The 55,099-nt window shown below is 51.6% G+C and carries 68 protein-coding genes and 1 other annotated feature (1 of these 69 cut by a window edge); of the genes, 66 read left to right on the forward strand and 2 right to left on the reverse strand.

Annotated elements, in window-relative coordinates:
- The first annotated feature begins 141 nt into the window (after positions 1-141).
- From Q3F21_RS14655 to pssA, 7 genes are all read left to right on the forward strand, one after another.
- Positions 142-606: a CtsR family transcriptional regulator gene (locus Q3F21_RS14655; protein WP_340254171.1), complete on the forward strand. Its 465-nt coding sequence runs from the start codon at positions 142-144 to the stop codon at positions 604-606.
- Positions 607-635: 29 nt separating this feature from the next.
- A complete protein-coding gene (locus Q3F21_RS14660) occupies positions 636-1,154 on the forward strand; it encodes a UvrB/UvrC motif-containing protein (RefSeq protein ID WP_340254174.1) in 519 nt (172 codons plus the stop codon).
- 18 nt (positions 1,155-1,172) lie between these two features.
- Positions 1,173-2,237: a protein arginine kinase gene (locus tag Q3F21_RS14665; protein WP_340254177.1), complete on the forward strand. Its 1,065-nt coding sequence runs from the start codon at positions 1,173-1,175 to the stop codon at positions 2,235-2,237.
- 103 nt (positions 2,238-2,340) lie between these two features.
- On the forward strand, positions 2,341-4,794 hold the full coding sequence (locus tag Q3F21_RS14670; RefSeq protein ID WP_340254180.1) for an ATP-dependent Clp protease ATP-binding subunit: 2,454 nt from the start codon (positions 2,341-2,343) through the stop codon (positions 4,792-4,794).
- 116 nt (positions 4,795-4,910) lie between these two features.
- Positions 4,911-6,281: a DNA repair protein RadA gene (gene radA, locus Q3F21_RS14675; protein ID WP_340254183.1), complete on the forward strand. Its 1,371-nt coding sequence runs from the start codon at positions 4,911-4,913 to the stop codon at positions 6,279-6,281.
- Between the two features lie 10 nt (positions 6,282-6,291).
- Complete coding sequence (disA, locus tag Q3F21_RS14680; protein WP_340254186.1) at positions 6,292-7,368, forward strand: DNA integrity scanning diadenylate cyclase DisA; 1,077 nt, start codon at positions 6,292-6,294, stop codon at positions 7,366-7,368.
- Positions 7,369-7,479: 111 nt separating this feature from the next.
- A complete protein-coding gene (gene pssA, locus Q3F21_RS14685; RefSeq protein ID WP_340254189.1) occupies positions 7,480-8,208 on the forward strand; it encodes a CDP-diacylglycerol--serine O-phosphatidyltransferase in 729 nt (242 codons plus the stop codon).
- 92 nt (positions 8,209-8,300) lie between these two features.
- Here pssA and Q3F21_RS14690 read toward each other — a convergent pair whose 3' ends face one another.
- Positions 8,301-8,696, reverse strand: a complete 396-nt coding sequence (locus tag Q3F21_RS14690; protein ID WP_340254192.1) for a DUF1573 domain-containing protein — start codon at positions 8,694-8,696, stop codon at positions 8,301-8,303.
- A 286-nt stretch (positions 8,697-8,982) separates the two neighbouring features.
- Between Q3F21_RS14690 and Q3F21_RS14695 the strand changes: the two genes are divergently transcribed.
- The 28 genes from Q3F21_RS14695 to Q3F21_RS14830 all read left to right on the forward strand — a co-directional run bounded on the left by Q3F21_RS14695 (position 8,983) and on the right by Q3F21_RS14830 (position 38,109).
- Complete coding sequence (locus Q3F21_RS14695; RefSeq protein WP_340254195.1) at positions 8,983-10,074, forward strand: PIN/TRAM domain-containing protein; 1,092 nt, start codon at positions 8,983-8,985, stop codon at positions 10,072-10,074.
- A 76-nt stretch (positions 10,075-10,150) separates the two neighbouring features.
- Positions 10,151-10,843: a 2-C-methyl-D-erythritol 4-phosphate cytidylyltransferase gene (ispD, locus tag Q3F21_RS14700; protein WP_340254500.1), complete on the forward strand. Its 693-nt coding sequence runs from the start codon at positions 10,151-10,153 to the stop codon at positions 10,841-10,843.
- Entirely contained in the window at positions 10,840-11,313 is a 474-nt protein-coding gene (gene ispF / locus Q3F21_RS14705) for a 2-C-methyl-D-erythritol 2,4-cyclodiphosphate synthase (RefSeq protein ID WP_340254198.1), read from the forward strand. The genes ispD and ispF overlap by 4 nt, the downstream gene beginning before the upstream one ends.
- Before the next feature lie 82 nt (positions 11,314-11,395).
- Positions 11,396-12,862, forward strand: coding sequence for a glutamate--tRNA ligase (gene gltX, locus Q3F21_RS14710; protein ID WP_340254200.1), 1,467 nt, complete (start codon positions 11,396-11,398; stop codon positions 12,860-12,862).
- 397 nt (positions 12,863-13,259) lie between these two features.
- Complete coding sequence (gene cysE / locus Q3F21_RS14715) at positions 13,260-13,925, forward strand: serine O-acetyltransferase (protein ID WP_340254203.1); 666 nt, start codon at positions 13,260-13,262, stop codon at positions 13,923-13,925.
- Positions 13,906-15,312 carry a cysteine--tRNA ligase gene (gene cysS / locus Q3F21_RS14720; RefSeq protein ID WP_340254206.1) on the forward strand — a complete coding sequence of 469 codons (1,407 nt, stop codon included), beginning with the start codon at positions 13,906-13,908 and terminating at the stop codon, positions 15,310-15,312. The genes cysE and cysS overlap by 20 nt, the downstream gene beginning before the upstream one ends.
- A gap of 17 nt (positions 15,313-15,329) precedes the next feature.
- Complete coding sequence (locus Q3F21_RS14725) at positions 15,330-15,743, forward strand: Mini-ribonuclease 3 (RefSeq protein WP_340254209.1); 414 nt, start codon at positions 15,330-15,332, stop codon at positions 15,741-15,743.
- Positions 15,736-16,491 (forward strand): 23S rRNA (guanosine(2251)-2'-O)-methyltransferase RlmB, encoded by a 756-nt coding sequence (rlmB, locus tag Q3F21_RS14730; RefSeq protein ID WP_340254212.1) that lies wholly within the window; start codon positions 15,736-15,738, stop codon positions 16,489-16,491. Before Q3F21_RS14725 ends, rlmB begins: the two co-directional genes overlap by 8 nt.
- Before the next feature lies 1 nt (position 16,492).
- A complete protein-coding gene (locus tag Q3F21_RS14735) occupies positions 16,493-17,017 on the forward strand; it encodes an NYN domain-containing protein (protein ID WP_340254215.1) in 525 nt (174 codons plus the stop codon).
- 79 nt (positions 17,018-17,096) lie between these two features.
- On the forward strand, positions 17,097-17,747 hold the full coding sequence (gene sigH, locus Q3F21_RS14740) for an RNA polymerase sporulation sigma factor SigH (protein WP_003392020.1): 651 nt from the start codon (positions 17,097-17,099) through the stop codon (positions 17,745-17,747).
- Positions 17,748-17,981: 234 nt separating this feature from the next.
- A complete protein-coding gene (rpmG, locus tag Q3F21_RS14745; protein ID WP_003392018.1) occupies positions 17,982-18,131 on the forward strand; it encodes a 50S ribosomal protein L33 in 150 nt (49 codons plus the stop codon).
- Positions 18,132-18,164: 33 nt separating this feature from the next.
- Entirely contained in the window at positions 18,165-18,380 is a 216-nt protein-coding gene (gene secE / locus Q3F21_RS14750; protein WP_340254220.1) for a preprotein translocase subunit SecE, read from the forward strand.
- A gap of 44 nt (positions 18,381-18,424) precedes the next feature.
- Positions 18,425-18,961: a transcription termination/antitermination protein NusG gene (gene nusG / locus Q3F21_RS14755; protein WP_003392014.1), complete on the forward strand. Its 537-nt coding sequence runs from the start codon at positions 18,425-18,427 to the stop codon at positions 18,959-18,961.
- A gap of 180 nt (positions 18,962-19,141) precedes the next feature.
- A complete protein-coding gene (gene rplK, locus Q3F21_RS14760) occupies positions 19,142-19,567 on the forward strand; it encodes a 50S ribosomal protein L11 (protein WP_003392012.1) in 426 nt (141 codons plus the stop codon).
- Between the two features lie 95 nt (positions 19,568-19,662).
- Positions 19,663-20,346: a 50S ribosomal protein L1 gene (gene rplA / locus Q3F21_RS14765; protein WP_003392009.1), complete on the forward strand. Its 684-nt coding sequence runs from the start codon at positions 19,663-19,665 to the stop codon at positions 20,344-20,346.
- 48 nt (positions 20,347-20,394) lie between these two features.
- Positions 20,395-20,559 (forward strand) — a sequence feature (ribosomal protein L10 leader region).
- Positions 20,560-20,581: 22 nt separating this feature from the next.
- Positions 20,582-21,097: a 50S ribosomal protein L10 gene (rplJ, locus tag Q3F21_RS14770; protein WP_340254225.1), complete on the forward strand. Its 516-nt coding sequence runs from the start codon at positions 20,582-20,584 to the stop codon at positions 21,095-21,097.
- A gap of 81 nt (positions 21,098-21,178) precedes the next feature.
- Positions 21,179-21,541 carry a 50S ribosomal protein L7/L12 gene (gene rplL, locus Q3F21_RS14775; RefSeq protein ID WP_003392006.1) on the forward strand — a complete coding sequence of 121 codons (363 nt, stop codon included), beginning with the start codon at positions 21,179-21,181 and terminating at the stop codon, positions 21,539-21,541.
- A gap of 98 nt (positions 21,542-21,639) precedes the next feature.
- Entirely contained in the window at positions 21,640-22,236 is a 597-nt protein-coding gene (locus tag Q3F21_RS14780) for a class I SAM-dependent methyltransferase (RefSeq protein ID WP_340254229.1), read from the forward strand.
- A 338-nt stretch (positions 22,237-22,574) separates the two neighbouring features.
- Entirely contained in the window at positions 22,575-26,114 is a 3,540-nt protein-coding gene (gene rpoB, locus Q3F21_RS14785) for a DNA-directed RNA polymerase subunit beta (RefSeq protein ID WP_340254232.1), read from the forward strand.
- A gap of 29 nt (positions 26,115-26,143) precedes the next feature.
- Entirely contained in the window at positions 26,144-29,773 is a 3,630-nt protein-coding gene (gene rpoC, locus Q3F21_RS14790) for a DNA-directed RNA polymerase subunit beta' (RefSeq protein ID WP_340254235.1), read from the forward strand.
- 182 nt (positions 29,774-29,955) lie between these two features.
- Positions 29,956-30,210 (forward strand): 50S ribosomal protein L7ae-like protein, encoded by a 255-nt coding sequence (locus Q3F21_RS14795; protein ID WP_003391999.1) that lies wholly within the window; start codon positions 29,956-29,958, stop codon positions 30,208-30,210.
- Positions 30,211-30,332: 122 nt separating this feature from the next.
- Positions 30,333-30,764: a 30S ribosomal protein S12 gene (rpsL, locus tag Q3F21_RS14800; RefSeq protein ID WP_251873126.1), complete on the forward strand. Its 432-nt coding sequence runs from the start codon at positions 30,333-30,335 to the stop codon at positions 30,762-30,764.
- Positions 30,765-30,816: 52 nt separating this feature from the next.
- Positions 30,817-31,287 (forward strand): 30S ribosomal protein S7, encoded by a 471-nt coding sequence (rpsG, locus tag Q3F21_RS14805; protein ID WP_340254242.1) that lies wholly within the window; start codon positions 30,817-30,819, stop codon positions 31,285-31,287.
- Positions 31,288-31,356: 69 nt separating this feature from the next.
- Entirely contained in the window at positions 31,357-33,435 is a 2,079-nt protein-coding gene (gene fusA, locus Q3F21_RS14810; protein ID WP_340254245.1) for an elongation factor G, read from the forward strand.
- Between the two features lie 119 nt (positions 33,436-33,554).
- Positions 33,555-34,745: an elongation factor Tu gene (gene tuf, locus Q3F21_RS14815; protein ID WP_340254248.1), complete on the forward strand. Its 1,191-nt coding sequence runs from the start codon at positions 33,555-33,557 to the stop codon at positions 34,743-34,745.
- A gap of 139 nt (positions 34,746-34,884) precedes the next feature.
- Positions 34,885-36,174, forward strand: coding sequence for a phytoene desaturase family protein (locus Q3F21_RS14820; protein WP_340254251.1), 1,290 nt, complete (start codon positions 34,885-34,887; stop codon positions 36,172-36,174).
- 4 nt (positions 36,175-36,178) lie between these two features.
- Complete coding sequence (locus tag Q3F21_RS14825; protein WP_340254254.1) at positions 36,179-37,057, forward strand: RNA polymerase sigma-70 factor; 879 nt, start codon at positions 36,179-36,181, stop codon at positions 37,055-37,057.
- 125 nt (positions 37,058-37,182) lie between these two features.
- Positions 37,183-38,109 carry a DMT family transporter gene (locus Q3F21_RS14830; protein WP_340254257.1) on the forward strand — a complete coding sequence of 309 codons (927 nt, stop codon included), beginning with the start codon at positions 37,183-37,185 and terminating at the stop codon, positions 38,107-38,109.
- Between the two features lie 10 nt (positions 38,110-38,119).
- Here Q3F21_RS14830 and Q3F21_RS14835 read toward each other — a convergent pair whose 3' ends face one another.
- On the reverse strand, positions 38,120-38,515 hold the full coding sequence (locus tag Q3F21_RS14835) for a globin (RefSeq protein ID WP_340254260.1): 396 nt from the start codon (positions 38,513-38,515) through the stop codon (positions 38,120-38,122).
- A 414-nt stretch (positions 38,516-38,929) separates the two neighbouring features.
- On the opposite strand from Q3F21_RS14835, the gene rpsJ reads away from it, so the two are divergent.
- From rpsJ to Q3F21_RS14990, 31 genes are all read left to right on the forward strand, one after another.
- Positions 38,930-39,238: a 30S ribosomal protein S10 gene (gene rpsJ, locus Q3F21_RS14840; RefSeq protein ID WP_003333796.1), complete on the forward strand. Its 309-nt coding sequence runs from the start codon at positions 38,930-38,932 to the stop codon at positions 39,236-39,238.
- 146 nt (positions 39,239-39,384) lie between these two features.
- Positions 39,385-40,014 (forward strand): 50S ribosomal protein L3, encoded by a 630-nt coding sequence (rplC, locus tag Q3F21_RS14845; protein ID WP_340254263.1) that lies wholly within the window; start codon positions 39,385-39,387, stop codon positions 40,012-40,014.
- A gap of 21 nt (positions 40,015-40,035) precedes the next feature.
- Positions 40,036-40,659 carry a 50S ribosomal protein L4 gene (gene rplD, locus Q3F21_RS14850; RefSeq protein WP_340254266.1) on the forward strand — a complete coding sequence of 208 codons (624 nt, stop codon included), beginning with the start codon at positions 40,036-40,038 and terminating at the stop codon, positions 40,657-40,659.
- Positions 40,659-40,949 carry a 50S ribosomal protein L23 gene (gene rplW / locus Q3F21_RS14855; protein ID WP_003391980.1) on the forward strand — a complete coding sequence of 97 codons (291 nt, stop codon included), beginning with the start codon at positions 40,659-40,661 and terminating at the stop codon, positions 40,947-40,949. The genes rplD and rplW overlap by 1 nt, the downstream gene beginning before the upstream one ends.
- Positions 40,950-40,982: 33 nt before the next feature.
- A complete protein-coding gene (gene rplB, locus Q3F21_RS14860; protein ID WP_340254270.1) occupies positions 40,983-41,813 on the forward strand; it encodes a 50S ribosomal protein L2 in 831 nt (276 codons plus the stop codon).
- Between the two features lie 49 nt (positions 41,814-41,862).
- Entirely contained in the window at positions 41,863-42,144 is a 282-nt protein-coding gene (gene rpsS / locus Q3F21_RS14865) for a 30S ribosomal protein S19 (protein ID WP_003391977.1), read from the forward strand.
- A 29-nt stretch (positions 42,145-42,173) separates the two neighbouring features.
- Entirely contained in the window at positions 42,174-42,506 is a 333-nt protein-coding gene (gene rplV, locus Q3F21_RS14870; RefSeq protein WP_003391974.1) for a 50S ribosomal protein L22, read from the forward strand.
- Between the two features lie 13 nt (positions 42,507-42,519).
- A complete protein-coding gene (gene rpsC / locus Q3F21_RS14875; RefSeq protein ID WP_340254275.1) occupies positions 42,520-43,182 on the forward strand; it encodes a 30S ribosomal protein S3 in 663 nt (220 codons plus the stop codon).
- 2 nt (positions 43,183-43,184) lie between these two features.
- Entirely contained in the window at positions 43,185-43,619 is a 435-nt protein-coding gene (gene rplP / locus Q3F21_RS14880; RefSeq protein WP_003391969.1) for a 50S ribosomal protein L16, read from the forward strand.
- The gene (gene rpmC, locus Q3F21_RS14885) at positions 43,609-43,806 is read left to right on the forward strand and encodes a 50S ribosomal protein L29 (protein WP_003391966.1); all 198 of its coding nucleotides are present in this window, start codon (positions 43,609-43,611) and stop codon (positions 43,804-43,806) included. Before rplP ends, rpmC begins: the two co-directional genes overlap by 11 nt.
- Before the next feature lie 21 nt (positions 43,807-43,827).
- On the forward strand, positions 43,828-44,094 hold the full coding sequence (gene rpsQ / locus Q3F21_RS14890) for a 30S ribosomal protein S17 (protein WP_003391964.1): 267 nt from the start codon (positions 43,828-43,830) through the stop codon (positions 44,092-44,094).
- Between the two features lie 42 nt (positions 44,095-44,136).
- The gene (rplN, locus tag Q3F21_RS14895) at positions 44,137-44,505 is read left to right on the forward strand and encodes a 50S ribosomal protein L14 (RefSeq protein WP_003391962.1); all 369 of its coding nucleotides are present in this window, start codon (positions 44,137-44,139) and stop codon (positions 44,503-44,505) included.
- A 49-nt stretch (positions 44,506-44,554) separates the two neighbouring features.
- Positions 44,555-44,869, forward strand: coding sequence for a 50S ribosomal protein L24 (gene rplX / locus Q3F21_RS14900; protein ID WP_340254281.1), 315 nt, complete (start codon positions 44,555-44,557; stop codon positions 44,867-44,869).
- 26 nt (positions 44,870-44,895) lie between these two features.
- Positions 44,896-45,438 (forward strand): 50S ribosomal protein L5, encoded by a 543-nt coding sequence (gene rplE / locus Q3F21_RS14905; protein ID WP_003391957.1) that lies wholly within the window; start codon positions 44,896-44,898, stop codon positions 45,436-45,438.
- A 26-nt stretch (positions 45,439-45,464) separates the two neighbouring features.
- Positions 45,465-45,650 carry a type Z 30S ribosomal protein S14 gene (locus Q3F21_RS14910; protein WP_122906764.1) on the forward strand — a complete coding sequence of 62 codons (186 nt, stop codon included), beginning with the start codon at positions 45,465-45,467 and terminating at the stop codon, positions 45,648-45,650.
- 27 nt (positions 45,651-45,677) lie between these two features.
- Positions 45,678-46,076, forward strand: coding sequence for a 30S ribosomal protein S8 (gene rpsH, locus Q3F21_RS14915; protein WP_003391953.1), 399 nt, complete (start codon positions 45,678-45,680; stop codon positions 46,074-46,076).
- Between the two features lie 33 nt (positions 46,077-46,109).
- Positions 46,110-46,646 carry a 50S ribosomal protein L6 gene (gene rplF / locus Q3F21_RS14920; RefSeq protein WP_340254292.1) on the forward strand — a complete coding sequence of 179 codons (537 nt, stop codon included), beginning with the start codon at positions 46,110-46,112 and terminating at the stop codon, positions 46,644-46,646.
- A 33-nt stretch (positions 46,647-46,679) separates the two neighbouring features.
- Entirely contained in the window at positions 46,680-47,042 is a 363-nt protein-coding gene (gene rplR, locus Q3F21_RS14925; protein ID WP_340254295.1) for a 50S ribosomal protein L18, read from the forward strand.
- A gap of 18 nt (positions 47,043-47,060) precedes the next feature.
- A complete protein-coding gene (rpsE, locus tag Q3F21_RS14930) occupies positions 47,061-47,558 on the forward strand; it encodes a 30S ribosomal protein S5 (RefSeq protein ID WP_003391947.1) in 498 nt (165 codons plus the stop codon).
- 16 nt (positions 47,559-47,574) lie between these two features.
- A complete protein-coding gene (gene rpmD, locus Q3F21_RS14935) occupies positions 47,575-47,760 on the forward strand; it encodes a 50S ribosomal protein L30 (RefSeq protein WP_003391945.1) in 186 nt (61 codons plus the stop codon).
- Between the two features lie 33 nt (positions 47,761-47,793).
- A complete protein-coding gene (gene rplO / locus Q3F21_RS14940; protein WP_340254298.1) occupies positions 47,794-48,234 on the forward strand; it encodes a 50S ribosomal protein L15 in 441 nt (146 codons plus the stop codon).
- The gene (secY, locus tag Q3F21_RS14945; protein WP_340254301.1) at positions 48,234-49,529 is read left to right on the forward strand and encodes a preprotein translocase subunit SecY; all 1,296 of its coding nucleotides are present in this window, start codon (positions 48,234-48,236) and stop codon (positions 49,527-49,529) included. Before rplO ends, secY begins: the two co-directional genes overlap by 1 nt.
- Positions 49,530-49,617: 88 nt before the next feature.
- Positions 49,618-50,262: an adenylate kinase gene (locus Q3F21_RS14950; protein ID WP_340254304.1), complete on the forward strand. Its 645-nt coding sequence runs from the start codon at positions 49,618-49,620 to the stop codon at positions 50,260-50,262.
- 4 nt (positions 50,263-50,266) lie between these two features.
- A complete protein-coding gene (gene map / locus Q3F21_RS14955) occupies positions 50,267-51,013 on the forward strand; it encodes a type I methionyl aminopeptidase (RefSeq protein ID WP_340254307.1) in 747 nt (248 codons plus the stop codon).
- Between the two features lie 120 nt (positions 51,014-51,133).
- Entirely contained in the window at positions 51,134-51,352 is a 219-nt protein-coding gene (gene infA, locus Q3F21_RS14960) for a translation initiation factor IF-1 (protein ID WP_003333772.1), read from the forward strand.
- A 104-nt stretch (positions 51,353-51,456) separates the two neighbouring features.
- Positions 51,457-51,570, forward strand: coding sequence for a 50S ribosomal protein L36 (gene rpmJ, locus Q3F21_RS14965; protein WP_003333770.1), 114 nt, complete (start codon positions 51,457-51,459; stop codon positions 51,568-51,570).
- 25 nt (positions 51,571-51,595) lie between these two features.
- Complete coding sequence (gene rpsM, locus Q3F21_RS14970; RefSeq protein WP_340254312.1) at positions 51,596-51,964, forward strand: 30S ribosomal protein S13; 369 nt, start codon at positions 51,596-51,598, stop codon at positions 51,962-51,964.
- A gap of 16 nt (positions 51,965-51,980) precedes the next feature.
- Positions 51,981-52,382 carry a 30S ribosomal protein S11 gene (rpsK, locus tag Q3F21_RS14975; RefSeq protein WP_340254315.1) on the forward strand — a complete coding sequence of 134 codons (402 nt, stop codon included), beginning with the start codon at positions 51,981-51,983 and terminating at the stop codon, positions 52,380-52,382.
- 154 nt (positions 52,383-52,536) lie between these two features.
- Entirely contained in the window at positions 52,537-53,481 is a 945-nt protein-coding gene (locus Q3F21_RS14980) for a DNA-directed RNA polymerase subunit alpha (RefSeq protein ID WP_003391931.1), read from the forward strand.
- A gap of 309 nt (positions 53,482-53,790) precedes the next feature.
- The gene (gene rplQ, locus Q3F21_RS14985) at positions 53,791-54,150 is read left to right on the forward strand and encodes a 50S ribosomal protein L17 (protein WP_003391928.1); all 360 of its coding nucleotides are present in this window, start codon (positions 53,791-53,793) and stop codon (positions 54,148-54,150) included.
- Between the two features lie 164 nt (positions 54,151-54,314).
- On the forward strand, positions 54,315-55,099 hold the 5' portion of the coding sequence (locus Q3F21_RS14990; RefSeq protein ID WP_340254324.1) for an energy-coupling factor transporter ATPase. It continues 67 nt past the right edge of the window; 785 of the gene's 852 nt are visible here — the first part of the coding sequence; its start codon is at positions 54,315-54,317; its stop codon lies off the right edge, out of view.

A 55,099-nucleotide genomic window follows, 5' to 3' on the forward strand; every position in this document is an offset into this window, starting at 1 on the left:
GGTTTCAACTTTGACCATTTTGCCCACACTAGAAAGTGTCTTACCCCCTTGCAAACCCCAAAAAAACTCATTATAATTAAAGTCAAAGATAGTCAAAGTCAATAATCAAAGAGCAAACACTGTTGAACAGGGAGGCGACGAATGCGTAACATCTCGGACATTATAGAGCAGCATTTAAAGCGAATTTTAACGGAAAGTCCAGACGGCTCTGTCGAGATTCAGCGTAGTGAGCTTGCCGACATCTTTCAGTGTGTGCCTTCTCAAATCAATTACGTCATTAATACCCGATTTACTGTAGAAAAGGGATACGTCGTCGAAAGCAAACGCGGCGGCGGGGGCTACATCCGGATTCGAAAGGTACAGATTGTCAGCAAGGCGAAACTGCAAGAGCTGCTCACGGAAGAACTGATTGGCGACAGTATTACCCAAGGTGTCGGCTATGCGATCATAGACCGCCTTCTGGAGGAAAAATTGATCAGCCAACGGGAAGCGGCTCTCATGAAGATTGCTACTTCGCGCAATGTGCTGTTAGTGGACGCTGAATTGAGAGACCGTTTGCGGGCTACCATGTTAAAGCAGATGATCGCCACGATTTTATTGCGGTAACCAAATGCATTGGCAGGAGGGACGACAGGATGAACTGTGAAGAATGCGGCAAACGTCAAGCTACGCTTCATCTGACAAAGATCGTCAACGGTGAAAAGACCGAGTACCATATTTGCGAGCAATGCGCCCAGGAAAAAGGAGATGTCTTTCCCGGTTTTCATAACTTCAGCATTCATAATCTCCTTTCCGGCCTGCTCCATTTCGATCCGGCGCAAAAAAAAAGTCAGGAAACCCCAGCAAGCAAAACGCTGCGTTGCGAGACCTGCGGGCTGACATATGCACAATTCAGCAAGAGCGGCCGTTTTGGCTGCAGTGACTGCTACACATTTTTGGGGGATCGTCTGGATCCGCTCTTTCGCCGGATTCACGGAAATACACAGCATATCGGAAAGGTTCCGGAACGTACCGGCGGCCAACTGAAACGGCGCAAGGAACTGGAGCAATTGAAACAAGCGCTTCAACGGCACGTAGCCAGCGAAGAGTTTGAAAAGGCTGCGGAAATTCGCGACCGTATCAAGGCACTGGAACAAAAGCTGGGTCAATCGTAAACAGGGGAGGTGAGGAGCATGTCCCAACAACAGTTTATGCAAAACCCTTGGAGCAACTGGATGAAAGGAGAAGGCCCTGATTCCGACATCGTCATAAGTACGAGGCTGAGGATCGCACGCAATCTCCGGCAGCATCCCTTTCCGCTTTTGGCCACTGACTCGCAGGCGGAAGAAGTCGTGCGCAAGGTGGCGGAAGTAAGCGGAACGGAGGAGATGAAAAAGCTCGGACAGCTTGAGCTGATCCAGATGGAGCACGTCAACCCATTGGAAAAGCGCGTTCTCGTCGAAAAGCATTTGATCAGCCCTCATCTGGCGGAAGAGTCGCGAAAGGGAGCTGTGCTCCTTAGCAGCGATGAGTCGATCAGCATCATGGTAAACGAAGAAGACCACATTCGGATCCAGGTGCTGCTGCCCGGTTTCCAGCTCCAGCAGGCGTGGGATATGGGCACAAAAATCGACGATATTTTTGAGAGGCACGTCAACTACGCGTTTGACGAAACCCGAGGCTTTCTGACGAGCTGCCCCACCAATGTGGGAACAGGTATCCGGGCATCGGTCATGCTTCATCTGCCGGCACTGGTGATGACGCAGCAGATCAACCGGATTTTGCAGGCGATCAATCAAGTAGGGTTGGTCGTGAGAGGCATCTACGGAGAGGGCAGCGAAGCGCTGGGGAATCTGTTCCAGCTGTCCAATCAGGTGACGCTCGGGATGTCTGAGTCGGATATTTTGTCCAATCTGTACGGTGTCGCAAGGCAAATCATCGAGCAGGAGCGGGTTGCCCGAAGGTATTTGGTTGAGCATTCCCGAGTCACATTGGAGGACCGGATTCTCCGCTCCTATGGAATCCTGCAGTACGCCCGAACGATGGAATCCAAGGAAGCCGCCCAAAGGCTTTCCGATGTCCGCTTGGGAATCGATCTGGAGATCGTGAAAAACATTCCCCATCTCGTTTTGAATGAGTTGCTGGTTACGACGCAGCCCGGCTTTTTGCAGCATCACGCCGGCCAAAAGCTTTCGCCTGATCAAAGGGATGAGCGGCGGGCAAGACTGATCCGGGAAAAGCTGTCTGTTCGACAGTAAGCGAGAAAATTTGCTGTCCATATCATCGTTATACGCAAAAATAAAAGTTATGAGGAAACAAAGCATAGAACTATAAAGATGGTTACTGGAGGTGCATGAGATTATGATGTTTGGACGTTTTACCGAACGCGCGCAAAAAGTGTTGGCACTCGCCTTGGAAGAGGCCGTTAGACTGGGACATAAGGATATCGGAACGGAGCACGTGCTGCTCGGCCTGATCCGTGAAGGCGAAGGAATCGCAGCCAAGGCACTGCAATCGCTCGGCCTTGGGCTCGACAAAATTCAAAGCGAAGTGGAGTCGCTGATTGGACGCGGGACAGAGCAAGCGGGCGGCAACTACACCCCAAACTACACACCCCGTGCCAAAAAGGTCATTGAGCTTTCCATGGATGAAGCCCGCAAGCTTGGGCATACGTACGTGGGAACCGAGCACATCCTGCTTGGCTTGATTCGTGAAGGCGAAGGAATCGCGGCTCGGATCATGAACAATCTGGGCGTCAGTCTGAACAAAGCTCGCCAGCAAGTTCTACAGCTTTTGGGAAGCTCGGAAATGATGAATTCCCATCAGCCTTCGGGCAGCAATCCTGCGGCCAACACGCCAACTCTGGACAGCCTGGCAAGAGACTTGACGGCAATCGCTCGCGATGGCGGACTGGATCCGGTGATCGGACGCCAAAAAGAAATCGAGCGCGTGATTCAGGTGCTCAGCCGCCGCACCAAGAACAACCCTGTGCTGATCGGGGAGCCTGGCGTCGGGAAGACGGCGATTGCCGAAGGGCTTGCGCAAAAGATCGTCAACAACGAAATCCCGGAAACGCTTCGCGACAAGCGGGTTATGACACTGGACATGGGGACAGTGGTGGCCGGTACCAAGTATCGCGGGGAATTTGAAGACCGCCTGAAAAAAATCATGGATGAGATTCGCCAGGCCGGCAATATCATTCTCTTTATCGACGAACTGCACACGCTGATCGGTGCAGGCGGAGCAGAGGGTGCGATTGACGCTTCCAACATTTTGAAGCCAGCCCTGGCTCGCGGCGAGCTGCAATGCGTCGGTGCGACCACGCTGGATGAATACCGCAAGTATATTGAAAAGGACGCCGCTCTGGAGCGCCGATTCCAGCCGATCCAGGTCGATCAGCCGAATACGGAGGATGCGATCAAAATCCTCCATGGCTTGCGGGACCGCTATGAAGCGCATCACCGCGTGAAAATTACCGATGAAGCGATTGAACAGGCGGTAAAACTGTCTGATCGTTACATCACAGATCGCTTCCTGCCGGACAAAGCGATCGACCTGATCGATGAGGCAGCTTCCAAGGTACGCCTCCAATCCTTTACGGTTCCGCCGAACCTCAAGGAACTGGAAGGGCGTTTGGAAGAAGTACGCAAGGAAAAAGATGCGGCTGTACAGTCCCAGGAGTTCGAAGAAGCAGCGTCCCTGCGCGACAAGGAGCAGAAGCTGCGCGAAGAGCTGGAAAAAACCAAGAAGGACTGGAAAGAACGGCAAGGCCAGTTGAACATGGAGGTCACTCCGGAAGATATCGCCCACGTGGTGGCGAACTGGACCGGAATCCCGGTGGTCAAGCTGAAAGAAGAAGAGACAGAACGACTCTTGAAAATGGAAGAAATCCTGCATGACCGTGTAATCGGGCAGGATGAAGCCGTCAAATCGGTTGCTCGTGCTGTTCGCCGGGCGCGTGCCGGTTTGAAAGATCCGAAACGTCCGATCGGCTCGTTTATCTTCCTCGGACCGACCGGGGTAGGGAAAACCGAATTGGCTCGGGCCGTTGCCGAGACGCTGTTTGGCGACGAGGACGCGATGATTCGGGTCGACATGTCGGAGTACATGGAAAAACACTCCACGGCGCGTCTGGTCGGCGCTCCTCCGGGATATGTCGGATATGATGAAGGCGGCCAGCTGACAGAAAAGGTCCGACGCAAACCGTATTCCGTCATCTTGCTCGACGAAATCGAGAAAGCTCATCCCGATGTTTTCAACATTCTTCTGCAGGTACTGGACGACGGCCGTCTGACCGATTCCAAGGGAAGAACCGTTGACTTCCGCAATACGGTCGTGATCATGACATCCAACGTCGGGGCCAACCTGATCAAGAAAAACACGACACTCGGTTTCACAGCCGGCAACGAGACAGAGAAAAAGTACCAGGACATGAAAGACAAGGTCATGGAAGAACTGAAGAAAAGCTTCCGCCCCGAGTTCCTGAACCGGATTGACGAGGTCATCGTCTTCCACTCCCTGGAGCAGGAGCACATCGAACAGATTGTTTCCTTGATGACCGAGGATCTGCGCAAGCGTCTGAAAGAGCAGGAGATCGATTTCCAACTCACCGAGGCAGCCAAGAAAGTGCTGGCCAAGGAAGGCTTCGATCCCGCTTACGGGGCACGGCCGCTGCGCCGCGCGATCCAGCGCAACATCGAAGACAGATTGTCCGAAGAATTGCTGAAAGGCAGCATCAGCAAAGGCGATACCGTCTCCATTGATGCTGAGGAGGATAAGCTCGTCGTAAAGCGTCTTGAGAAAACAACTTCATAATGAGAGGTTTAGGCAAGCGCAGAAAGGGTACCTCCTGTATACAGGAGGTATTCTTTTTTTGTTTCCATCATGTATGATAATCCTATAGAGGAGAATCCCAAAACGAGGTACAAACTATGTCCAAGTATAAAACGAAATACGCGTGTCAAGAATGTGGCTATGAATCGCCCAAGTGGATGGGCAAATGTCCTGGCTGCAACAATTGGAATACGATGGTGGAAGAGGTTTCGATAAAGGCTGCCTCCCGCCATGAGGGTTTGCATGGAGGACAGCGGCAGGCGGCGGCTCTGCCGTTGACTGAGGTGGCGGGTGAAGAAGAGCCGCGAATGGATACAACAATCGGCGAATTGAATCGGGTTCTGGGTGGAGGGCTCGTTCCCGGCTCGATGGTTCTGGTCGGCGGCGATCCAGGCATCGGGAAGTCCACTCTGCTCTTGCAGACGTCGTTTGCGCTAGCTCACGGCGGGATTAAAGTTCTGTACGTATCCGGCGAGGAATCCGCGAAGCAAATCAAGCTGCGTGCCGACCGGCTCGGAATGAGCACGCCCCCGATGTATGTTCTCGCAGAAAACGACCTCGATCTGATCGAGCAGCATATTTCCCAAGTAGACCCCCAGGTGCTGATCATCGACTCGATTCAGACTGTCTTCCATCCTGCCGTCCAGTCCGCGGCGGGGAGCGTCGCTCAGGTGAGGGAAACGACCTCGCAGCTGATGCGCATCGCCAAAGGGAAGGGGATCGCGACATTCATCGTCGGTCACGTGACAAAAGAAGGCGCGATTGCCGGCCCCCGCATGCTGGAGCACATGGTGGATGCGGTGTTGTACTTTGAAGGCGAACGGCATAACACCTTCCGGATCCTGCGGGCAGTAAAAAACCGATTTGGCTCGACGAATGAAATCGGCATTTTCGAGATGAAAGAAAAGGGCCTGGAGGAGGTCGGAAACCCCTCTGAGATCTTTTTGGCGGAACGGCCAGTCGGTGTGGCTGGTTCGACGGTAGTCGCCAGCATGGAGGGGACCAGGCCGGTTCTGGTAGAGCTGCAGGCGTTGGTTGCGCCGACCAGCTTTGTGACCCCGCGCCGGATGGCTACCGGTGTCGATCATCAACGGGTCGGAATGATTATGGCTGTGCTTGAGAAGAGAATGGGCCTCATGCTGCAAAATCAGGATGCCTATGTCAACGTGGCTGGCGGCGTTCGCCTGGATGAACCGGCTGTCGATTTGGCGATCGCAGTAAGCATTGCCAGCAGCTTTCGCGATCACGCGACGAATCCCCATGATGTCGTCATCGGAGAGGTGGGCTTAACGGGCGAAGTTCGCGGTGTATCCCGAATCGAACAGCGGATACGGGAAGCCCACAAGCTCGGGTTCAAGCGCGTAATCATCCCGTCCAAGAACATCCGGGGACTCGACGTTCCCGCTGATATAGAAGTGATCGGAGTCAGCAATATTTCGGAAGCATTGAGTGAAGTGCTAAGGGGGTAGAAGCACCTGTATGCTTGATACAAACAAAAGAGAACCGGTCTACAGCGATGTGCTTCGTCTTGTTGCCCCGGGGACTCCGCTCCGCGAGGGATTGGAAAATGTATTGCGGGCCAAAACCGGTGGCCTGATTGTCGTCGGATACGGTCCTGAAATGAAGAACATTGTCGACGGAGGGTTTTCCATTAATTGCGACTTCACTCCGGCGCATTTATATGAATTGGCCAAGATGGACGGGGCGATCATAGTTAGTGAGGATGCAAAAAAGATCTTGTTTGCCAACACGCAGCTGTTTCCTCCCGCTGCGATCCCTTCCAGCGAAACAGGGACTCGCCATCGGACGGCGCAAAGAACCGCATTGCACACGAATTACCTGGTCATAGCCATTTCTCAGCGCCGCAATGTCATCACTCTGTATCAAGGTCCATTCCGCTATGTCCTAAACGAGATCAGCGTGATTCTCGCCAAGGCCAACCAAGCGATTTCCACGCTGGAAAAGTACAAGGCTGTACTCGATCAGTCATTAACCAACCTCGGAGCGCTGGAGTTCGAGGAGCTGGTGACGCTGCACGAGGTGACCTCTGTACTGCAGCGAATTGAAATGGTTTTACGCATTAAAGCGGAAATTACCAAATATATATACGAATTAGGGACGGAAGGCCGGCTTGTCACCATGCAGCTGGAGGAATTGGTCGGCAATATTGACGAGGAAGCGCATATGCTGATTCGCGATTACGCCAAAAGTCCGGCCGTTTCGCCTGAGCAAGTCTTAAAGGAGATGAAAAAGCTCACAGCAGACGAAGTGCTGGAAATGGGTCCCTTTTTACGGATTCTCGGCTATTCCGCCAACCCAACCATGCTGGAAGAATCGCTCTCGCCGCGCGGTTACAGGATCTTGCATAAAATCCCCCGCTTGCCCATTTCGATCATTTCAAATCTCGTCGAGCATTTTCACAATTTGCCCCGAATCATGATGGCGACGATCGAAGAACTGGACGAGGTAGACGGCATTGGAGAGGTTCGAGCGCGGGCGATCAAAGACGGATTGAAGCGAATTCAAGAACAGGTGTTCATTGACAGGCACATTTAAGGTAGAATAGGATAGAGTCATTATTGTTTTGACATTTGCCGAAGGATTTCTAACAGGGGCTGGCAGTGCCATACCCGTTTCTCCTTTGCGCAGGAAACCAGGAGGTAGTCTATGTTCGTTAAATCGTTACCGAACATGCTAACCGTGAGCAATTTGTTCTTGGGTATCGTAGCCATTATTCTCGCCTTTCAGGGGAACCAATATGTGGAGTATGCTGCGATTACGGTAATTATTGGTATGTTGATGGATGGTTTGGATGGCCGCGTGGCTCGCATGCTGAATGCCCAGAGCGAATTTGGCAAAGAATTGGATTCTCTTTCCGACGTGATTACATTTGGAGTGGCCCCGGCTTTTATCATGTACGTAGTGGCCCTGCAGGATCTCAATCTGATCGGTATTTTTGTAACGGCCGTATTCCCGATCTGCGGCGCGTTGCGACTCGCCCGTTTTAACGTACAAGCAGGTGTGCCCGGATACTTTATCGGCCTGCCGATCACCGCCGCAGGCGGGGTGCTGGCTACGCTGGCTTTGTACCACCACGTGTTTAACGTAGCGTTGCTTGCGGCAAGCATGCTGCTGCTTGCTTTTCTGATGGTATCCAACATCAAGTACCCCAACTTTAAAAAAGTGGGGATTCCCAAAGCGGCGTATTGGATCACACCCATTATCGTGGCGATCGTAGTTGTTTTCGCCGTAAAATACCCGCAGCAGTTCCCGAAAATCGTCTTCTTGCCATTGGCAGTTTACGCACTTTACGGGATAAAAAAAAACGTTGACCTTCTCCTGAAAAAATTGCGAAAAGAGAAGAAAGAAGAAAACGAGTCGCTGCCCTTTGAGTAGCAAGAGCACTAAAAAACCCGCTTTTGAGGAGCGGGTTTTTTCTGTTCGCACGCAACTTTTTTGGTGCTTCGTTCGTAATACCAAATGGGAGCTTATGAAAGGTTAAATACACCGAGGGTATGTAACCGCTCCGATTCCTTTTGAATGACGTCTTCAAGCCGGACATCAGTGATGTTGCAGAGTGCAGCGATGTAAAAGAGGTTTTTGCCCAGTTCAGCGGTAACTACGTCACGGCAATGCTCGCACAAAGGACCGGAGAAATGCGTGTCCAGCAGTGTCTGGTTATCCTGCAGGCTTTTTTGGGGGTCGTATGTTTGCTTCCTGGCCACCACTTCGACACAGCCGCATTCGGTGATGGCTTTGGTGAGTGAACGGTTGATGCGGGCTGCGCTTTCCTGAACCTTGGACATGACGTCCAGTACGCTGCGATGTCTGATCAGCAGCTCCGAAACTTGGGCTTGAAAATCGTCCACGTTTCGCTTTTCCATATGATTCACCTCTGCTTTAGGCTGCTACCATCTTCAGAATTATTCAGCACATTACTGTCATTATAAGAAGGGAATCCAGCTGCTGTCAATTTGAAACCGGAGGGAAACGGAAGTTCTCCATTGACGTTAAATTGCCATGTATGTTAAAATTTTTGGCTATTTGACACTAGAATTTAACTTTTGTTATAGTGGGGGAAAGTCTCGCATATTGGTGAATGTTATGTTTTTGAGAAGCAGGGTTTTTCCGCTAAGCTTCTGTCTATATTAATATCAAGGAGGTGAAAGCATGGTTCGCCGATTAGGGAAAATTTGTTTTATACTTGTCGGAGGAGGTTTGGGCTTCAAGTTTGGTCCTGATCTTTTTAACCTCTTGAACACGCTTTTGAATTTTGGTGATTTCAAGTATACAAGCTACATCGGAGCTGTTTTGGGAGCCGTGCTGTTCTTTTTCTTCGCCAACTGGTTTGTCGATTACACATCGCGAATCGTCCGCTGGGGTGAAGAGACGCTGTTAAAATTGCCGATCGTGGATGTTATGTTTGGAGCTTTGGGGTTGATTATTGGTCTTATCGTTGCCTTTTTATTATTCCTCCAGCTCAGCAACATTCCGATACCGGTAGTAAGCGATTTGCTGCCGCTGATGGTTTCGGCTTTGCTCGGATATTTGGGCTTTCAGGTCGGTTTCCGCAAGCGGGATGAGATCATGGCTGTCTTCTCGATCGGGCGCAAGGACAAGTCAAAAAAGGAAAGCGGCGGGTCCCCGTCCAATGTAGAGTATAAAATCCTCGATACGAGCGTGATCATTGACGGCCGAATTGCCGACATTTGCCGGACCGGCTTTCTCGAAGGCGTACTCGTTATCCCCGGTTTTGTGTTGGAGGAACTGCAGCATATCGCCGATTCGTCCGATGTACTGAAACGAAACCGCGGACGCCGGGGTCTGGACATTTTAAACAAGATCCAAAAGGAAATGAAGGTAAAGGTCCAGATCTACGAGGGAGACTTTGAAGAGGTTTCGGAAGTGGACAGCAAGCTGATCAAGCTGGCGAAGGTGATGAATGGCAAAGTCGTCACCAATGATTTCAACCTGAACAAGGTATGCGAGCTCCAGGGAGTCGCCGTATTGAATATCAATGATCTGGCCAACGCGGTAAAGCCGGTTGTCCTCCCGGGCGAGGAGCTGACCGTGCAAGTCATCAAGGATGGCAAAGAGCATGGCCAGGGAGTGGCTTATCTCGACGACGGCACGATGATCGTCGTCGAGGGCGGCCGCGACTACATCGGGCACGATCTGGAAGTGCTCGTAACCAGCGTGTTGCAAACTTCGGCGGGACGGATGATCTTCGCCAAGCCGAAGCTTTTGGAAAAAGCATTGTAGCGGATTGAGTGAAGGGGGAGGGATGCAGCCTCCCTTTTCGAGCATCCTGAGCAAGAGAGACTGGAGAGGAATAGACGTGGAGACGGGAGTCGTAATCGTTGCGGCCGGTTCCGGGAAGCGCATGGGAGCAGAGCGTAACAAGCTTTGGCTGCCGCTTGGCGGCGAGCCGATCTTGACTCGTACGGTACGCCTGTTCACCAGCCATCCCGAAATCGGGGAAATTGTACTGGTGGTTAGCGCGCAGGATCATGAAGAAGTGCTGGAGTGGAAGCGCCAGGAGCAGCTCAGGCTGACCGTTGTGCTTGGCGGAGCCGAGAGGCAGGACAGCGTCAGGAACGGCTTGGCTGCGCTATCCTCAGACTGCTCGTACGTGCTGGTACACGATGCTGCCCGTCCTTTCGTAACTCGCGAGCAAATCAGCGAGATGATTCGGCAGGTGCGGCGAGATCGGGCTTCGATCATGGCCGTTCCCGTCAAGGATACCATCAAAGTGGTAGGGGCAGACGGAGTAGTCCAGTCGACCCCGGCACGAGAGAGCTTGTGGGCGGTTCAAACCCCACAAGCTTTTCTCGTTTCCTTGTTGCGAGAGGCGCATGAAGCGGCATTGCAGGCAGACAAAACTGGCACCGACGATGCGATGCTGGTCGAATGGCTGGGGCATGCAGTCACTGTTGTACGGGGAAGTTACGAAAACATCAAGATCACCACGCCGGATGATCTGTGGTTTGGAGAAGAAATTTTGAGGAGAAGAAAGGGAGAGGGATCATGAGAATCGGACAAGGTTTTGATGTGCATCAGCTGGTAGAGGGACGGCCTTGCATTATTGGTGGAGTAACGATCCCGTTTGAAAAGGGGCTGCTCGGCCACTCGGACGCAGATGTCTTGCTGCACGCGATTAGCGACGCTTTGCTTGGGGCGATTGGCGAGGGCGATATCGGCCGTCATTTTCCCGATACGGACCCTGCCTTTAAAGATGCGGACAGCGTCAAGCTGATGGAACACGTGTGGAAGCTGGTCAAAGAAAAGGGGTACCGTCTGGGCAACGTGGATGCCACGATCATCGCGCAAGCGCCAAAAATGGCTCCGTATATCCCGCAGATGCGCGAGCTGATAGCCCGAGTGCTTGAGGCGGAGGATTTGTCACAAATTAACGTAAAGGCCACAACCTCGGAAAAATTGGGCTTTACCGGTCGCGGAGAGGGAATTGCTGCCCAAGCCGCCTGCTTGCTTGTCAAGTAATGCGGACAGGGTGTAAGATTAACCCGTAGATACGAAGTGACAGAAGGAAGCGATTTTCGCTTCACGAAAGGATGGCGCAATCATGGCTAAAGAAATCCGCACACGGTATGCTCCAAGTCCGACCGGACATTTACATATTGGCGGTGCGCGCACTGCACTTTTCAACTATTTGTTCGCCAAGCATCACGGAGGCTCTTTCATCGTCCGCATCGAGGATACGGACCAGACCCGGAACGTAGAAAACGCCGACGAAGAACAGATGAAAAATCTGAAATGGCTGGGCATCACCTGGGAAGAAGGGACAGACATCGGCGGCCCGTACGGACCTTACCGCCAGATGGATCGCCTCGATATTTACCGCAAGTACATCGATCAGCTGCTTTCTGAAGGAAAAGCCTACTACTGTTACGCGACCAAGGAAGAGCTCGACGCGGAGCGGGAAGAACAGCTCGCCCGCGGAGAAACGCCGCGCATCCTGGAGAAGCATCGCCATGTTACGCCGGAACAGCGCGAACAGTACGAGCAGGAAGGGCGCACTCCATCCATCCATTTCATGGTGCCGGACGATAAGCAGTATGTGGTCAACGATCTGATTCGCGGACAGGTCACGTTTGATTCCAAAGAGATGGGCGACTTCGTCATCTGTAGACCGGACGGAATTCCGACCTACAACTTTGCCGTCGTCATCGATGACTACCTGATGAAAATCAGCCACGTCTTCCGCGGCGAGGAGCATCTGTCCAATACGCCCCGACAGCTGATGATTTACGAAGCGTTTGGTTGGGAGCCGCCTCAGTTTGGCCATCTCGCGCTGATCCTCAATCAGGAAGGCAAAAAAATGTCGAAGCGCGACGAGAGCATCATCCAGTTTATTGAACAGTATCGCGAGCTCGGTTTCCTGCCGGACGCGATCGTCAACTTCCTGGTGCTGCTCGGCTGGTCTCCGGGTGGAGAAGAAGAGATCTTTTCGCTGGACGAGCTGATCAAGCTGTTCTCGGAAGATCGCGTGAGCAAATCGCCGGCGGTGTTCGACTCCACGAAAATGAACTGGATGAACAACTTCTACATCAAGCGTCAATCGGTTGATCTGATTACGGAGATGTGTATTCCTCATTTGCAAAAAGCCGGCTTTATCGATGAGGAGCTGAGCGAGGAGAAAAAGGTTTGGGTGCGCAGCATTGTCGCTCTGTATCAGGAGCAGATGTCGTACTGTGCGCAGATTGTGCCGCTGGCCGCTCTTTTCTTCCTCGAAGAAGTGGTGTACGATGAAGAGGCGAGAGCTGTGCTCAAGGAGCCGCAATTGCCGGAGGTATTATCTTCCTTTACCAAACACCTTGAGGCGGCCGCTGAATATAATGCGGATACGATCAAGGCCATTTTGAAAGACGTGCAGAAAGAAACCGGCTATAAAGGGAAGGCGCTGTTCATGCCGGTCCGCGTAGCGGCCACCGGTCAGGCGCATGGACGCGATCTGGCGGAAACTCTCTATCTGCTGGGACAACAGACCGTGTTTGAGCGCGTGAAACGCGTTTTGGCCAACGGTGAATAATAAATGGAATACGGCGCGGGCGGACGTTTTCAGCCGCCCTGTGCGATCAAGCGATGACCAGGAGAGTACTGCAGCAAGCTCGTCCAAAGAGAGGACGGAAAGGTGAGAGCCGTCTGGCGAGACCTGTCAGGAAATGCACCTGAGAGCTGTGACCCCGAACCTGCATTGCCTATGGGCAAGGGCCGGCAGTAGGGCAAACGGTGGCCCGCCGTTATCGGGAAAAAAGCGAGATTTGCCCGAGTCTGTCCTTTGGGAAGGCGGACAATTGGCAATCTAAGCAGAGTGGAACCGCGGTTCAACCCGTCTCTGCCTCCTTCTGACCGAAGGCGGCAGAGACGTTTTTGTTTTGCAGCAATTATTTTTTTATCAGGCAAACGACAGCAGGAGGTGAAACCCTGTGCTTTCACAGATGAGGGATGACATTCAGGCAGTATTTGAGCGTGACCCGGCAGCTCGCAGCACATTCGAAGTAGTATTGACGTATTCCGGACTTCATGCGATATGGGGACACCGCATTGCCCACAAGTGCTGGAAAGCCGGCTGGTTTACTCTTGCGCGGGCGATTTCCCAGTTTTTCCGGTTTATTACCGGGATCGAAATCCATCCGGGGGCAAAGATCGGCAGGCGGCTGTTTATTGACCACGGGATGGGTGTCGTCATCGGGGAAACCTGTGAGATCGGCGACAACGTCACCATCTATCAGGGAGTAACATTGGGCGGTACCGGCAAGGAAAAAGGGAAGCGGCATCCGACTGTAGGCAATAATGTAATTATCGCATCAGGGGCCAAAGTGCTGGGTTCCTTTAAAATCGGAGACAATTCCAAGATCGGGGCTGGCTCGGTCGTGCTGCAGGAGGTGCCGCCCAACTCTACCGTCGTAGGCATTCCGGGCCGCATCCGAATACAGGACGGAAAAAAGGTCACGAATGATCTAGACCACGTCAACCTACCCGACCCGGTGGCGGACATGATTCGGACCATGCAACAGGAAATCGAGCAGTTGCGCAAAGAAGTGAGCGCTTTGAGGGAGGATAAGAAGGACAATGAGCATTCAGTTCACTAATACGCTGACCAAGCAAAAGGAAGCGTTTGTTCCGCTGGAGCCTGGCAAAGTGAAGATGTATGTGTGCGGCCCGACTGTGTACAATTACATTCACATCGGCAATGCCCGCCCGGCCATTGTATTCGATACGCTCCGCCGATACCTGAAATACCGGGGGTACGAGGTTACATTTGTGCAAAATATTACCGATGTGGACGATAAGCTGATCCGGAGAGCCAACGAAGAGGGCATCACGGTAAAAGAGGTGGCGGACCGTTATACGGACGCTTTTAACGAAGACTTGCGGTCCCTCAATATCTTGCCGCCGGACATCCAGCCAAGGGTCATGCAGACCATTCCCGAGATCATTCAGTTTATCGAAGGGCTGATCGAGAAGGGGTATGCCTATGATAGCGAAGGCGACGTGTATTTCCGCACGGGACGATTCGCCGAATACGGAAAGCTCTCCCATCAGCCCCTCGATGAGCTGCAGGCAGGCGCTCGCGTAGAGATCAATGAAAAGAAGGAAAATCCGCTCGACTTCGCGCTGTGGAAGGCAGCCAAGCCGGGTGAGGTAAGCTGGAGCAGTCCATGGGGAGAAGGCCGTCCGGGCTGGCATATCGAATGCTCGGCGATGGCGCTGAAATTCCTCGGTGACCAGATCGACATACACGCGGGGGGGACCGATCTCGTTTTCCCTCACCACGAAAATGAAATTGCCCAGTCCGAATGCTACACGGGAAAAGTATTCGCGCGTTACTGGCTGCACAACGGCATGCTCAATATCAACAATGAAAAAATGTCCAAGTCGCTCGGGAACTTCATCCTGGCCCGCGACCTGATCCAGCATTACGGGGGAGAGCTGATCCGCTTTTTCATGCTGCAAGGCCACTACCGCAATCCGATCAACTTCAGCGACGACCTTCTGGAGCAGGCGGCCAACGGATTGGAGCGGATCAAGACGGCTTACGCCAATCTCCGCCACCGACTGGAGACTGCCCGTCCGCAGGAGCCGAATGGCCTTGCCGACGAACAGGCCCGCATCATCCGCGAGCTGCGGGAAAGCTTTATTGCCGAGATGGACGATGACCTGAATACGGCCAATGCCATTACGGTCATTTATGAAGTAGTCAAGGAAGCCAATCTGTATGTACGCCATCCAAATGTCGGCCAGGAGCAGGTAGAGCAGTACCTTTCCTTGCTTGTAGAACTGACCGATGTACTCGGAGTACAGCTGGAACAGGCCGAGGAGCTGTTGGACAGCGAGGTGGAGGCGCTGATCGAAGAGCGCACGGAAGCCCGGCGCTCCCGGAACTTTGCGCGGGCAGACGAAATCCGCGATCTCCTGAGCGAAAAGGGGATTCTTTTGGAGGATACCCCTCAAGGCGTTCGCTGGCGAAGAAAATAAAAGGGGCATAACAAACGATGCAGAAGGAAGAGCTGTCAAAAGATCCTCATTTGTTAAATCCGCTGGTGCTCGCTTTTTTGGGAGACGCTACGTATTCGCATTGCGTTCGCTACCATTTGATCGCAAAAGGACTCGTGAAGCCAAACGTGCTCCACAAGACGGCCAATCAGTACGTCTCTGCCAAAGCGCAGGCAAACATCCTGCTGACCCTGATGCCGCAGTTCTCGGAAGAAGAGGCGGCGGTGGTAAGGCGCGGACGCAACGCCAAATCCGGCTCCAGCGCAAAGAATGCAGATATTATCGATTACCGGCACGCTACCGCTTTTGAGGCACTCATCGGCTTTTTGTATCTGTGCGGAAAAGAAGAGCGGCTGGCGGAGATCATGCAGCAGGCATTTGCCATTGTGGAAGGAGTATACGGACATGAGTGAAGAGTGGATTGTCGGAAAGAATCCGATTATCGAGGCGTTGCGGTCAGGCCGTACCATGAACAAGATATGGATTGCGGAAGGGACCAACAAAAATTTGATGGGGCCTATCTTCTCCCTGGCCCGGGAGCAAGGTGTGATCGTCACCACGGCAAACCGCAAAAAGCTTGACCAGCTGTGCGGCACCGACAATCACCAGGGGGTCATTGCCTCTGTCGCCGCCTATGACTACGTCGAAGTGGAAGACATTCTGAAGAGAGCCGAAGAGCGAAACGAGGCGCCATTCCTCCTATTGCTCGATGAGCTTGAGGACCCCCACAATTTAGGCTCCATCATGCGTACGGCGGATGCGGTAGGGGCGCACGGCATTGTCATTCCGAAACGGCGCTCGGTCTCTTTGACGGCGACTGTCGCGAAGGCCTCCGCCGGAGCGATCAATTACGTGCCCGTGGCACGGGTGACCAACCTGGTGCGAACCATGGAGGAATTGAAGGAAAAAGGCGTCTGGATCGCCGGTACGGACGCCAGCGCCAAGCAAGACTTCCGCCAAGGCGATTACTCGATGCCGCTGGCGATCGTGATCGGCAGCGAAGGCAAGGGGATGAGCAGATTGGTAAAAGACAACTGCGACTTCCTGTACAGCCTGCCCATGGCCGGAAATGTCACGTCGCTCAACGCCTCTGTTGCTGCTGCTCTGCTCATGTACGAAGTTTTTCGCGCAAGGAGTCCACTGTCGGCTCAGGTGAAGTGACATGGCGAAAAGGAAAGCCAAACAACTTTTGATTGTTGACGGCTATAACATCATCGGAGCCTGGCCAGACCTGCGCGTGCTCAAGGATCAGGAGCGCATGGACGAAGCGCGCGATCTGTTGATCTCCAAGCTGGCTGATTACCAGAGCTTCACTGGCATAAAGGTCATCATCGTATTCGATGCCTACAACGTGCCGGGTATCGGAAGAAAGATCAGCGATTATCAGGTAGATATTTATTTCACCAAGAAAAAAGAGACAGCCGATGAAAAAATCGAGCAGCTCGTAGCAGAACATTACGTGAAAAATCGACAAATTTATGTAGCGACCTCGGACTATACATCCCAGCGCGTCATTTTTGGCCAGGGGGCCTTGCGGAAGTCAGCGAGGGAGCTGCTTCACGACATGGAAAGTATCGGCAAGGAGATCAAACAACAGGTGGAGAAGACCCGTGAAGAGCGCTTCTCCACGCGTATTTCCTTGGATGGGGAAATAGCGAAAATATTCGAAAAATGGCGAAGGGAATAAGATGGATTCGGTTGACGCTTTTTTACGGCGCATGTATAATAGCCCTATCTGTGGAAAACCGGATGGCGGGGGGATCATTGTGAGCGTTGACCTCAAGGAGTTGAAGCATGCCCAATATGAGTTGATGTCCGATGAAGAGGTAGTTGATCTGGTACGTGACAATGATGCCGAAGCCTTGGAATACTTGATCAACAAGTACAAGAATTTCGTCAGGGCAAAAGCGAGGTCCTATTTCCTCATTGGGGCTGACCGCGAAGACATCGTCCAAGAGGGCATGATCGGATTGTACAAGTCCATTCGCGACTTCCGGGGGGACAAGCTCACATCGTTCAAAGCGTTTGCCGAACTGTGCATAACCCGTCAGATTATTACTGCGATTAAGACAGCCACCAGGCAAAAGCATATTCCGCTCAACTCGTATGTTTCCCTGGACAAGCCGATATACGACGAAGATTCGGACCGCACCTTGCTCGATGTGATTTGCGGGACGAAGGTAACCGACCCCGAAGAGTTGTTCATCAATCGCGAAGAATTCGACGACATCGAAGGAAAGATGAGCGAAATCCTGAGCGATCTGGAACGCCAGGTGCTGATGCTCTATCTGGACGGCCGATCCTATCAGCAAATCGCTGTAGAGCTCAAGCGGCATGTCAAATCGATAGACAATGCCCTGCAGCGGGTAAAACGCAAATTGGAAAAGTATTTGGAAGGTAGAGAGATTCATCTGTAACATGGTAGAATCTCTCTTTTCTTTTTGGAACAAAATGCTTCCGCTTTGTCAAGACGTTTTGTTGACATGGGTTGACTGGTGTGATAAATTTGTTTAGGTAACCATGGCCACATTTCTCTCTTGCCTATGGTTGCTTTGTTAAAATGGTCAGGAAAAAGTAGCGGTTTTCCCGTACTATTTTATCCTTGTTCTTTTTGAATACGTAGGTTTGAAATGAGATGGAGGTGGCAATAAATGCGAGTAAACATCACGTTGGCGTGCACTGAGTGTGGCGAGCGTAACTATATCTCCACGAAAAACAAGCGCACTACTACTGAGCGTGTCGAGCTGAAAAAGTATTGCTCCCGTGACAAGAAGCAGACCCTTCATCGCGAAACGAAGTAATGGTCGGAAGCGACGAAGTCAGGGGGTGGCAGTGTGGGTTTCCTAGCAAGAATAGGATCTAGTTTTCGCCGGACAGGTGAATTTTTTGGCGATGTCAAATCGGAATTGAAGAAGGTCCGCTGGCCAAACCGAAAGGAATTGACCACCTACACGGTCGTCGTTCTCATTACGGTTACGCTTCTCGCTGCTTTCTTCTTTGTCATTGATCTGGGTATCTCGCGCCTTATTGATTTGATTTTAGGAACGTAATTTTGCACGCCTAGGAGGGACGGACGGATAACGTCCTTGTGGATATGGAAAAAGCATGGTATGTAGTTCATACTTACTCGGGTTATGAAAACAAGGTAAAGACAAATCTGGAGAAGCGCGTCGAGTCGATGGGCATGGAAGACAAGATCTTTCGCGTTCTCGTTCCCACGGAAGAAGAAGTGGAGACGAAAGACGGCAAGAAGCGCACCGTTACAAAAAAGGTGTTTCCAGGATATGTCCTTGTTGAAATGGTGATGACCGACGACTCTTGGTATGTCGTACGGAACACCCCTGGGGTTACCGGCTTTGTTGGATCCACGGGCGCCGGTTCCAAACCGACAGCGCTTCGTCCTGAAGAGGCCGATATGATCCTGCGTCAGATGGGGATCGAGATTCCCAAAATCAAAGTCGATTTTGATCTCCGCGACATGGTGCGCGTGACTGACGGTCCGTTCTCCAACCGTACCGGAGAAATTATCGAGATTCATCCTGACAGACAAAAGGTTCGCGTTCTGGTCGATATCTTCGGTCGCGAAACGCCGGTCGAGCTAGACTTTACGCAGATTCAAAAATTGGATTAGGATTCATCTTGAAAATGACCACGCTATGTGGTACATTTCATGTTGTTTCTTATTTCCCCAACCATAAGGGGTTTCTTGCACTCTCACTATAGATGGAAAGTCTACATAGGACTTTCGGCAAAACGGTGGGAGGGGGCATTCCCCCGTAATAACCACATGTGAAGCAAGGAGGTGTCTTACGTGGCTAAAAAGGTTATCCGCGTAATTAAATTACAAATCCCGGCAGGTAAAGCGAACCCTGCACCTCCAGTAGGTCCGGCTCTCGGTCAAGCTGGTGTAAACATCATGGGATTCTGTAAAGAATTCAACGCTCGTACGGAGAGCGAAGTAGGAATGATCATTCCAGTAGAAATTACTGTTTTTGAAGACCGTTCCTTTACTTTCATTACGAAAACTCCGCCGGCTGCTGTTCTGCTGAAGAAAGCTGCTGGTATCGAGTCTGGTTCCGGCGTACCGAACAAGACGAAAGTTGCTACCCTGAAACGCGATAAAGTTCGTGAAATCGCAGAACTGAAGCGCCCTGACCTGAACGCAGCAACCGTTGAAGCGGCTATGCGCATGGTTGAAGGTACCGCTCGTTCCATGGGTATCGTGATCGAAGACTAATTGTCTTTGTTGCAATGAGGGGTACACGAGAGCTGTGCCCCTTGTTTGTGGGAGGATCAAACCGCTACGACCACATTGAAGGGAGATTTTAAAACATGGCAAAACGTGGCAAGAAGTACCAAGAGGCTGCGAAGCTGATTGACAAGAACAAAGTTTATGAAGTAGCAGAAGGTATCGAGCTGGTTAAAAAAGCAGCTTCTGCTAAGTTTGATGAATCCGTGGAAGCGGCATTCCGTCTGGGCGTAGACCCGAAGCGTGCTGACCAACAAATCCGCGGTGCAGTTGTTCTGCCGCACGGTACTGGTAAAGTACAGCGCGTGCTCGTGTTCGCAAAAGGCGAAAAAGCGAAAGAAGCAGAAGCAGCTGGTGCAGATTATGTAGGCGATGCAGACATGATCGCAAAAATTCAAGGCGGTTGGTTCGACTTTGACGTAGTCGTAGCTACCCCTGACATGATGGGTGAAGTAGGGAAACTGGGTCGCGTGCTCGGTCCGAAAGGCCTTATGCCAAACCCGAAAACCGGCACTGTTACATTCGATGTAACCAAAGCCGTTAACGAAATCAAAGCTGGTAAAATCGAGTACCGCGTTGACAAAGCAGGTAACATCCACGCTCCAATCGGCAAAGTTTCCTTTGATGCCGAGAAGCTGGCTGAAAACCTCGCTGCGTTGACCGAAGCGCTGAACCGTGCGAAACCAGCGGCAGCAAAAGGCGTTTACATGAAAAACGTATCCATCAGCTCCACGATGGGTCCTGGCGTTCGTGTAGCTGTAAAATAATGATAGTTGACTTCCCTTGTGGAAGTTGATAAGATAGTTCCTGTTGATGAAAAAGAATATCCCATGCCGTAGACAGAAGGTGCAGAGCCCCTTGGCCCTGCTTAATATCCCTCCGAGGCGTGTAATGAAGCGGATAGAGGAAATGCTAGATTTCCTTTGACGATATACATTATGCCCTCGTATAAAGCTGCGAGGGCATTCTTTTTTCCAGGATAGAGCACGGGAGGTGTAACAATTGGCAGAAATTCGTCCAACCGTTATTCGTGAAGAGAAAGTACAAGCGGTTAATGAAATCGCTACAAAACTGCGCGCTAGCCAAACGACAGTAATCGCTGATTACCGTGGTCTGACTGTAGCGCAAGTAACTGAGCTGCGTAAACAACTGCGTGAAGCAGGTGTCGAATTCGTAGTTTTGAAAAACACACTGACTCGACTCGCTACAGCGAAAGAGAACCTGACTGAACTGGATCAGTACCTCACCGGTCCAAACGCAATCGCGTTCTCCAATGAAGATGTGATCGCTCCTGCGAAAATCATCGCTGATTTCGCGAAGAAAAACGAAAAGCTGGAAATCAAGGGTGGCGTAATCGAAGGAAAAGTAGTGGGCGCTGAAGACATCAAAGCGCTGGCAGCACTGCCTTCCCGCGAAGGTCTCCTGTCCATGCTTCTCAGTGTGCTGCAAGCTCCTGTGCGCAACTTCGCACTGGCAGTCAAAGCCGTTTCCGAGCAAAAAGAAGGCCAAGGCGCGTAATCGCCTGAACGGGTTTCAAACCCCGCCGGTTGTGCAAGCAACCGCCCCAATACACTTATCCATGAATGGGAGGACAATAAGATGAGCAAAGAGCAAATCTTGGAAGCAATCAAAGGTATGTCCGTTCTCGAACTGAACGATTTGGTAAAAGCAATTGAAGAAGAATTCGGCGTAACTGCTGCTGCTCCTGTAGCTGTAGTTGCTGGCGGCGGAGCTGAAGCTGCTGCTGAGCAAACTGAATTCACTGTAAACCTGGTAAGCGGCGGCGCTTCCAAAATCAACGTGATCAAAGTTGTTCGCGAGCTGACTGGCCTGGGTCTGAAAGAAGCAAAAGACCTGGTAGACAACGCTCCAAAAACTCTCAAAGAGGGCGTTTCCAAAGAAGAAGCAGAATCCCTCAAAGCAAAACTCGAAGAAGCTGGCGCAACTGTAGAAGTGAAGTAAGTTAGCTTCCCGAAAGCGGAATAGATCCCCTTGCCTGCGGCAGGGGGATTTTCTGTAAGAAGAAGCTGTGCCTATCGACGAGGAAAGGTGGACCATACGTGGCAGATCACTACTACACAAGCCGCCCGGGAGCGAAGCATGACGAACAGCAGTTTACCTTTGCGCTGCGGGGATATGAGCTTCGCTTTATCACGGATGCGGGTGTATTTTCCCGGGATCGGGTGGATTTTGGCAGCCAGCTGTTAATCGAAACGATGGCATTTGACGAACAGGCCCGCGTGCTCGATGTGGGTTGCGGCTACGGACCGATGGGGTTGACGGCAGCGAAGCTGGCCGCCCGCGGCCATGTTACGATGCTCGATGTCAATGAGCGTGCGGTCGAATTGGCGCGTCGAAATGCCCAACTGAACGGAATCACAAATGTGGAGATCCTCGTGAGCGATGTGTACAGCGCTGTTCAGGGACGAGCGTTTGACGTGATTTTGACCAATCCGCCGATTCGTGCCGGCAAGGAGATCGTCCATCGCATTTTTACGGAAGGGTACGAGCTGCTTTCTGAAGGCGGCGAGATGTGGGTAGTGATTCAGAAAAAGCAAGGGGCGCCTTCCGCCTTGCGAAAGCTGCAGGAAGTCTATCGGGAAGTCGAAGAGGTAGATAAGAAAAAAGGCTATTTCATATTTAGAGCAAGAAAATAACGGAACACAGTTCAGTTCCCTGTTCCAAGCTATAAAAAAAGTCCCTTGACGTGCATATTTCAATATGATAGCATTATAAAATGTCAATATGGGATCAATGTCTATTTTTTTAACAGTTCTCATTGTCAAAACGCCTTTCCTGCTTTTTTATTCAAAGGAGGAATGACGGTGTAAAAAGATGGGAATTCTTATAAAATAGATTTCCTTTGGGTTAAAAATGTGTAACGCTGCTTTAACCCATTTTTATTTTTTGCTCGCACCAAGGCATTCGTCCGCTGAAAAGCTTGCCGAATGCCCAGTTTTCTATGTGTGAAAACACAACCTGAGGGGTGAATAAGTTGGCAGGTAAAGTGATTCAAAGTGGCCGACACCGCCAGCGTCGTACGTATTCGCGTATTAACGAAGTGCTGGGCCTTCCAAACCTGATCGAGATTCAGCAAAAATCTTACCAGTGGTTCCTGGATGAAGGCTTGCGTGAAATGTTCCAGGACATTTCCCCGATCCAGGACTTTACGGGTAATCTCGTGCTGGAATTTATCGATTACAGCCTGGGTGAGCCCAAGTATGACGTGGACGAGTCGAAAGAACGTGACGTCACCTATGCAGCGCCTCTGCGCGTGAAGGTCCGCTTGCTTAACAAAGAGACGGGCGAAGTGAAGGAACAAGAAGTCTTCATGGGGGATTTCCCGCTCATGACCGAAACGGGAACCTTCATCATTAACGGGGCTGAGCGTGTCATTGTCAGCCAGCTTGTTCGTTCCCCCAGTGTATATTACAACACCAAAGTGGACAAAAACGGCAAGCAAACATTTACCGCTACCGTTATTCCAAACCGCGGCGCGTGGCTGGAGTTGGAGACGGACGCGAAGGATGTCATTTACGTCCGTATCGACCGTACCCGGAAGATCCCGGTAACGGTGCTTTTGCGCGCTCTCGGCTTTGGTTCCGACATCGAGATTCTCAACCTGCTGGGTGAGGACGAGTATATCAAAAATACGCTGGAGAAAGACAATACCGACTCTACGGAAAAGGCGCTGATCGAAATCTATGAGCGCCTGCGTCCGGGCGAACCGCCGACAGTCGAGAACGCAAAGAGCTTGCTCATTTCCCGTTTCTTCGACCCGAAGCGTTACGACCTGGCATCCGTCGGTCGCTATAAAATGAACAAGAAGCTTCACCTGAAAAACCGTCTCTACAATCAGCGTCTGGCTGAGACGCTGGTAGATGCGAGCACAGGTGAAATCATCGCAGATGCAGGTCAAATGATCGACCGCCGGATTCTGGACCGGATTCTGCCGATGCTCGAAGAGAGCGTTGGATTCGTAGATGTGCGGACGCACGGCGGCGTTCTCGAAGAGGATACGATCCGTCTGCAATCCATCAACATCTTTTCTCCGCTCGACGACGGCAAAGTGATCAAGGTCATCGGCAACGGAAACGTGGATAAGTCTTTCAAGCACATCACGCCGGCTGATATCGTTGCGGCGATCAACTACTTCATGAACCTCCTCCACGGAGTCGGTTCTACGGATGATATCGACCATTTGGGCAACCGCCGTCTGCGTTCCGTGGGCGAGCTTTTGCAAAATCAGTTCCGAATCGGTCTTTCCCGTATGGAGCGCGTTGTTCGCGAGCGCATGTCCATTCAGGACCAAAACCAGATCACGCCGCAAGCGCTGATCAACATTCGTCCGGTCATCGCGGCGATCAAGGAGTTCTTCGGAAGCTCCCAGCTGTCGCAGTTTATGGACCAGACCAACCCGCTTGCCGAGCTGACGCACAAGCGCCGTCTCTCTGCGCTCGGTCCCGGTGGTTTGACGCGTGAACGCGCGGGCTTTGAAGTGCGTGACGTCCACCACTCTCACTACGGCCGCATGTGTCCGATTGAGACGCCGGAGGGTCCGAACATCGGGTTGATCAACTCGCTGTCCTCCTTTGCCCGGATCAATGATTATGGCTTCATTGAGACTCCACGGCGCAAGGTAGACCCAGAGACCGGTTTCGTGCTGGATGAAATCGCCTATCTGACGGCGGATGAAGAAGACGTGTTCAACGTCGCCCAGGCCAATCAGCCTTTGGACGAAACGGGCCGCTTCATCAACGACATGGTTATTTGCCGACGCAAGGGCGACATCTTGAGCGTCCCTCGCGACAAGGTCGATTATATGGACGTATCTCCGAAGCAAGTTGTTTCGGTTGCGACTGCTTTGATTCCGTTCCTGGAAAACGACGACGCCAACCGCGCGCTGATGGGTTCCAACATGCAGCGGCAGGCGGTTCCTCTGCTCATTCCGCAAGCGCCGTTTGTCGGTACCGGTATGGAGCATAAAGCAGCGCAAGACTCCGGCGTGGCGATTGTCGCCAAGTATCCGGGTCAGGTAGAGCGCGTGACAGCCCGTGAAATTTGGGTACGCCGCTACCAGGAGATCGACGGCAAGAAAGTGGCCGGCGATATCGACAAATACAAGCTGCACAAATTTATCCGTTCCAACCAAGGGACCTGCATCAACCAGCGCCCGATCGTCAGAAAAGGCGACTGGATTGAAAAAGGCGACATCATCGGTGACGGTCCGTCCACGGAGAAGGGTGAATTGGCACTGGGCCGCAACGTCATCGTCGCGTTCATGACCTGGGAAGGGTACAACTACGAGGATGCCATTCTGCTCAGCGAAAAGCTGGTAAAAGATGACGTGTATACGTCTATCCATATTGAAGAATACGAGTCCGAAGCCCGCGACACCAAGCTCGGTCCGGAAGAAATCACCCGGGATATCCCGAACGTCGGGGAAGATGCTCTGAAAAATCTCGACGAGCGCGGTATCGTTCGCGTCGGTGCGGAGATTCAGGACGGCGACATCCTCGTCGGTAAAGTAACTCCAAAAGGGGTTACCGAGCTGACGGCGGAAGAGCGCTTGCTCCATGCCATCTTCGGTGAAAAGGCGCGTGAAGTTCGCGACACCTCCTTGCGCGTGCCGCACGGCGGTTCCGGCATCGTTGTCGACGTGAAAGTGTTTACCCGCGAAAACGGCGACGAGCTGCCGCCAGGCGTCAACCAGCTCGTCCGCGTTTACATCGCCCAAAAACGGAAAATTTCCGTGGGTGACAAAATGGCCGGCCGACATGGTAACAAAGGGGTTATCGCCCGTATCATGCCAGAGGAGGATATGCCGTTCCTGCCGGATGGCTCTCCTGTGGAAATCGTTCTGAACCCGCTCGGGGTTCCGTCCCGGATGAACATCGGTCAGGTACTGGAAACGCACCTCGGCATGGCGGCAAAAATGCTCGGCATCCACGTAGCGACACCGGTATTTGACGGCGCTCGTCAGGAAGACGTGTTCGAAACGCTGGAAGAAGCCGGCCTCGACCGTGACGGAAAAACCATTTTGTACGATGGCCGTACAGGTGAACCGTTTGATCGCCGTGTAACGGTAGGCTGCGTGTACATGCTGAAGCTGGCTCACTTGGTGGACGACAAGATCCACGCTCGTTCCACTGGTCCATACTCGCTCGTTACGCAGCAGCCGCTGGGCGGTAAAGCTCAGTTTGGCGGACAGCGCTTCGGGGAGATGGAGGTTTGGGCACTCGAGGCTTATGGTGCCGCCTACACCCTGCAAGAGATTCTTACTGTCAAGTCGGACGACGTCGTGGGTCGGGTGAAGACCTACGAAGCGATCGTCAAAGGGGAAAACGTGCCGGAGCCAGGTGTTCCTGAGTCCTTCAAGGTTCTCATCAAGGAACTGCAAAGCTTGGGTATGGACGTGAAAATCCTGTCCGAAGACGAGCAGGAAATTGAAATGCGTGAAATGGAAGAAGAGGACGAGGGCAGTGGTGAAAAGCTGAATCTCGTGCTTGAAGGCGGAAGCTTGGACGAAGAGTAAGATTCCGGTACAAAGGGAGGTAACGCCCTGTGATAGACGTGAACAACTTCGAATATATGAAGATCGGCCTGGCTTCCCCGGACAAGATCCGCTCTTGGTCTTTCGGGGAAGTGAAAAAGCCGGAAACGATCAACTATCGTACGTTGAAACCGGAAAAGGACGGTTTGTTCTGCGAGCGCATCTTCGGTCCGACCAAGGACTGGGAGTGCCATTGCGGAAAATACAAGCGCGTTCGCTACAAAGGTGTCGTGTGCGATCGATGCGGCGTGGAAGTGACCCGCGCCAAAGTACGCCGTGAGCGGATGGGGCACATCGAATTGGCTGCCCCAGTCTCTCACATCTGGTATTTCAAAGGAATCCCGAGCCGCATGGGCCTTGTTCTTGACATGTCCCCGCGTTCGCTCGAGGAAGTGATCTACTTTGCATCTTACGTGGTAACTGACCCGGGCGATACGCCGCTCGATAAAAAGCAGCTGTTGTCCGAAAAGGAATACCGCAACTACCGTGAGAAATACGGGCACTCCTTCCAGGCGATGATGGGAGCAGAGGCGATCAAGCGCCTTCTTCAGGAAATCGATTTGGAAAAAGAAGTAGAGACGCTGAAGGAAGATTTGAAAACGGCGCAAGGCCAACGCCGCAACCGTGCGATCAAGCGTCTGGAAGTACTGGAGGCATTCCGCAATTCCGGCAACCGTCCGGACTGGATGGTTCTGGATGTACTGCCGGTCATTCCGCCGGAGCTGCGTCCGATGGTTCAACTGGACGGGGGCCGCCGCTTTGCCACCTCTGACCTGAACGATCTGTATCGCCGCGTAATCAACCGCAACAACCGTCTGAAACGCCTGTTGGAACTGGGCGCACCGGACATTATTGTGCAAAACGAGAAGCGCATGCTGCAGGAAGCGGTAGACGCGCTGATCGACAACGGCCGCCGCGGCCGTCCGGTGACAGGTCCTGGAAACCGTCCGCTGAAATCCCTCAGCCATATGCTGAAAGGGAAGCAAGGTCGCTTCCGTCAAAACCTGCTCGGCAAGCGCGTTGACTACTCCGGCCGTTCTGTTATCGTGGTGGGGCCAAACCTGAAGATGTATCAGTGCGGTCTGCCGAAAGAAATGGCGCTGGAGCTGTTCAAGCCGTTTGTGATGAAAGAGCTGGTGGCAAAGGGCCTCGCTCACAATATCAAGAGTGCGAAGCGCAAGGTAGAGCGCGTTCAGCCTGAGGTGTGGGATGTACTCGAGGATGTCATCCGCGAGCACCCTGTGCTGTTGAACCGCGCCCCCACGCTGCACCGCCTTGGTATTCAGGCATTCGAACCTGTATTGGTAGAAGGCCGTGCGATTCGTCTGCATCCGCTTGTTTGTACGGCATACAACGCCGACTTTGACGGTGACCAGATGGCGGTTCACGTTCCCCTGTCTGCTGAGGCACAGGCAGAAGCCCGTATCCTCATGCTGGCAGCGCAGAACATTTTGAACCCGAAAGACGGAAAGCCGGTTGTAACGCCTTCCCAGGACATGGTCCTCGGTTCCTACTATCTGACGCTGGAGCGCGAAGGCGATATTGGCGAGGGTACGGTATACCGCGATTCGCACGATGCGATTGCCGCTTACCAAAACGGCTTTATCAGCCTGCATACCCGCATTGCCCTGCCAGCGAAGGAACTGAACAAGACCAGCTTTACAGAAGAACAACGTAACGCTCTGTTCGTGACGACTGTAGGGAAGCTGATCTTTAACGAAATCTTCCCGCCAGAGCTGCCGTTTATCAACGTACCGACAAAAGGCAATCTGCAAAAAGGCGTACCGAATGATTACTTCATTTTTGATAAAGGCGTAGACGTAAAAGAGTTTATCGCCAAGCTGCCTGACCAGGGAGCTGTGAAAAAAGGCTTCTTGGGAACGATCATCTCCGAGTGCTTCCGCCGTTTTGGCACAATGGAAACCTCGAAGATTCTGGACAAAATCAAGGAACTGGGCTTTACGTACTCTACGAAAGCCGGAATTACGATCGCAGTTGCCGATATCGTCGTGCCTGAGAAGAAAAGGGATATCCTTGAAGAGGCTGATCAAAAGGTACAAACCGTTATGGCGCAATACCGTCGCGGTCTGATTACCGAGGATGAGCGCTACGACAGGGTTATCTCCATCTGGTCCAAGGCGAAGGACGAGGTAACCGAAGTACTGATGAAGTCCATGGATAAGTTCAATGCGATCTTCATGATGGCGAACTCCGGTGCCCGCGGTAACGTATCGCAGATTACACAGCTGGCCGGCATGCGCGGTCTGATGGCGAACCCGTCCGGCCGAATCATCGAGCTGCCGATCAAATCGAACTTCCGGGAAGGCCTGACCGTATTGGAGTACTTCATCTCCACGCACGGCGCGCGTAAAGGTCTTGCTGATACCGCGCTGCGTACAGCTGACTCGGGTTACCTGACACGCCGTCTGGTTGACGTTGCGCAAGACGTGATCGTCCGCGAAATCGATTGCGGAACCGACAAGGGTATTCGCGTCACAGCGATCAAGGACGGCAAGGAAGAAATCGAGAAGCTGTCTGATCGCCTGATTGGCCGTACATGTTTTGAAACTGTGCGCCATCCGGAGACTGGCGAAGTCATCATCGGCCGCAACGAGGAAATTACAGAAGAAATTGCCGAGGTAATCGAAAAAGCAGGGATTACCGAGATTTACATCCGCAACGTGCTTGCTTGCCGCACAAGCCATGGCGTGTGCAAGCGCTGCTACGGCCGCAACCTGGCTACCGGAGACGAGGTGGAAATCGGCGAAGCTGTCGGAATCATCGCCGCTCAATCCATCGGTGAACCGGGAACCCAGCTGACGATGCGTACCTTCCATACCGGGGGGGTTGCGGGAGACGATATTACCCAAGGTTTGCCGCGTATTCAAGAGCTGTTTGAGGCGCGCAATCCGAAAGGGCAAGCGGTTATTTCCGAAATCGACGGGGAAGTCATCGACATCCGCGAAGGCAAGGACCGCCGTGAGATCGAAGTCCGCGGCGAGGCGGAAAACAAAGTGTACGCCGTACCGTACGGCTCCCGCATCAAGGTAGCCGTAGGCACCAAGCTCAGTGCCGGCGACGAGCTGACAGAGGGTTCCGTTGACCCGAAAGAAATGCTCAAAGTCCGCGGCCAACGCGGTGTATCCAACTACATCCTGCAGGAGGTACAAAAAGTGTACCGGATGCAAGGGGTAGAAATTAACGACAAGCACGTCGAGGTCATGATCCGCCAGATGCTTCGCAAGCTGAGAGTGATCGACAGCGGCGAAACCGATCTTCTGCCAGGCTCTTATGTCGAAGTGCATGAGTTTGAGCAGGCAAACGCCAAAGCCTTTATGGAAGGAAAGAGCCCTGCTGTCGGTCGTCCGGTCCTGCTGGGGATCACCAAGGCTTCTCTGGAAACAGACTCCTTCCTGTCGGCAGCATCCTTCCAGGAGACAACGCGTGTCCTGACCGATGCGGCGATCAAAGGCAAGGTGGACCGCCTTCTCGGCCTGAAAGAGAACGTCATCATCGGAAAACTGGTTCCAGCCGGTACCGGTATGTCCCGCTACCGCAATATCAAGGTAGCAAGCCGCGCAGATTACGAAGCGCAAGCTAGCGAGAACAGCGAGCAGCGCGAAGCTGTGTCGGTAGAGTAACAACAAGGCAGTCAGGCGTGTATGCGCAAAGAATAAAGGAAAAGTGCCCGTCCTCGTGATGGGCGCTTTTCCTTACAAAATATAATATAAAAATAATGATAGCGGGCGTTGACATTGACGGGCCCAGCTGATATTATATTCAAGTGTGCCTGACATCTGTACTTTGGAGGATATGATTCTACATGTCTTATGAAAAAGTAGAGCGGGCCAAGGAGCTCACCATTGGCGTCAAACAAACGATGAAGGCCGTGGAACACAATCAGGTTGAAGCGGTTTACATCGCGGTTGATGCTGATAGACGATTGACCCAAAAAGTCGAGCTTCTTTGCAAGGAGAAGGGTGTGCCAGTCATCCGCGTCGATTCCATGCGCCGGTTAGGCAAAGCGTGTGGAATAGAGGTGGGAGCGGCAACTGCCGCGATAAAGAAAAGTGGTTAACGATGTTTTTGTTTCCGTCCAACTTCAAGTTGGTTGTGTGGCAAAGACTTTCTATTTGACCAAAGATGACTCACCTGGATCTGTGGTCTTGAGATTGGGTAATAAGAAGGGAGGTAACATCCATGCCTACAATGAACCAATTGGTGCGCAAAGGTCGCAAGGACAAGGTTGTGAAGTCGAAGTCCCCAGCTCTGCAAAAGGGGTACAACAGCTTCAAGAAGGCTCAAACCAACCAAAGCTCTCCTCAAAAACGCGGTGTCTGCACTCGTGTGGGTACCATGACTCCGAAAAAACCAAACTCCGCGTTGCGTAAATACGCTCGTGTGCGTTTGACTAACGGTATTGAGGTTACTGCTTACATCGGTGGTATCGGCCACAACCTGCAAGAGCACAGCGTCGTGCTGGTTCGCGGCGGTCGTGTAAAAGACTTGCCAGGGGTTCGTTATCACATCGTTCGCGGTGCGCTTGACACTGCTGGTGTGAACAACCGTAAACAAGGCCGTTCCAAATACGGTACGAAGCGTCCGAAGCCGGGCCAAGCAGCAAAAAAATAATCGCCTAGGTATGATGGCGTAACTTTAAATCTAAACAGAAGGAGGGAATACGATGCCACGGAAAGGTCCTGTAACCCGTCGTGACGTACTGCCTGATCCGATTCACAACAGCAAATTGGTCACTCGTCTGATCAACCGCTTGATGCTGGATGGCAAACGCGGTGTTGCACAGAACATCCTGTACAATGCATTCAACATTATTCAGGAGCGTACTGGTCGCAACCCAATGGAAGTGTTTGAAGAAGCACTGAAAAACGTAATGCCTGTACTGGAGGTAAAAGCTCGTCGTGTTGGTGGTGCGAACTACCAAGTACCGATCGAGGTTAAGCCTGAGCGCCGCACCACTCTCGGCCTGCGTTGGTTGGTGAACTACTCCCGCACTCGCGGTGAGAAAACCATGGAACAACGCTTGGCGAACGAGATCATGGACGCTGCGAACAACACAGGTGCAGCAGTAAAAAAGCGTGAAGACACGCACAAGATGGCTGAAGCAAACAAAGCGTTTGCACACTATCGCTGGTAGTAATAAGAGCGGGTGTTCGATTTCGATACCCGCATATTCTTACATTCGAGTATGGAAGGAGCATACCCAATGGCTCGCGAGTTCTCTTTAGCGAATACGCGGAACATCGGTATCATGGCACACATTGATGCCGGTAAGACAACCACCACTGAGCGTATTCTGTTCTATACCGGTCGCGTGCACAAGATTGGTGAAACGCACGAAGGTGCGGCCACCATGGACTGGATGGAACAAGAGCAAGAACGCGGTATCACCATTACTTCGGCTGCTACCACGGCTCAATGGAATGGCCATCGAATCAACATTATCGATACGCCTGGACACGTAGACTTCACTGTTGAAGTAGAGCGCTCCCTGCGCGTTTTGGACGGTGCCGTAACCGTTTTTGACGCGAAAGGCGGCGTTGAGCCTCAGACCGAAACCGTTTGGCGCCAAGCTGACCGGTATGGCGTACCTCGTATGTGCTACATCAACAAAATGGATATTATCGGCGCAAACTACGATATGTGCCTGGAGCAAATTCGTACCCGGCTGGGTGCAAATCCAGTAGCCGTACAATATCCGATCGGTGCGGAAGACCAGTTCAAAGGTATGGTTGATCTAATCGAAATGAAGGCAATCATCTATACCGATGACCTTGGCAAAACCTCCGATGCTGTTGAAATCCCGGCTGATCTCAAAGACAAGTGCGAAGAGCTCCGTCTTGTACTGGTAGAAGCAGCTGCGGAACAAGATGAAGAATTGATGATGAAGTACCTGGAAGGCGAAGAGCTGACCAACGATGAAATTCGCGCAGCTCTGCGCAAAGGTACCATCGATTGCAAAATCACTCCGGTAATGTGCGGTTCTTCCTACCGCAACAAGGGCGTTCAACCGATGCTGGACAACGTAGTGGCATTCCTGCCTTCTCCGATCGATATTCCAGCGATCAAAGGTACGCTTCCGGATTCCGAAGATGAAGTAGAACGTCCGGCTGACGACAATGGTCCGTTCGCCGCTCTGGCGTTCAAGATCATGGCTGACCCGTACGTAGGTCGTCTGACATTCTTCCGCGTATACTCTGGTGTACTGAGCTCCGGTTCTTACGTCCTGAACTCCACCAAAGGCAAACGCGAACGTGTCGGTCGTATCCTGCAAATGCACGCGAACCACCGCGAAGAGATCCAACAGGTTTATTCCGGTGACATCGCAGCAGCTGTAGGTTTGAAAGACACTACGACTGGTGATACGCTCTGTGACGAGAAAGCTCCGGTAATTCTGGAGTCCATGACTTTCCCGGATCCGGTTATTCACATTGCGATCGAGCCGAAGTCCAAGGCCGACCAAGACAAAATGGGCGTCGCGCTTTCCAAGCTGTCTGAAGAAGACCCGACGTTCAGAACTCACACAGACGAAGAGACTGGTCAAACCATCATCTCCGGTATGGGTGAGCTTCACTTGGAGATCATCGTTGACCGCATGAAACGCGAATTCAAAGTTGAGGCGAACGTAGGTGCTCCGCAGGTTGCTTACCGCGAAACATTCCGCAATTCTGCCAAAGTCGAAGGTAAGTTCGTTCGTCAGTCCGGTGGTCGTGGTCAATACGGTCACGTTTGGGTGGAGTTCGCTCCGCTTGAGCCGGGCAAAGGCTTCGAATTTGAAAACAAAATCGTCGGTGGTGTGGTACCGCGCGAATACATCCCTGCGGTACAAGCTGGTATCGAAGAAGCCATGAAAAATGGTGTTCTCGCCGGCTTCCCACTGGTGGATATCAAAGCAGCGCTGGTTGACGGTAGCTACCATGATGTCGACTCCTCCGAGATGGCATTTAAAGTGGCTGGTTCCCTCGCTCTGAAAGAAGCCGCGAAGAAATGCGGCGCTGTACTTCTTGAGCCAATCATGAAGGTAGAAGTTACCATTCCGGAAGAGTACATGGGCGACGTTATGGGCGACCTGAACTCCCGCCGCGGCCGTATCGAAGGTATGGAAGCTCGTGCAAACGCACAAGTCATCCGTGCGATGGTACCGCTGTCCGAGATGTTCGGTTACTCCACCGTGCTGCGTTCCCGTACGCAAGGCCGCGGTACGTACGTGATGGTGCTTGACCATTACGAAGAAGTGCCGAAGTTCATCGCTGATGAGATTATCAAGAAGTCCAAAGGCGAATAATTGGTGCGCTTGACTTTATCTTGAAACAAGAAAGGTTTACAATATGATAGGGTTAACCGTTGATAGGGTAAACCTTTCTTCACTCTATAAAACCCTTATTAATGAGGAGGCTCACTCTCATGGCTAAAGAAAAATTTGAGCGGAATAAACCGCACGTAAACATCGGTACCATTGGTCACGTTGACCACGGCAAAACTACTCTGACTGCTGCTATCACTACCGTTCTGGCTCAAGCGGGTGGCGCAAAAGCTATGGCTTATGACACCATCGACAACGCTCCAGAAGAAAAAGAGCGCGGTATTACGATCAACACTTCCCACGTTGAATACGAAACTGCTAACCGTCACTACGCTCACGTTGACTGCCCTGGACACGCTGACTACGTGAAAAACATGATTACCGGTGCTGCTCAAATGGACGGCGCTATCCTGGTAGTATCTGCTGCAGATGGCCCAATGCCACAAACTCGCGAGCACATCCTGCTGTCCCGCCAAGTAGGCGTACCTTACATCGTAGTATTCATGAACAAATGCGACATGGTAGACGATGAAGAGCTGTTGGAACTGGTTGAAATGGAAATTCGTGACCTGTTGTCTCAATATGAGTTCCCAGGCGACGACATTCCAGTAATCAAAGGTTCCGCTAAAGAAGCTCTGGATAACCCAGGCAGCGATTGGGGCAAGAAAATTCTCGAGCTGATGGAAGCTGTTGACAGCTACATCCCAACTCCTGAGCGTGCAACTGACAGACCATTCCTGATGCCAGTTGAGGACGTATTCACCATTACTGGTCGTGGTACTGTTGCTACAGGTCGTGTAGAGCGCGGTCTGGTTAAAGTTGGTGACCAAGTGGAAATCGTTGGTCTGGCTGAAGAAACAAAAGCAACTACTGTAACTGGTGTTGAGATGTTCCGCAAACTGCTGGATCAAGCAGAAGCTGGTGACAACATCGGTGCTCTGCTCCGCGGTGTTGAGCGTAAAGACATCGAGCGCGGTCAAGTACTGGCGAAACCAGGTTCCGTTAAACCTTACACCAAGTTCAAAGCAGAAGTTTACGTTCTGTCCAAAGAAGAGGGCGGCCGTCACACTCCTTTCTTCTCCAACTACCGTCCACAATTCTACTTCCGTACAACTGACGTTACAGGTATCATCCAACTGCCAGAAGGCGTTGAAATGATCATGCCTGGCGACAACACTGAGTTCACCGTTGAACTGATCGCTCCTGTAGCGATGGAACAAGGTACTCGCTTCGCGATCCGCGAAGGTGGCCGTACAGTTGGTGCGGGCGTAGTTTCCACTATCACTGAGTAATTGTTGTAAAAGCCAAGCCCGACAGCTTTATGCTGTCGGGTTTTTTATTTTCCAAGCAGCGATTTGCTGCCACTTGTCACAACTGCCTGTCCCTGATCGTCTTGTGTATGAGAATGGGACCCTAAAGGGGAGACGCAAAGTGGAACATTTCGATGTATGTGTAATCGGCGGCGGATTATCCGGACTGGCATCAGCTGTCTGGTTGGCCCATGCAGGCAAAGCGGTTGTGCTGCTGGAAAAATCGGGGCAGCTTGGCGGACGCGCATCGTCTGAAGTCTATGAAGGGTGTGTTGTAAATCGGGGACCACATGCCTTGTTTCGAAAAGGGGCAGGAATGAATGTATTGAGCGAAGTGGGAATTGTCCCAAAAGGAGGTTTGCTGACTACAGGCGGTATCCTTACAGATCGGGACGGTGTCTATGATTTGCCAACCACACCGCTGTCTTTGATCAAGTCGAATGTGTTTACCTGGAGACAGAGGAAGGACTTTCTCGGTTTGTTGTTTCGTTTGACAAGGCAGGATATCGAGGCAATATGTCAAATGTCACTCTACGAGTGGGCAACGATGAACATCGCCGAAGAACGAGTCAGGCAGCTGTTCTTTACGCTTGTACGATTGTCCAGCTACTGCGACGATCCCGAACGGGCAAGCGCAGGGGTATTGCTCCGGCAGCTTCGGCTATCCGCAGCAGGCGGTGTAAGCTATCTCCACTATGGATGGCAAAGCCTTATCGATGACCTAAGGGAAGAGGCCTTGATGGCCGGTGTTACGATCCGGTTGAATCAGCATGTGGCAGCCATTGAAGGGACAACGCCGACGATCAAGGTCGCCTTGCCCCAAGGCGAGCTATCTGCGAGGTACGTCATATCCTCGGCAGGCCCCGCTGCTACCTATCGCATGGTGAAAAATGCGGAACAGACAGTGCTGGCTGAATGGAAAAACACGCTCATACCGGTTAAAGGCGCCGCCCTGGACGTTATTGTCAAAAAGCTGCCAAACCCGGCCATCTCTTTTGCCTTGGATTTGGAGCGGCCCTTGTACTTTTCAAATCAATCGGCTGCCGCCACATTTTCGAATAATCCGGACTATCAGGTGATCCACGTATTCAAGTACCATCGGTCTTCCGAAAATCCCGATTCCGACCGGGATCACGAGCTGTTGGAAGCCTTTCTCGAAAGGCTGCAGCCCGGCTGGCAAGACAATGCCGTTACAAAGCGTTATTTGCCGGCGATGACGGTTTCGCACAGTCTGGTGACACCGCAACGCGCTGCCTTACTGTCCAAAGAGAGTCCTGCGATAAAGGAAATTCCCGGATTGTACGTAGTGGGCGATTGGTTTGCACGCGAGGGATTGCTTGCCGACGCCGCTTTGGCCAGCGCCCGAGAGGCGGCAAAAGAGATAGTAAAGATGGACGGCGAGAGAGGATGATTCCATGATGGATACACAGCAGCTCTATGTGACCTACAAGCCGCTGCTTTTTTCCATTGCCTACCGTATGCTCGGTACGGTGGCGGATGCAGAGGATATCGTGCAGGATACATTTTTGTCGCTTGAGAAGTTCCAAAAGAAAAACGTTGAAAACGTCAAGGCGTGGCTTTGCAAAATATTGACGAATCGATGCATTGATTTCTTGAGGTCTGCACGGAAGAAGAGGGAAGTATATGTAGGGCCATGGCTGCCCGAACCGGTTGTTTTTCGGGATGAACAGCTTGGGCCGATGGAGCAGCTCATCCATCAAGACCAGCTGTCGATTGCCATGCTGGCCTTGATCGAAAGTCTCTCGCCAGTTGAAAGAGCCATATTCATTTTGCGAGAGGTGCTGGATTTTGAGTATGACGAGATTGCAGAGATAACGGGCAAGGAGACGGCGAACTGTCGAAAGATTTTCAGTCGGGTAAAACAAAAGCTCTCCAAAGAGCTGCCTGATCAAAGAATTGACTATGAACAGCAAAAGCTCTTGCTGGAATCGTTTTTAAAAGCGATTCATACCGAGGATTCCGCTACATTGCTGGAGCTTCTCTCTCCGGATGTGATCCTCTACTCCGATGGCGGCGGAAAGGTCAAAGCGGCCCTGCGGCCCATTTTGTCGAGCGAGAGAGTTATCGCTTTTTTGCTTGGAATCACTCGAAAGCAATCTCCTGATTATCGCGTGGAAATTGGAAACGTAAACGGTGAGGCTGGCATCATCGCCTATGAGGGAGACGAGATTTACGGTATTAGTACAATCAAGCTGGTAAACGGGAAGATTGCCGCCTTGTATTTCATCCGGAATCCCGATAAGCTGAAAAACTCATGGACGACCCGGGGATAAAGAGTGCTATTGCCTTATCGAATTTTCAAATGACGACGATCAAAAAAAGGAAATTAAGTGACGGCCATTCCTGTGCTACAATTACGAATGCGATTTGTAACGAAGAATGGGAAGAAGGGCCAGTGATGCAAAACAATGATCGATGGTTGTACCTGATGCTTGCCGGTGTGGTCACGCTGTGGGGACTCAATGTAGTGATGGTGAAATACCTTACCATGTTTCCGCCGCTCTATGTGGCTGCGATCAGGATGACTGTAGCAGGTCTTTGCTTGAGCCCGATCTTGTGGACGTATCGGCATCGGTTCAAGCTGAAAGCTGCGGATTGGCTTTTGATCGCCGGCGTAGGAGCCAGCTCGATAGCGCTGCACCAGCTGACGCTTGCTTTGGGCGTGCGATTTACGACGGCGGGAAACGCATCCCTCATCCTGGGACTCAATCCTCTGGCGACAGCTCTACTGGCCATGCTTCTGCTCGGCGAGGGAATGTCCTGGCGGAAGGCGCTCGGGATCGGGATTGGATTTAGCGGCGTTTTGGTTGTCGTTTTGTCCCGGCACGGGTCGATCGAGATGAACGGCTGGGGGGATCTGATCATGTTTTCCTCGATGCTGATGTATGTCACCGGAGGCTTGTTGATACGGAAGCTGACTACCCGGGGTGTTCCCGTTTTGTTGATCACGGCAGTGTCGCAGGTGTTCGGGGTCGTCTTTTTATGGGCGGCAGCTTTCATGGAGCAGCCTTTATCCTATTATGTTTCACTGGAAGTATCGCCGTTCCAATGGTTGGTCATTTTCGTGTCTGGCGGACTCTCGACGGCTTTGGGCTCCTTGGGCTGGAACTACGGCATTCGCCAGCTGGGGGCAAGCCGGACGGCTGTATTTTTAAATGGAATGCCGCTGGCCAGCTTGTTTTTTGCCGCCGTGTTTCTGGGGGAGCGTTTGCAGCCTTTGCACTTGCTCGCTCTCGTGATGATCGTCACCGGTGTTTATTTAGGCTCGCGGCAGATTCAGGCAAGAGGGGTCAAGCCAAAAACGGATGTCATAACAAAAGCGTAGGGGCAGCTCCCTACGCTTTATCTGTTTCCCGCTGGTTGACCATGTGATAGGCAGTCAGGCGCAGGCGCTCAAAGAACTGATCTCTAAGCTCACCTTCCAGGCCGATTCGATCCATAGCTTCGCTCATGCAACCAAGCCACGCGACTGCTTGCGTAGGGCCGATCGGAAAACGCATGTGGCGGGCACGCAGCATGGGATGGCCATGCTTGTCACTGTAAAGAGTGGGCCCGCCGAGAAATTGTGTAAGGAACTGAAACTGTCTCTCCTTCACCTCTGTAAAATCCTCCGGGAAGAGCGGAGCCAGATCGGGATGCGCCGCTACCAGATCGTAAAACGTATCGACCAAGCGGGTGAGGGTCTCAGCCCCGCCGATTTGTTCATAGGGTGTGACGAGTCTATCGGGCATAGCCGGTATCCTCCTTTTTACTAGAGTACCTATTCAGTATACCGTGTTTCTTCTTATATACATAGCAGGGAAGAGAAGGTTCTGTTTTGCACGATAACTAGCGAGTGAAAAAACAGGACAGAAAGAGAGCGACGATGCGTTTGGAAGTGAATCCCGCTTGCCTTTGCCCTGAGAAATCAGTAAGATGGACAAAGTGAGCCAAAAAAAGGCCGCTATGTACGAAAAATGTGTGGAAAACCAAGAAAAAACTTGCGTTGCCCATTTCATTTTAGTACAATATTGAATGTTGGTCATGGACTTGCGATGATGTGGGAGGTTGCTGACACACCCGGCCCCTTTGCCATGACCGGGGTGCAGGATATTTCCACGGAGAAATGTCCGTTTCAAAAAATGGGCGAAAAAGGAGGGACTAAAATGGCAAAACAAAAGATTCGTATTCGTTTAAAGGCGTACGATCACAAAATCCTCGATCAGTCTGCTGAGAAAATTGTGGAGACTGCCAAGCGTTCCGGTGCCAATGTATCGGGTCCAATTCCGCTTCCGACGGAGAAAGCAGTTTATACGATTTTGCGTGCTGTTCACAAGTACAAAGATTCTCGTGAACAATTCGAGATGCGCACTCACAAACGCTTGATCGACATTTTGAATCCGACCCCGCAAACGGTTGACGCGCTGATGCGTTTGGATCTGCCGTCCGGTGTGGACATCGAGATTAAACTGTAAGATTCGAGTACGATACACGCGCAGGCGTTGTCTTAATAAACGCGATTTATCAAGTCTTTAAACCCCGTAAACGGCGCCCCTGCGCATCGGCAGGGACCTTGATACAACAGTAAGGTAAGTGGATATAAGCACAGGAGGTGGCACAAATGACCAAAGGAATCTTAGGCAGAAAGCTTGGCATGACCCAAGTTTTTGGTCCGAACGGATCGGCAATCGCTGTTACCGTCATCGAAGCAGGTCCTAACGTAGTACTGCAAAAGAAGGATCAAGAGAACGATGGATACGAAGCTATCCAGATCGGTTTCGAAGACAAGAAGGAACATCGAGCTAACAAGCCGGAAAAAGGACACGCAGCGAAAGCTAACACTGCACCTAAGCGCTTCATTCGCGAGATTCGCGGAGCAAACCTCGCAGATTACGAGGTAGGTCAAGAATTGAAAGCTGATATTTTTGCCGCAGGAGAGTTTGTAGACGTTGCCGGCGTAACCAAGGGTAAAGGTTTCCAAGGTGCGATCAAACGTCACAACCAAAGCCGCGGTCCGATGGCTCACGGTTCCCGTTACCATCGTGGTCCTGGTTCTCTCGGCGCTGTCGATCCAGGCCGCGTATTCAAAGGCCAAACCCTGCCAGGTCAAATGGGCGGCGACAACGTAACCATTCAAAACCTGGAAGTAATCAAAGTAGATGCGGATCGCAACCTGATTTTGGTGAAAGGCTCCGTGCCTGGCCCGAAAAACAGCTACGTTCTAGTATCCACGGCAGTCAAGAAGAACTAGTTAAGGAAAGGAGGAACTGACATGCCAAAAGTAGCTCTTTACAATCAAGCTGGTTCACAAGTAGGCGAAATCGAACTGGCAGACAGTGTTTTCGGTATCGAGCCTAACAACGCTGTTCTTTTCGATGCTATCGTTATGCAGCAAGCGGCCCAACGCCAGGGTACGCATGATGTAAAGAACCGTTCTGAGGTTCGTGGCGGCGGCCGCAAGCCGTGGCGTCAAAAAGGTACCGGTCGTGCCCGTCAAGGTTCCATTCGCGCTCCGCAATGGAAAGGCGGCGGTGTTGTATTCGGTCCGACTCCACGCAAATACGGATACAAACTGAACCGTAAAGTTCGCCGTCTGGCGCTGAAATCCGCACTGTCCACAAAAGTGCAAAACAACGAACTGCTGGTATTGGACGCATTGAACTTCTCTGCTCCAAAAACCAAAGAAATGTCCGTTGTTCTGAACAACCTGAAAGTAGATCGCAAAGTGCTGATCGTAACCTCCGAGTTCGATCAAAACGTAGCGCTCTCTTCCCGCAATATCCCAGGCGCCAAGTTCGTAGATGCAGCTGGCATTAACGTTCTGGACCTGGTTGCGTATGACAAAGTAATCGTAACGAAAGATGCGGTTGCGAAAGTAGAGGAGGTGCTCGCCTAATGAAGAGCCTTCACGACATCATCAAGCGCCCTATCATTACGGAGCGCACCACTGACATGATGGCTGAGAAGAAGTACGTTTTTGAAGTGCCGCTCAAAGCCAACAAAACCGAAATCAAGCAAGCCGTTGAAAAAGTATTCGGCGTGAAAGTGGAAGCAGTAAACACTTCTCGTGTTCCTGCAAAACCAAAGCGCTACGGCAAATACTCCGGTTACACCTCTGAGTGGAAAAAAGCGATCGTTAAGCTGACAGAAGACAGCAAAGAGCTGGCTTTCTACGAAGGCGTATAACCCCGACGACTACCGAAAAGGAGGGAATTTTAAATGGGTATCAAAAAGTTTAAACCGACTTCTCCTGGTCGTCGCCAAATGACGGTTTCAACTTTCGAGGAGATCACAACGTCGACTCCCGAAAAATCCCTGTTGGCGCCTCTGAGCAAGAAAGCTGGACGCAACAACCACGGGAAAATCACCGTTCGTCATCAAGGTGGCGGTCATAAACGCAAATATCGCATCATCGACTTCAAACGGAACAAAGACGGCATCGTAGGTCGCGTAGCTACTATCGAGTACGATCCAAACCGTTCCGCAAACATCGCTCTGATCAACTATATGGACGGGGAAAAGCGTTACATCATCGCTCCACACGGCCTGAAAGTTGGCGATGAGATCGTTTCCGGCCCAGATGTTGATATCAAAACCGGTAATGCACTGCCGCTGGCTAACATTCCAGTTGGTACTACCATTCACAACATCGAGCTGAAGCCTGGCAAAGGCGGACAATTGGTTCGTGCAGCAGGTACTTCCGCTCAATTGCTCGGTCGCGATGGCGATTTCGTAATCGTTCGTCTCTCTTCCGGTGAAACTCGCCGCATTCATAACGTTTGCCGCGCTACCATCGGTCAAGTAGGCAACATCGATCACGAGCTGATCAACATTGGTAAAGCTGGCCGTTCCCGTTGGTTGGGTGTTCGTCCAACTGTACGCGGTAGCGTAATGAACCCGAACGATCACCCGCACGGTGGTGGTGAAGGTCGCGCTCCGATCGGACGTAAAGCGCCAGTTACTCCTTGGGGTAAACCGACTCTCGGTCTCAAAACCCGCAAGAAGAAAAACAAATCCGATCAATATATCATCCGCCGTCGCAAGAAGTAAGGCAGGGTGAGACAATAACCGAACGCCTTTGGCGAAGGGAGGTTCACACATGGGTCGCAGTTTGAAAAAGGGTCCTTTCGTAGATGATCACCTGATGAAAAAAGTAGTTGAACTGAACGAAAAGAACGAAAAACGCGTGGTGAAAACCTGGTCTCGTCGCTCCACAATCTTTCCTGATTTCGTAGGACACACGTTTGCTGTATATGACGGCCGCAAACATGTACCGGTATACGTTACAGAAGATATGGTAGGTCACAAACTGGGTGAATTTGCACCAACTCGTACCTTCAAGGGTCACGTCGATAACGACAAGAAATCCAAGAAGCGCTAATTTTCTCTTGACAGAGAGGAGGTACAAAGATGGAAGCTAAAGCAGTTGCTCGCTATATTCGCATTGCCCCTCGCAAAGTTCGCCTGGTGGTTGACTTGATCCGAGGCAAGCAAGTGGGTGAGGCGCTGGCGATTCTGAAACACACGCCGAAAGCAGCTTCTCCGGTAGTGGAGAAACTTCTGAAATCGGCGATCGCTAACGCTGAACATAACTATGAAATGGATCCGAACGGACTCGTTGTTGGAAAAATCTTTGTGGACCAAGGTCCAACACTGAAGCGTTTCCGCCCGCGTGCTATGGGTCGCGCAAGCCGCATCCATAAACGCACCAGCCACATCACAGTGGTACTAAACGAGAAATAAGGAGGGATTACGTGTGGGTCAAAAGGTAAGCCCGGTTGGTCTTCGTATCGGCATTATCCGCGACTGGGAGTCCAAATGGTACGCTGACAAGGACTTCGCAGCTCTGTTGCACGAAGACCTGAGAATCCGCAAATTTGTAAAAGGGCGTCTGAAAGATGCTGCTGTTTCTAGCATTGAAATCGAACGTGCAGCGAACCGCGTAAACGTTACGATTCACACCGCTAAGCCTGGTATGGTAATTGGTAAAGGTGGCTCGGAAGTAGAAATTCTCCGCAAAGCCTTGACCGAACTGACTGGCAAGCGCGTACACATCAACATCAACGAAGTGAAGAAGCCTGACCTGGATGCTACTCTGGTAGCTGAAAATATCGCTCGTCAACTGGAAAACCGCATTTCTTTCCGCCGTGCTCAAAAGCAATCGATTACTCGTTCGCTGCGCGCAGGTGCGAAAGGAATCAAAACTCTGGTCAGCGGTCGTCTTGGCGGAGCTGACATTGCACGTTCCGAAGGTTACAGCGAAGGTACTGTTCCGCTTCATACGCTCCGTGCTGACATCGACTACGGTACAGCCGAAGCACACACCACTTATGGCCGCATCGGCGTAAAAGTGTGGATCTACCGTGGAGAAGTCCTTCCTACGAAGAAGAACGTAGCGACTGAGGAAGGAGGCAAATAAACATGTTGACGCCAAAACGCGTGAAACACCGCAAACAGCACCGCGGAAAAATGGCTGGTAACGCAAAAGGCGGTACCACTGTTGCTTTCGGTGAATTCGGTCTGCAAGCTCTCGAACCGGCTTGGATTACCAACCGTCAAATCGAGGCTGCCCGTATTGCGATGACTCGTTACATCCGCCGTGGCGGTAAAGTATGGATCAAGATTTTCCCTGACAAACCAATTACGCAAAAGCCGCTTGAAGTACGGATGGGTTCCGGTAAAGGTTCTCCTGAGTACTGGGTAGCTGTAGTGAAACCTGGCAAGATCATGTTTGAACTTGCTGGCGTATCCGAAGAAGTCGCTCGCGAGGCTATGCGCCTGGCAATGCACAAACTGCCTATTAAGTGCAAGTTCGTGAAGCGGGAAGAAGTGGGTGGTGACGCACATGAAGGCTAATGATTTTCGCAATTTGACCACTGCCGAGATCGAACAAAACGTTAACTCCTTGAAAGAAGAGCTGTTCAACCTTCGCTTCCAGTTGGCTACCGGTCAGCTCGAAATCACATCTCGCATTAAACAAGTGCGTAAGGATATTGCTCGTGCGAAAACCGTCCTGCGCCAAAGAGAATTAGGGATCGGCTAATTACAGGAAGGAGGTTCGAACATGACCGCAGAACGCAAAATGCGTAGAACCATGGTAGGTCGCGTTGTATCCGACAAAATGGATAAAACCATCGTTGTTCTGGTAGAGACCTACAAAAAGCATCCGCTGTACGGTAAACGTGTGAAGTATTCCAAGAAGTTCAAGGCTCACGACGAAAACAACTCTGCGAAAACTGGCGATATCGTGGAAATCATGGAAACTCGCCCGCTGTCCAAAGACAAGTGCTTCCGCTTGGTTCGTATCGTCGAAGAGGCAGTAATCGTATAACTCAGATTTTCGGGTAATTACATCCGAAAGGAGGAACAGTAAATGATCCAAACTCAGACGAGATTGGCTGTTGCTGACAACTCCGGTGCAAAAGAACTCATGTGCATCAAGGTTCTGGGCGGTTCCGGTCGCAAAACGGCGAACATCGGTGATGTTATCGTGTGCTCCGTTAAATCCGCTACACCCGGCGGCGTTGTCAAGAAAGGTCAAGTAGTTAAAGCGGTTGTAGTACGCAGCGTGCGTGGCGTTCGCCGTCAGGATGGTTCTTACATCCGTTTTGATGAAAACGCAGCAGTAATCATTAAAGAGGATAAATCACCTCGTGGTACCCGTATTTTTGGACCGGTAGCACGTGAACTTCGTGAAAAAGACTTCATGAAGATCATCTCCCTGGCTCCTGAGGTAATCTAATTGAACGGAAATACTCTGGTAGTTTGCTCGATAGGAGGTGCACCAAGCGATGCACGTTAAGAAAGGCGACACTGTTATCGTAATAACGGGTAAAGACAAGGGTAAAAAAGGTCGCGTTCTCGCTGCTTACCCGAAGAAAGACCGCGTCCTGGTTGAAGGAATCAACCTGGTGAAAAAACACTCTCGTCCGTCCCAATCCAATCCGCAAGGCGGCATTGTAACGCAAGAAGCACCGATTCATGTATCCAATGTATCCTTGATCGATCCGAAGTCCGGCAAAGCAACACGTATCGGTTACAAGGTACTGGATAGCGGTAAAAAAGTTCGGTACGCGAAAAAATCTGGCGAAGTTCTCGACAAGTAGTCAGATCGGAAAGGAGGATGTCCTAGATGGCAGCAAGATTGAAAGAAAAATATACAAGCGAAATCGTGCCTAGCCTGATGAGCAAGTTCGGTTACTCTTCCATCATGCAGGTTCCGAAAGTAGAAAAAATCGTGATCAACATGGGTGTTGGTGAAGCTGTAGGCAACGCCAAAGCACTGGATTCCGCAGTAGAAGATTTGCAAATCATCGCTGGTCAAAAGCCGGTTGTAACTCGTGCAAAGAATTCCATCGCCGGTTTCAAACTGCGTGAAGGCATGGCAATCGGTGCGAAAGTGACACTGCGCGGCGAGCGCATGTACCACTTCCTCGACAAACTGATGAACGTATCTCTCCCGCGTGTACGTGACTTCCGCGGTGTATCTTCGAAAGCTTTCGACGGTCGCGGCAACTACACGCTCGGTCTGAAGGAGCAGCTGATCTTCCCTGAGATCGAGTACGATAAAATTGACAAGGTTCGCGGTATGGACATCGTAATCGTCACTTCCGCGAAAACAGACGAAGAAGCTCGTGAATTGCTGACTCAAATGGGTATGCCATTCCGTAAATAAACCCCACAAAGTAAGGAGGGAAGAATGTGGCAAAGAAATCAATGATTATCAAGCAACAGCGGAAACCGAAGTTTGCGGTTCGTGCTTATACCCGTTGTGAGCGCTGCGGACGTCCTCATTCCGTTTTGCGCAAATTTAAACTCTGCCGTATTTGCTTCCGTGAACTTGCTTATAAAGGCCAAATCCCTGGCGTGAAAAAAGCAAGCTGGTAATTTGAAACGGGAAGGAGGTTCTCTCTCATGGTTATGACTGATCCAATCGCTGACATGCTTACGCGCATTCGCAACGCCAATATGGTTCGCCACGAGAAAGTGGAGATCCCGGCGTCCACTATCAAGAAAGAAATTGCTCGCATCCTGAAAGAAGAAGGTTTCATTCGCGATGCGGAGTTCGTTGAAGATAACAAGCAAGGGATCATCCGTGTTTTCCTGAAATACGGTGCGAACAACGAGCGCGTAATCACCGGACTGAAGCGTATCTCCAAGCCAGGTCTGCGCGTATACGCGAAAAACACAGAGATCCCTAAAGTTCTTGGCGGTCTGGGTGTAGCCCTGATCTCTACGTCTGCTGGCGTAATGACCGACAAGCAAGCTCGCCAAGCTCACGTAGGTGGAGAAGTTCTCGCTTACGTTTGGTAATCACAGATTGAAAAAGCACAGGAGGTGCACCACATGTCTCGTGTCGGTAGAAAACCGATCGTGGTCCCTGCAGGCGTTACCCTCGCTCTGAACGGTACTGAGCTGACGGTAAAGGGCCCTAAGGGTCAACTCGTTCGTAACTTCCATCCGGATATCAAAATCAACATTAACGATAACGAAGTAGTCGTTGAGCGCCCTAGCGATAACAAGCTTCACCGCTCTCTCCATGGTACGACTCGCGCGCTGGTTGCCAACATGGTAAAAGGCGTATCCGAAGGCTTTACTCGTACACTGGAGCTTGTGGGTGTAGGTTACCGCGCTGCGAAAGCAGGGAAAGGCGTAACTCTGTCTCTCGGTTTCTCCCATCCAGTAGAGGTAACTCCTGAAGAGGGTATTGAAATCGATGTGCCAAACCAAACCACTCTGGTGGTTAAAGGAATCGATAAAGAGCGCGTAGGCCAAATCGCGTCTGAAATCCGCTCCCTCCGCAAGCCTGAACCATACAAAGGCAAAGGGATTAAGTACAGCGACGAAGTTGTTCGCCGCAAAGAGGGTAAAAAAGGTAAATAAGCTTCGTAGTTTTATGAGAAGGGAGGCCGCGTAATGTTTACGAAAGCTGATAAAAACAAAGCTCGGAAAAAACGCCATCTGCGCATTCGCAAGCGCCTGGTCGGCTCTGCAGTACGTCCGCGTCTGAACGTATTCCGTTCTTCCAAGCACATCTATGCTCAACTGATCGATGATGCTACAGGCGCTACTTTGGCTCAAGCATCCTCTCTGGATAAAGAGCTTGGCCTGAAAAACGGTGCCAATGTAGAAGCAGCGACTGCTGTGGGTACACTGATTGCTAAACGCGCACAAGAAAAAGGTCTGAATGACGTAATTTTCGACCGTGGCGGATATATTTATCATGGACGTATTAAAGCACTCGCAGAAGCAGCTCGTGAAGCTGGCCTGCAATTCTAACAACAAGGAGGGAAAGGAATGCGTATCGACTCTAGCAAATTGGAGCTGGAAGAAAAAGTAGTCGCCGTTAACCGTGTTGCGAAAACGGTTAAAGGTGGACGTCGCATGAGCTTCAGCGCTCTTGTGGTAGTCGGCGACCGCAACGGTCACGTAGGCGCTGGTATGGGTAAAGCCCAAGAAGTGCCGGACGCGATTCGTAAAGCGATTGACGACGCAAAGAAAAAACTGATCCGTGTACCGATGAAAGGAACGACCATTCCGCACGAAGTACTGTGCCACTTCGGTTCCGGTAAAGTGCTCATTAAACCTGCTTCCGAAGGTACCGGTGTTATTGCTGGCGGACCTGTCCGCGCGGTTCTGGAGCTTGCTGGTGTAGGTGACGTTTTGAGCAAGTCTCTCGGTTCCAACAACCCCATCAACATGGTCAACGCTACGCTGGAAGGCCTCGGCCGTCTGAAAACAGCGGAAGACGTCGCGAAACTGCGCGGTAAGACTGTTGACGAGTTGTTGGGTTAATAAGGAGGGAATGGACATGGCAAAATTGCAAATTACCCTCAAGCGCAGCGTGATCGGCCGCACCGTCGATCAAAAAGATACGGTAAAAGCTCTGGGTCTTCGCAAAATCAACCACACCGTGGTGAAAGAAGATAACGCTGCAATCCGCGGCATGATCTTCAAAGTGAAGCATCTGGTAGAAGTGAAAGAAGTAGAAGCGTAAACGTTGATTTTACACGGTTAGGAGGTGCAAGGAATGAAATTGCATGAACTGAAACCTGCAGAAGGGTCCCGCCATACTCGCAAGCGCCTTGGTCGCGGTATTGGTAGCGGTACTGGTAAAACAGCTGGTAAAGGTCATAAAGGTCAAAACGCTCGTTCCGGCGGCGGTGTTCGTCCTGGCTTCGAGGGTGGTCAAAACCCACTGTTCCGTCGATTGCCTAAGCGCGGTTTCACCAACATCAGCCGCAAGGAGTACGCGGTTGTTAGCCTGGATGCGCTGAATCGTTTTGAAGAAGGCACTGTGGTTACACCTGAACTGTTGAAGGAAACGGGTGTAATCAGCGCAATGCGCGACGGTGTAAAAGTTCTTGCAAACGGTGAACTGACTGTGAAGCTGACTGTAAAAGCGCACAAGTTCTCCAATGCAGCTGCTGAGAAGATCGCTCAAGTCGGTGGAACAACCGAGGTGATCTAATGTTAGGCTCATTAACTAACATTTTTAAGATAGGCGACCTGCGTCGTAAGATATTCTTTACGCTGATGATGCTGGTCGTCTTCCGAATCGGGAGTTTCGTCCCTGCCCCTAACGTGAATGTCGAGTTGTTTCAGCAGAATACGAACCACTTGCTGGGATTGTTGAATACTTTCTCCGGTGGCGCGCTGCATAACTACTCGATTTTTGCAATGGGAATCATGCCGTACATCACGGCATCGATTATCATGCAGCTTCTGTCCATGGATGTTGTGCCTAAGTTTACGCAATGGGCTCGTGAAGGAGAAGTGGGACGTCGTAAAATCGCGACTGTCACGCGCTACTTCACAATTGTGCTTGCTTTGATCCAGTCTGTGGGGATGACGTTCGGCTTTAACAACATGGCTCCAGGACTGCTTAACGATACGTCAATTGGCAGTTACGCATTGATCGCGCTCACTCTGACAGCAGGAACCTCGTTTCTGATGTGGATGGGTGAACAAATTACAGAGAAGGGTATCGGAAACGGGATTTCGATTATCATCGTTGCCGGTATCGTTGCAAACATCCCTAGTGGGATCGCGACGATTTACACGACGCAGTTTGCAGATGCTTCTCAGAATCTGTTCTTTTCAATTGTGAAATTGCTGATTATCCTTTTGGTGATCATCGCTATTATTGTTGGGGTCATCTTTATGCAGCAAGGTGTGCGTAAGATTCCGGTGCAGTATGCAAAGCGTGTAGTTGGTCGCAAAATGTACGGTGGTCAATCCACCCACATTCCGCTCAAAATCAACTCTGCTGGTGTTATTCCCGTTATCTTTGCAATCTCGCTCGTAATCTTCCCTTCAACAATCGCGCAGTTCTGGGTAGATGGTTCCGGAACGGGTATTGCCAACTGGATATACACACATTTCCAACCTAACGCAGCGCTTGGGATGACGCTATACGCAATCTTGATTATCGGTTTCACGTATTTCTACACTTTTGTACAGATCAACCCTGTACAACTGGCGGAGAATATGAAGAAAAATGGCGGTTACATTCCTGGTATCCGACCCGGTAAAAACACCGAGGTGTACATTACCCGTACGTTGAACCGTCTTACATTGGCTGGCGCCTTGTTCCTGATGACAATTTCGATTTTGCCATTCTTCTTTAGTAAGCTGGCCAACCTGCCTCAGCAGATCTACATCGGCGGAACTTCTCTGCTGATCGTGATCGGTGTCGCTCTCGACACGATGAAGCAGATCGAAAGCCAGATGATCAAGCGCCATTACCAAGGGTTCATTAAGTAACCGAGGTAGTTGAAAAGCTTTCTGATCGGGGATACGGCTCCGCATCAGGGTGCGTGAGAAGCTTTTCAGATGGGACGGAGGAATGAACGTGAATATAATCTTGATGGGACTGCCTGGTGCCGGTAAAGGCACACAGGCAGAACGAATCGTAAAAGAGTTTGACATCCCGCATATTTCAACCGGTGACATGTTCCGGGCAGCGGTCAAAAACGAAACGCCGCTCGGACTGAAGGCCAAGTCCTATATGGACCAGGGGCAGCTCGTACCTGATGAGGTCGTCATCGGAATTGTGCGGGAACGCCTGGCAATGGAAGATTGCGAGAAGGGTTTCCTCCTCGATGGATTCCCACGTACTGTTCCTCAGGCTGAGGCATTGACGGCGACAGTGAAGGAGCTGGGACGTGAGATCGATCACGTCATCAACATCAATGTTCGCCGTGAGCTTCTGATTGATCGTCTGACCGGCCGCTGGATTTGTCCAGTGTGCGGAGCGAGCTACCACACCTTGTTCAATCCTCCGAAAGTGGCGGGAATTTGCGACAAGGATGGCGGCAAGCTCTTCCAACGTGACGACGACAAGCTGGAAGTGGTTTCTCAACGCCTCGATGTCAATATTGCCCAGACACAACTGCTGATCGACTACTATGCGGAGCAAGGTCTTCTGCGTAGTATTGACGGCGAGCAGGATATCCAGGTTGTGTTTGAGGAGATTAAGTCTTTGTTGCGAGGGTAAGTGAATGATCATCCTGAAGTCGAAAGCAGAACTTGAGGTTATGCGCGAAGCTGGTCGGATCGTCGCACTCACCCATCAAGAACTGGCTAAGGCGATCAAGCCTGGCGTAACGACAAAGCAACTGGACGAACTCGCCGAAACCTTTATCCGCAGCAAGGGAGCCATTCCATCGTTTAAAGGCTACGGAGGCTTTCCAGGAAGTATCTGTGCTTCAGTCAATGAAGAACTCGTACACGGGATCCCAGGAAAACGGGTATTGCAAGAAGGGGACATCATCAGCATCGATATTGGAGCCCAGTATCAGGGGTTTCATGGTGACTCCGCTTGGACGTACCCGGTCGGCAATATTGCAGAGGAAGATCAACGTTTGCTGCGAGTGACGGAAGAGTCGTTGTACAAGGGCCTGGAAAAGGCACAACCTGGTGCGCGGCTGTCCGATATTTCCCACGCGATTCAGATCCACGCAGAAGCTGCTGGCTTCACTCTCGTTCGCGAGTATGTGGGGCATGGGATCGGGCAAAACTTGCATGAAGATCCTCAGGTTCCCAACTACGGGCCGCCTGATCGAGGTCCTCGGTTGAAACCGGGAATGGTGTTGGCAATCGAACCAATGGTCAATGCCGGCGAACGTTATGTCCGCACTTTGGAGGACAATTGGACGGTTGTTACAGTGGATCGAAAAAGATGTGCTCATTTTGAACACACCATCGCGATTACGGAAGATGGCTATGAGATTTTTACAAGAGCGTAGCTGAGGCACAACGGTCGCTTCAGGATTGTCGTCCAACGTGTCGACGATAAGTTCGTTCCGAATTTCATATACCAAAAACTCATGGTCTGACTGAAGCTGCAGAAGAAAGGAGAGCGTACGATGGCGAAAGACGATGTAATTGAAGTGGAGGGTACGGTAATCGAACCTTTGCCCAATGCTATGTTTCGGGTAGAATTAGAAAATGGGCACAAAGTGCTTGCTCACGTTTCTGGGAAAATCCGCATGCATTTCATCCGCATCCTGCCGGGGGACAAGGTAACCGTTGAACTGTCGCCTTACGATTTGACTCGCGGACGCATTACGTACCGCTATAAATAACGAAACGCTTGCCAGCGTTTTGGCAACCGCAGTGCGGTCGGATTACAGTTTTATGAAAAACGTTCTCGGCGTTTTTCACTACCCTAAAGAGGGAGGCAAGAACCATGAAAGTGAGACCGTCGGTTAAACCGATTTGCGAAAAATGCAAGGTTATCCGTCGCAAAGGTAACGTAATGGTTATTTGTGAAAACCCAAAGCATAAGCAAAAACAAGGATAAGTAAACAAGGAGGTGCTTTTGACACATGGCACGTATTGCAGGCGTTGACTTGCCTCGCGAAAAACGCGTGGAAATCGCTCTTACCTACATCTTCGGTATCGGCCGTCCCACGTCCCAAAAAATCCTGTCCGCTACCGGTGTTAACGCGGACACTCGCGTTCGTGATCTGACAGAAGAAGAAGTGGCAAAACTGCGTGAGTTCATCGATAAGAGCATCAAGGTGGAAGGCGATCTTCGTCGTGAGATCTCCCTGAACATCAAGCGCCTGATGGAAATCGGTTGCTTCCGCGGCATCCGTCATCGTCGTGGCCTGCCTGTTCGCGGCCAACGTTCGAAAACAAACGCACGTACGCGCAAAGGTCCTCGCCGTACTGTAGCGAACAAGAAGAAGTAAAGGAGGGTAATGGGACATGGCGAAAAGAAAACAAGCGACGGCTACTCGTACCCGTCGTCGTGACCGTAAAAACGTTGAAGTCGGCATAGCACATATCCGTTCTACGTTCAACAACACGATCGTGACGATCACTGATCCGCACGGCAACGCGATCTCTTGGTCCAGTGCCGGTGCCCTCGGCTTCAGGGGTTCCCGCAAGAGCACGCCGTTCGCTGCGCAAATGGCTGCAGAATCCGCTGCCCGCGTAGCAATGGAACACGGCATGCGCTCTCTGGAAGTGCTGGTAAAAGGCCCGGGTGCAGGTCGTGAAGCAGCGATCCGTTCCCTGCAAGCAGCAGGTCTGGAAGTTAACATGATTAAAGACGTGACGCCGATTCCGCACAACGGTTGCCGTCCACCAAAACGTCGCCGCGTGTAACGGGTTTATAACGTTCAGAACATGTCCATACTAGAATGGTAAATTCTGATTTTAGCTTGTCATGCACGCAAACGGTAAACCGCCGGGGAAATTCCTGAGTGGGCGAACGCTTGCCCACCCAAGAATTTCGACGTTTTGAAGGAGGGTTTGTTTAATGATAGAAATAGAAAAACCGAAAATCGAGGTTGTGGAAGTAAGCGACGACAACTCGTACGGGAAGTTCGTTGTAGAACCTCTTGAGCGCGGATACGGCACCACTCTTGGCAACTCATTGAGACGGATTCTCCTCTCGTCCTTGCCAGGCGCGGCGGTACGCACCGTTCAGATTGACGGGGTCCTTCACGAGTTCTCTACGATTGAAGGCGTCGTGGAAGATGTAACGGAGATTATCCTCAACATCAAGGGCCTGGCACTGAAGATCCATTCCGATGAAGAAAAAGTCATCGAGATTGACGCTGAGGGCGAAGGCGTAGTCAAGGCGGGAGATATCCGCGCGGACAGTGATGTGGAGATCTTGAACCCTGATCTTCATATTGCAACGTTGGCAAACGGCGGTCGTCTGCACATTCGTATGACAGCTGGACGTGGACGTGGATACGTACAAGCAGATGGAAACAAATCGGAGGATTTGCCGATTGGCGTCATTCCGATTGATTCGATCTATACGCCCATCAAGCGTGTCAACTATCAAGTGGAGAATACTCGCGTTGGTCAAATGACCAACTATGACAAGTTGACTCTTGAAGTGTGGACGAACGGCAGCATTAGCCCGGAAGAAGCCGTTAGTCTAGGCGCAAAAATCATGACCGAGCATCTCAACCTGTTCGTTGGTCTGACTGACGAGGCGAAAGATGCCGAGATCATGGTTGAAAAGGAAGAGGACAAGAAAGAGAAAGTGCTGGAGATGACAATCGAAGAGCTCGATCTCTCTGTCCGTTCCTACAACTGCTTGAAGCGTGCCGGTATCAACACCGTGCAAGAGCTGACGCAGAAGACCGAAGAGGACATGATGAAGGTGCGCAACCTCGGTCGCAAATCCTTGGAAGAGGTGCAAGAGAAGCTGGCAGAACTCGGCCTCTCTCTTCGCAGCGACGACTAGGCACCTGACTCTTGTCTGGCAAGAGGCACCCAGCGGGCACTGGATCTCGCTCGAACTAGGAAGCGGAATCGACGTAGTGCTCGCGAGTAAGAAGTACCCGAGGGCACCCGGATCTCGCTCGACCTAAGAAGCAAGTTCGACGCAGTGCTCGCGAGTAAGAAGCACCCGAGGGCACTGCAGATCTCGCTCGACTAGGAAGCATAATCGACGTAGTGCTCGCGAGTAAGAAGCACCCGAGGGCACCCGGATCTCGCTCGACCTAGGCAGCAAATTCGACGTAGTGCTCGCGAGTAAGAAGGAGGTAAGAACATGGCATACCGTAAATTGGGTCGTCGCAGCTCTGCTCGCAAAGCGCTGTTCCGTGATCTGGTAACTGACCTGATCATCAACGAGCGCATCGAGACGACTGAGATGAAAGCGAAAGAACTGCGTTCCATCGCTGATCAAATGATCACGCTGGCAAAACGCGGTGACCTGCATGCACGCCGTCAAGTAGCTGCTTTCGTTCGCAAAGAAGTAGCTACAGAAGAAGGCCGCGATGCGGTTCAAAAGCTGTTTGATGACATCGCTCCTCGTTACAAAGAGCGCAACGGTGGATACACGCGTGTCCTGAAGACAGGTCCTCGTCGTGGGGATGCTGCTCCGATGGCTTACATCGAATTGGTGTAATAGATCTGTTTCAAATTCTGGTTGTGTAAAAAGGCATTCTTTTTAGACAACCTGAAAAAGGGTGGGGGCAGACTCTGGTCTTGGGACTGGACTCTGATTCGTGCCCTTTTTCTTTATTTGTTTGTAAATCCCCTGTTTTTTAGCTGGGAGGATGTGGACACCTGATGACGGAGGAACGCTTGCTGGCATTACAAGGAGTCTCGTTTGCCTATGAAGGCGAAGGAGGCCGGAAGGAAACGGTGCTGAAGCGCATCGACCTCGATATTGACAAAGGGGCCTTTGTATCCGTTCTCGGGCATAATGGTTCAGGGAAGTCAACTCTGGCCAAGCTGATGAACGCACTGTTGCTGCCAAAAGAAGGAATGGTTCTCGTTACCGGAATTGATACGCGTGACGGTGAGTTGATTTGGGAGGTTCGCCGGCACGTCGGCATGGTTTTTCAAAATCCGGACAACCAGATCGTCGGAGCAACGGTTGAAGACGATGTGGCCTTCGGCTTGGAAAACATGGGAACGGACCCTGCCGAGATGCGTACGCGTATACAGGAATCGCTGCAAGCCGTCGGCATGGAAGCGCATCTTCATGACCAGCCCCATCGCTTGTCCGGGGGACAAAAGCAGCGTGTCGCGATTGCCGGCATCATGGCGATGCGGCCTTCCGTACTCATTTTGGATGAGGCGACAGCGATGCTTGATCCCATGGGGAGGCTGGAGGTCTTGCATCTGGCCCGCCGGCTCAACCGGGAAGAGGGAATAACGGTTGTGAATATTACCCACTTTCCGGAGGAAGCCGTTTTTTCCGATCGGGTCATCGTCATGCGGGCCGGCCAGGTGGAATGGGATGGTACCGCCGCCGAGGTATTCGCTGATCCGGAGCGGCTGCAGGCGCTTGGACTCGATGTCCCATTTGCTGTTCGCGTTCGTCACGCATTGGCCGCGGAAGGTGTGTC

The sequence above is a fragment of the Brevibacillus borstelensis genome, assembly GCF_037834415.1.
GTDB lineage: Bacteria > Bacillota > Bacilli > Brevibacillales > Brevibacillaceae > Brevibacillus > Brevibacillus borstelensis_A.

What these genes read in the sequence shown, in the direction of transcription:
- Q3F21_RS14830 (WP_340254257.1), top strand. Translation starts at nt 37,183, where the DNA reads ATGCAAAACAATGATCGATGGTTGTACCTGATGCTTGCCGGTGTGGTC.
- cysS (WP_340254206.1), top strand. Translation starts at nt 13,906, where the DNA reads ATGAGCATTCAGTTCACTAATACGCTGACCAAGCAAAAGGAAGCGTTT.
- gltX (WP_340254200.1), top strand. Translation starts at nt 11,396, where the DNA reads ATGGCTAAAGAAATCCGCACACGGTATGCTCCAAGTCCGACCGGACAT.
- rpsE (WP_003391947.1), top strand. Translation starts at nt 47,061, where the DNA reads ATGCGTATCGACTCTAGCAAATTGGAGCTGGAAGAAAAAGTAGTCGCC.
- Q3F21_RS14795 (WP_003391999.1), top strand. Translation starts at nt 29,956, where the DNA reads ATGTCTTATGAAAAAGTAGAGCGGGCCAAGGAGCTCACCATTGGCGTC.
- tuf (WP_340254248.1), top strand. Translation starts at nt 33,555, where the DNA reads ATGGCTAAAGAAAAATTTGAGCGGAATAAACCGCACGTAAACATCGGT.
- pssA (WP_340254189.1), top strand. Translation starts at nt 7,480, where the DNA reads ATGTTCGTTAAATCGTTACCGAACATGCTAACCGTGAGCAATTTGTTC.
- Q3F21_RS14725 (WP_340254209.1), top strand. Translation starts at nt 15,330, where the DNA reads ATGCAGAAGGAAGAGCTGTCAAAAGATCCTCATTTGTTAAATCCGCTG.
- rplO (WP_340254298.1), top strand. Translation starts at nt 47,794, where the DNA reads ATGAAATTGCATGAACTGAAACCTGCAGAAGGGTCCCGCCATACTCGC.
- Q3F21_RS14695 (WP_340254195.1), top strand. Translation starts at nt 8,983, where the DNA reads ATGGTTCGCCGATTAGGGAAAATTTGTTTTATACTTGTCGGAGGAGGT.
- rpmC (WP_003391966.1), top strand. Translation starts at nt 43,609, where the DNA reads ATGAAGGCTAATGATTTTCGCAATTTGACCACTGCCGAGATCGAACAA.
- rplN (WP_003391962.1), top strand. Translation starts at nt 44,137, where the DNA reads ATGATCCAAACTCAGACGAGATTGGCTGTTGCTGACAACTCCGGTGCA.
- Q3F21_RS14670 (WP_340254180.1), top strand. Translation starts at nt 2,341, where the DNA reads ATGATGTTTGGACGTTTTACCGAACGCGCGCAAAAAGTGTTGGCACTC.
- rpsM (WP_340254312.1), top strand. Translation starts at nt 51,596, where the DNA reads ATGGCACGTATTGCAGGCGTTGACTTGCCTCGCGAAAAACGCGTGGAA.
- secY (WP_340254301.1), top strand. Translation starts at nt 48,234, where the DNA reads ATGTTAGGCTCATTAACTAACATTTTTAAGATAGGCGACCTGCGTCGT.
- Q3F21_RS14825 (WP_340254254.1), top strand. Translation starts at nt 36,179, where the DNA reads ATGATGGATACACAGCAGCTCTATGTGACCTACAAGCCGCTGCTTTTT.
- Q3F21_RS14660 (WP_340254174.1), top strand. Translation starts at nt 636, where the DNA reads ATGAACTGTGAAGAATGCGGCAAACGTCAAGCTACGCTTCATCTGACA.
- infA (WP_003333772.1), top strand. Translation starts at nt 51,134, where the DNA reads ATGGCGAAAGACGATGTAATTGAAGTGGAGGGTACGGTAATCGAACCT.
- rpsG (WP_340254242.1), top strand. Translation starts at nt 30,817, where the DNA reads ATGCCACGGAAAGGTCCTGTAACCCGTCGTGACGTACTGCCTGATCCG.
- rpsL (WP_251873126.1), top strand. Translation starts at nt 30,333, where the DNA reads ATGCCTACAATGAACCAATTGGTGCGCAAAGGTCGCAAGGACAAGGTT.
- rplW (WP_003391980.1), top strand. Translation starts at nt 40,659, where the DNA reads ATGAAGAGCCTTCACGACATCATCAAGCGCCCTATCATTACGGAGCGC.
- rplB (WP_340254270.1), top strand. Translation starts at nt 40,983, where the DNA reads ATGGGTATCAAAAAGTTTAAACCGACTTCTCCTGGTCGTCGCCAAATG.
- rpsQ (WP_003391964.1), top strand. Translation starts at nt 43,828, where the DNA reads ATGACCGCAGAACGCAAAATGCGTAGAACCATGGTAGGTCGCGTTGTA.
- rlmB (WP_340254212.1), top strand. Translation starts at nt 15,736, where the DNA reads ATGAGTGAAGAGTGGATTGTCGGAAAGAATCCGATTATCGAGGCGTTG.
- rplD (WP_340254266.1), top strand. Translation starts at nt 40,036, where the DNA reads ATGCCAAAAGTAGCTCTTTACAATCAAGCTGGTTCACAAGTAGGCGAA.
- Q3F21_RS14735 (WP_340254215.1), top strand. Translation starts at nt 16,493, where the DNA reads ATGGCGAAAAGGAAAGCCAAACAACTTTTGATTGTTGACGGCTATAAC.
- ispF (WP_340254198.1), top strand. Translation starts at nt 10,840, where the DNA reads ATGAGAATCGGACAAGGTTTTGATGTGCATCAGCTGGTAGAGGGACGG.
- Q3F21_RS14835 (WP_340254260.1), bottom strand. Translation starts at nt 38,515, where the DNA reads ATGCCCGATAGACTCGTCACACCCTATGAACAAATCGGCGGGGCTGAG.
- Q3F21_RS14655 (WP_340254171.1), top strand. Translation starts at nt 142, where the DNA reads ATGCGTAACATCTCGGACATTATAGAGCAGCATTTAAAGCGAATTTTA.
- radA (WP_340254183.1), top strand. Translation starts at nt 4,911, where the DNA reads ATGTCCAAGTATAAAACGAAATACGCGTGTCAAGAATGTGGCTATGAA.
- nusG (WP_003392014.1), top strand. Translation starts at nt 18,425, where the DNA reads ATGGAAAAAGCATGGTATGTAGTTCATACTTACTCGGGTTATGAAAAC.
- fusA (WP_340254245.1), top strand. Translation starts at nt 31,357, where the DNA reads ATGGCTCGCGAGTTCTCTTTAGCGAATACGCGGAACATCGGTATCATG.
- rplX (WP_340254281.1), top strand. Translation starts at nt 44,555, where the DNA reads ATGCACGTTAAGAAAGGCGACACTGTTATCGTAATAACGGGTAAAGAC.
- rpsS (WP_003391977.1), top strand. Translation starts at nt 41,863, where the DNA reads ATGGGTCGCAGTTTGAAAAAGGGTCCTTTCGTAGATGATCACCTGATG.
- rplL (WP_003392006.1), top strand. Translation starts at nt 21,179, where the DNA reads ATGAGCAAAGAGCAAATCTTGGAAGCAATCAAAGGTATGTCCGTTCTC.
- rplR (WP_340254295.1), top strand. Translation starts at nt 46,680, where the DNA reads ATGTTTACGAAAGCTGATAAAAACAAAGCTCGGAAAAAACGCCATCTG.
- rplA (WP_003392009.1), top strand. Translation starts at nt 19,663, where the DNA reads ATGGCAAAACGTGGCAAGAAGTACCAAGAGGCTGCGAAGCTGATTGAC.
- rpmD (WP_003391945.1), top strand. Translation starts at nt 47,575, where the DNA reads ATGGCAAAATTGCAAATTACCCTCAAGCGCAGCGTGATCGGCCGCACC.
- disA (WP_340254186.1), top strand. Translation starts at nt 6,292, where the DNA reads ATGCTTGATACAAACAAAAGAGAACCGGTCTACAGCGATGTGCTTCGT.
- Q3F21_RS14980 (WP_003391931.1), top strand. Translation starts at nt 52,537, where the DNA reads ATGATAGAAATAGAAAAACCGAAAATCGAGGTTGTGGAAGTAAGCGAC.
- Q3F21_RS14665 (WP_340254177.1), top strand. Translation starts at nt 1,173, where the DNA reads ATGTCCCAACAACAGTTTATGCAAAACCCTTGGAGCAACTGGATGAAA.
- rplC (WP_340254263.1), top strand. Translation starts at nt 39,385, where the DNA reads ATGACCAAAGGAATCTTAGGCAGAAAGCTTGGCATGACCCAAGTTTTT.
- map (WP_340254307.1), top strand. Translation starts at nt 50,267, where the DNA reads ATGATCATCCTGAAGTCGAAAGCAGAACTTGAGGTTATGCGCGAAGCT.
- rplQ (WP_003391928.1), top strand. Translation starts at nt 53,791, where the DNA reads ATGGCATACCGTAAATTGGGTCGTCGCAGCTCTGCTCGCAAAGCGCTG.
- rpmJ (WP_003333770.1), top strand. Translation starts at nt 51,457, where the DNA reads ATGAAAGTGAGACCGTCGGTTAAACCGATTTGCGAAAAATGCAAGGTT.
- rplP (WP_003391969.1), top strand. Translation starts at nt 43,185, where the DNA reads ATGTTGACGCCAAAACGCGTGAAACACCGCAAACAGCACCGCGGAAAA.
- rpsJ (WP_003333796.1), top strand. Translation starts at nt 38,930, where the DNA reads ATGGCAAAACAAAAGATTCGTATTCGTTTAAAGGCGTACGATCACAAA.
- Q3F21_RS14690 (WP_340254192.1), bottom strand. Translation starts at nt 8,696, where the DNA reads ATGGAAAAGCGAAACGTGGACGATTTTCAAGCCCAAGTTTCGGAGCTG.
- rpmG (WP_003392018.1), top strand. Translation starts at nt 17,982, where the DNA reads ATGCGAGTAAACATCACGTTGGCGTGCACTGAGTGTGGCGAGCGTAAC.
- rplE (WP_003391957.1), top strand. Translation starts at nt 44,896, where the DNA reads ATGGCAGCAAGATTGAAAGAAAAATATACAAGCGAAATCGTGCCTAGC.
- rplF (WP_340254292.1), top strand. Translation starts at nt 46,110, where the DNA reads ATGTCTCGTGTCGGTAGAAAACCGATCGTGGTCCCTGCAGGCGTTACC.
- rplV (WP_003391974.1), top strand. Translation starts at nt 42,174, where the DNA reads ATGGAAGCTAAAGCAGTTGCTCGCTATATTCGCATTGCCCCTCGCAAA.
- rpsK (WP_340254315.1), top strand. Translation starts at nt 51,981, where the DNA reads ATGGCGAAAAGAAAACAAGCGACGGCTACTCGTACCCGTCGTCGTGAC.
- rpsH (WP_003391953.1), top strand. Translation starts at nt 45,678, where the DNA reads ATGGTTATGACTGATCCAATCGCTGACATGCTTACGCGCATTCGCAAC.